The organism is Streptomyces gobiensis (assembly GCF_021216675.1).
Lineage (GTDB): Bacteria > Actinomycetota > Actinomycetes > Streptomycetales > Streptomycetaceae > Streptomyces > Streptomyces gobiensis.
Map to the genome: position 1 here is coordinate 5,633,106 of NZ_CP086120.1, position 57,671 is coordinate 5,690,776.

The following is a 57,671-nucleotide window of genomic DNA, read 5'->3' on the forward strand; positions in this document are numbered from 1 at the left end:
TCTGTCGCCTGCGTTCCCCGCTGGAGGCCGTAGCCGCCTCCCTCACCGAGCTGTCCGCCCCGGACCTCATGCGCGTCCGTACCGCCGCGTTCGAACGCCACTACCGGTGGATCGACCCCGACGGACTCGCCTACTTCCGCTCCCGCGAGGCCCAGGGCCGCCAGGACAGCCGGGAAGCTCTCGACCTCGTCCTGGCCTGGGCGCGCACCGAGGAGCACCAGGAACGGGCCGTGGCAGCCCTCACCTTCAAGTGCGATGTGCTGTGGTCGCTGCTTGACGCCGTCGACCACGCCGACGGCAAGGAGCAGCCATGACCGATGCGTCGGGCGCCGGATGGCGCCCCGCCCTGTCGCGCGCGGTCGTGCTCCGGTACGACAGGGTGCGCCGGGCCGATCTGCTGGTCCTGCCGGAACGGGTCGTGGTGCTGAACCCCCAGGCCGCCCGCATCATCCGGCTGTGCGACGGCCGCCGCGACGTCCAGGCGATCACCGAGGAGCTGGCCGCGCGCTTCCCCGGCGCGCCGGTGGCCACCGAGGTCCCGGAGTTTCTCCACCGGGTGCGCGAGGAGGGCTGGCTGCGATGACCGCACGACCGCGCCCCTGGGCCCTGCTGGCCGAACTGACCCATGGCTGCCCGCTGCACTGCCCCTACTGCTCCAACCCGCTCGAACTCGTCCGCCGCGCCCGCGAGTTGTCCACGGGGGAGTGGCAGGACGTGATGCGGCAGGCCGGGGAACTGGGCGTGGTGCACACCCATCTCTCAGGCGGCGAGCCGCTGTTGCGCACCGGCCTCGGGGCGATCGTCACCGCCGCGGAGACCGCCGGGATCTACACCCAGCTGGTCACCAGCGGGGTCGGTCTCACCGCCCCGAGGCTCTCCGGACTCGTGGCCGCCGGACTGCGCAGTGTTCAGCTGTCCGTGCAGCACGCCGACCCACAGCTCTCCGACCGGATCGCCGGGCGCGCCTCTTTCGCGGCGAAGGAGGCGGCCGCCGCGCTCATCCGGCAAGCAGGCCTTCCCCTCGGGCTCAATGTCGTACTCCACCGCGACAACCTCGACGCGATCGACGCCATCATCGACCTGGGTGTGGCCTGGGGCGCCGACCGGATCGAGCTGGCCAATACCCAGTTCTACGGGTGGGCCCTGCGCAACCGCAGCGCGCTTCTTCCCACCCGTGACCAGCTGGCACACGCCCGGGAGGTCATCGAGCACCGCCGGGAGCGGCTGACCGGAGTGACCGAGCTGGTATGGGTCGTCCCCGACTACTTCGACGGCGTGGCGAAGCCGTGCATGGGCGGCTGGGGCGCGGTCTCGCTGACCGTGGCCCCGGACGGGACCGTCCTGCCGTGCCCGGCGGCGGCCGCCCTGCCGGATCTGGGCCCGCCGAACATCCGCGACCACACGCTGGAGTGGATCTGGGACCGCTCCACGGCCTTCAACCGCTACCGGGGCACGCAGTGGATGGGCGAGCCGTGCCGCAGCTGCTGCCGCCGCGAGACGGACTTCGGCGGCTGCCGCTGCCAGGCGTACGCGCTCACCGGTGACGCCGCCCGCACCGACCCGGCCTGCGGTCTGTCACCCGATCACCGTCTCGTCCGCACCATCGCGGACAGCGCTCCTGCCGAGGGATCGGGGTACGCCTACCGCAAGCCCGGCTGAAGCCCTCACCCATACGGCTGCCCAGGCAGGTACCTACTTGGTACGTACCCGAAGATGTATCCGTCGCCGACTACTCCGCTCTCGTCGCGGCCGTCGCCCGCCATAAGACCCGCATACCGCGCCCTGCCACCGCCGATCCGGACGCCGCCTGGCGGGCGGCCGCCCTCCTGCACACCCTGGTACGCCTCGGACCGCTGCCGTACTGGCGCGTCTGACGGCCGGGATGACCGAAACCGGCCGGTCCTGCCCGACCGGGCGCTCGCCCCGTACGCCATCCGGACCGTAAACGGTCATTCACACCGGGCATACGGGCAGTCCCGAACACCCCGGAAACGCCGGTAAGCCGGTCGTCACACCGCCGAGGCACACGGTAAACGGGCACATACGGGCACCATCAACCCGATGGCACACCTGGTGGCCGTGTTCGACCGGCTGTACAACTCTCTCTACAGGCCCGAACGGGCACCGGCCAGGAGAGGTGCGTACGCCGTGAGTGCGGAGGAACGTCAGCGAGAGATCGTCGCCGCCGCCCGACGCGCGGGCTCGGTCGACGTCGCCGAGCTCGCGGCGGAGCTCGGTGTCGCCAAGGAGACCGTCCGCCGCGACCTGCGGCTGCTGGAGGACCACGGTCTGGTGCGGCGCACCCACGGCGGCGCCTATCCGGTGGAGAGCGCGGGCTTCGAGACGACCCTCGCCTTCCGCACCACCATGCACGTCCCCGAAAAACGGCGGATCGCGACCGCCGCGGCCGGGCTGCTCGGTGACGCCGAGACCGTCTTCATCGACGAAGGATTCACCCCGCAGCTGATCGCCGAGGCGCTGCCCAAAGACCGGCCCCTGACGATCGTCACCACCTCACTGGCGACCGCGGGCGCCCTCGCCGAGGAGGAGAAGTTCACCGTGCTGCTTCTCGGCGGCCGGGTGCGCGGCGGAACACTGGCCACCGTCGACCACTGGACGGTCCATATGCTCTCCGGTTTCGTCATCGACCTGGCGTACCTCGGAGCCAACGGCATCTCGCGTGAACACGGCCTCACCACCCCCGACCCGGCCGTGAGCGAGGTCAAGGCGCAGGCCGTCCGGGTGTCCCGGCGCCGGATCTTCGTCGGGATGCACACCAAGTTCGCCGCGGTCAGCTTCTGCCGCTTCGCCGCGGTGTCCGACTTCGAGGCGCTCGTCACCAGCACCGGACTGCCCTCCGCCGAGGCACACCGCTACCAGCTCCTGGGCCCTCAGGTCATCCGCGCCTGAGCCGCGACGACCTGCGGGCCCGGCCGCACAACCTCCATAAGCCCCACCTCATCAACCACCCCTACGGGCGGCGTGGCACCGTCTGCCCTTCTTCACCCACTGGGAGCCTCCATGCGCAGTCAGAGCCGACACCGGACCCGCGCACTCCTCGCCCTCACCGTCACCGGCGGTCTTCTGCTCACCGCCTGCGCCGGAGCCGGCGGGACCGGCACGGCAGACGGCGAGACCATCAACGTCCTGATGGTCAACAACCCGCAGATGACCGATCTGCAGAAGCTGACCGCGCAGCACTTCACCAAGGAAACCGGCATCAAGGTCAACTTCACCGTGCTCCCGGAGAACGACGTCCGGGACAAGATCAGCCAGGACTTCGCCAACCAGGCCGGACAGTACGACGTCGCCACCATCAGCAACTACGAGACGCCGATCTACGCCAAGAACGGCTGGCTGCACGCACTCGACCCGTACATAACGCAGGACAGCGCCTACGACGAGCAGGACATCCTCACCCCCATGCGGCTCTCGCTCAGCGGCGAGGACGGCAAGGTCTACGCCCAGCCCTTCTACGGCGAGTCGTCCTTCCTGATGTACCGCAAGGACGTCTTCGCCAAAGCAGGCCTGACGATGCCCGACAAGCCCACCTGGAAGCAGGTGGCCGGCCTGGCCGCCAAGGCGGACGGCGCCGAAAAGGGCATGAAGGGCATCTGCCTGCGCGGTCTGCCCGGCTGGGGCGAGGTGATCGCCCCACTGACCACCGTCGTCAACACCTTCGGCGGCACCTGGTTCAACGACAGATGGGAAGCCCAGCTCACCGCTCCCGAGTTCACCCGGGCCACCCAGTTCTATGTCGATCTGGTCCGCAAGCACGGTGAGTCCGGCGCGGCCCAGGCCGGATACGCCGAGTGCCTGAACAACATGACCCAGGGCAAGACCGCCATGTGGTACGACGCCACAGCCGGCGCCGGATCCCTGGAGGCTACGAAGTCCCCGGTCAAGGGCAAGATCGGCTATGTACCCGCCCCGGTGGAGAAGACCGACAGCTCCGGCTGGCTCTACACCTGGGCCTGGGGCATGCAGAAGGCGTCCAAGAACCCCGACAGTGCCTGGAAGTTCATCTCCTGGGCCGCCAGCAAGGAGTACGAGGCGCTGGTCGGCAAGGAGATCGGCTGGGCCAACGTCCCCGCGGGCAAGCGCGCCTCCACCTACGACAACCCCGACTACCAGAAGGCGGCCAAGGCCTTCTACGAGGTGACCCACACGGCCATCAGCGAGGCCGACTCGCGTAACCCCGGAGTGCAGAAGCGGCCCGCCCCCGGCGTTCAGTTTGTCGGCGTCCCGGAGTTCACCGACCTCGGCACCAAGGTCTCCCAGGAGATCAGCGCCGCCATCGCTGGACGCCAGTCCGTTGAGCAGGCCCTGCAGAAGTCGCAGAAGCTGGCCGAGAAGGTCGGCAAGGAGTACCAGAACCGATGAGTACGTCTTTGCGGGCGGCGGTCTCGCCGCCGCCCACCACCCCCGTCGCCGCCCAGCGGCCACCCGCGCCCCCACCGCAGGCCGCACGGCGCGACCTGCGGGCCTGGGCCACCCGCGCCCCGCTGCTCCCGGCACTGATCTTCCTGATCATCGTCACCCAACTGCCCTTTGTGGCAACGCTGGTGATCTCCCTCTTCAACTGGAACTCGCTCTATCCCGATGACCGTGCGTTCGCGGGCCTGTCCAACTACGGCGCCGTGCTCTCCGATCCGGAGCTGCGCGGTTCTGTACTCACCACAGCGCTGCTGACCGCCAGCGTGGTCCTGGTCAGCCTGGTGCTCGGCCTGGCCCTGGCCCTGCTGCTGGACCGGAAGTTCCGTGGCCGCGGTGTGGTGCGCACCATGCTCATCGCCCCCTTCCTGCTGGTCCCGGTCGCGGCCGCACTGCTGTGGAAGCACGTCCTCTACAACCCCGAGTACGGACTGTTCAACGGCCTGCTCACCTGGCTTGGCGGGCTGCTGGGCATCGACGGCCCGGCCCAGCCCGACTGGATCTCCGAGATGCCGCTGATCGCGGTGGAAGCCTCGCTGATCTGGCAGTGGACACCGTTCATGATGCTGATCCTGCTGGCCGGGCTGCAGAGCCGGCCGCTGGATGTGATCGAGGCCGCCCGCATCGACGGCGCCGGCAACTGGCAGGTCTTCCGCTATCTCACCCTGCCGCATCTACGCCGCTATCTGGAGCTGGGAGCCCTGCTCGGCTCGATCTACATCGTGCAGAACTTCGACGCGGTCTTCACCATCACCTCCGGCGGCCTGGGCACCGCCAACCTGCCGTACACGATCTACGAGACCTTCTACCGGGCCCATGAGTACGGACTGGCCTCCGCCGCGGGCGTACTCGTCGTCATCGGATCGATCATCCTCGCCACCTTCGCCCTGCGGGTGGTCTCCTCCCTCTTCAGCCAGGAGGTGTCCCGCTGATGACCGCCACGGTGACAACCCTGCCCCCGGTCCTGCGCCGAGCCCGGCGCCGCGGTGCCGCCCTGGGCCTGCTGGCCTGGCTGACCGGCATCCTCTTCTTCCTGCCGGTCGCCTGGATGGTGCTGACCTCACTCCACGCCGAGTCCGACGCCGCCACCAACCCGCCGTCCCTGGCCGCGCCGCTCACCCTGGACGGCTACCGGGAGTTCTTCGGCGCGGCCGGCGGTGCCAGCCCCTGGCCCTCGCTGATCAACTCAACGATGGCGTCGGTCTTCTCCACACTCCTTGTCCTCCTGCTGGCCCTTCCGGCGGCCTACGCCCTGTCGATCCGGCCGGTACGCAAGTGGCGGGACGTGCTGTTCTTCTTCCTCTCCACCAAGATGCTGCCGGTCGTGGCCGGGCTGCTGCCGGTGTATCTGATCGCCAAGAACACCGGGCTGCTCGACAACATCTGGCTGCTCGTCATCCTCTACACAGCGATGAACCTGCCGATCGCCGTATGGATGATGCAGTCATTCCTGGCCGAGGTGCCCGTCTCCATCATCGAGGCGGCCCAGATGGACGGTGCCCGGCTGCCCGCCATCCTCGCCCGGGTCGTCGCCCCGATCGCCGGCCCCGGGATCGCCGCCACCGCGCTGATCTGCTTCATCTTCAGCTGGAACGAGATGCTCTTCGCCCGGGTGCTGACCGGGGTGACCGCACAGACCGCGCCCGTCTTCCTGACCGGCTTCATCACCAGCCAGGGCCTGTTCCTGGCGAAGGTGTGCGCCGCGTCCATCGTCATCTCCCTGCCGGTGCTCGCCGCAGGATTCGCCGCCCAGGACAAGCTGGTCCAGGGTCTGTCGCTAGGAGCCGTCAAGTGAAAGCCGCCCTGATCGAAGCGCCCGGCAAGGTCTCCCTCACCTCGCTTCCCGACCCGGCACCCGGCCCCCGCGACGTGGTGGTGAAGGTGGCCGCATGCGGGCTGTGCGGCACCGATCTGCACATCCTGCAAGGAGAGTTCGCCCCGACACTGCCGGTGGTGCCGGGGCATGAGTTCGCCGGCGAGGTGGCGGCCGTCGGCAGCGAAGTACGCGAGCTGAGGACCGGTGACCGGGTCGCGGTCGACCCCTCGCTGTACTGCTACGAATGCCGCTACTGCCGTAACGGTCACAACAACCTCTGCGAACGCTGGGCGGCGATCGGTGTCAGCACGGCGGGCGGCGCCGCCGAGTACGCCGTGGCACCGGTCGCCAACTGCGTCAAACTCCCCGACCATGTGGGCCTGCAGGACGCGGCGCTCATCGAGCCACTGTCCTGCGCGGTGCGCGGCTATGACGTGCTGGCGGCGCGGATGGGCGCCCATGTGCTGATCTACGGCTCCGGCACCATGGGCCTGATGATGCTGGAGCTCGCCAAACGCACCGGCGCGGCCTCGGTCGAGGTCGTCGACCTCAACAGGGACCGGCTGGCCACCGCCCGTGCCCTGGGCTGTTCCGGCGCGGCGGTGAACGCGGACGAGCTGGACCGACCCCAGGGCTGGGACATCGTTATCGACGCCACCGGCAACGCCAAAGCCATCCAGGACGGCCTCGGGCGCGTCGCCAAGGCGGGCACCTTCTTGCAGTTCGGCGTCTCCGACTACGCCACGACGGTCACCATCGAGCCGTACAGGATCTACAACCAGGAGATCACCATCACCGGGTCGATGGCGGTCCTGCACAGCTACGAGCGGGCGGCGGAGCTCTTCGCGACCGGGGTGATCGATCCGGCGGTCTTCATCAGCGACCGGCTGCCCCTGGTCACCTACCCGGAGGCGCTGGAGCGCTTCGCGGCGGGGAAGGGCCGCAAGATCGTCGTACTGCCCTGACCCAGGCAGTGTCCAGCGTCATCACCCCTCAGAGGAGAATCCGGCCATGCCAACGGTCGCCGGGGTGGACTCGTCCACCCAGTCGTGCAAGGTAGTCGTCTGCGACGCCGAGACCGGACGAATCCTCCACCGCGGGCGGGCCCCGCACCCGGAGGGCACCGAGATCCCTCCCGACGGCTGGTGGCGCGCTCTGCGGACAGCGGGCGAGGGCCTGGTGGAACAGGTGGACGCGATCGCCGTCGCCGGTCAGCAGCACGGCCTGGTCACGGTGGACGAGGCGGGCCGGCCGGTGCGTGACGCGCTGCTGTGGAACGACACCAGGTCCGCGCAGGCGGCCGCGGACCTGGTGGCCGAGTTCGGCGGCGCACGCAACTGGGCGGACGCGGTCGGCACCGTACCCGTCGCCGCCATCACCGTCGCCAAACTGCGCTGGCTGGCCGAGCACGAGCCGGACGCGGCCGACCGCGCCGCCGCGGTGATGCTGCCGCACGACTGGCTCACCTGGCGGCTGTGCGGCGGCCCGGGAACCGGTGCGGAACCGGTCACCGACCGCGGTGACGCCTCGGGGACGGGCTACTGGTCGCCCGCCGAAGGCCGGTACCGCAAGGACCTGCTGGGCCGCGCCTTCGCCGGGCGCACGCCCGCCCTGCCCACAGTGCTCGAACCGGCCGAACCGGCCGGCCGCACCCAGCACGGCGCGCTGGTGGCAGCCGGCACCGGTGACAACATGGGAGCGGCACTGGGACTGGGCATCGGCCCCGCAGACGCGGTGATCTCACTGGGCACCAGTGGAACGGCCTTCGCGGTCTCCCCCCGGCCCACCGCCGACGCGACGGGTGCCGTCGCAGGATTCGCGGACGCCACCGGACAGTTTCTGCCCCTGGTCTGTACCCTCAACGCGGCCCGGGTGCTCAACTCGACAGCCCGGCTGCTCGGTGTCGGTCTGGAGGAGCTCGACCAGCTCGCGCAGCAGGCGCAGCCCGGTGCCCAGGGGCTGGTCCTCCTGCCCTATCTGGACGGTGAGCGCACCCCCAACCTGCCCAACGCGGCCGGGAGCCTGCTGGGCATGCGCAACGCCAATATGAATCCGCCCAACATGGCACGGGCAGCCGTCGAGGGCATGCTCTGCGCCATGGCCGACGCACTGGACGAGCTCCGCGGACAGGGACTCGCGGTGAACCGGGTGGTCCTGATCGGGGGCGCCGCCAGAGCCCACGCCGTGGGACAGGTGGCGGCCCACGTATTCGGCAGCCCGGTAAGCGTGCCGCAGCCGGAGGAATATGTCGCCCTGGGTGCGGCACGCCAGGCGGCGTGGGCCCTGTCCGGTGCGGCGGAGCCACCACGTTGGCCGCTGGCTTCCGCCATGGAGATCCCCAGCCCGGCCGACGGCACGACCGGCGAACGCATCCGCCTCCGCTATGCCGAGGCCCGTCATGCGCTGTACGGCTGACCAGCCGACGCCCAGCCCCCAGGCAGCTCAGGCCCCCGGACCGTCCAGCAGATCGGTGACAAACTTGCCCAGCCGTCCGGAGCGTACGGGCAGAACACCGTGGATCACCTGGGCACCGTAGGCGACGGCCGTACCCGCCCCGGCATCGGTGATCCAGCGGGTGCGTCGCGCCGCACCCAGCCAGGCGGGCTCGCTCTCGTGCGGGTGGACCCCCGGCTTGGGAGCGTGCGGCAGCCGGTGGGTCAGCGCCGTACCCGGCAGGAACCCCTCCGCCTCACCGACGAGTTCACCTGTCCAGACGTCATCGCTGGAGGTGCTCTCGACATAGAACTCTCCGCCCCGGTCCGCCTCTTCAAGAACCACCCCGATGCGACCGAGGCGGTGCGGGACGGCACCCGGGTCCGGGATCCCGTCCAGGTGGGTGGGGACCCGGTGGCCCGCCGTCAGCTCGGTGTAGCCCCAGGGCGCGGCGGCCTTGATGGACGGCATGGCCCGTCGAATGGCGGGCAGCGCGCGTTCCGTCGCGTGCTGCAGGATCTCCTCTGCCATGGCAGGGGCCGCCATCACCTCTGCCTGGAATCGCGGTGCCCATCCGGCGGCATGCCGTTCGTCGTCCATGATCTTGCGCAGCTGGGCCAGCTCGTCGGTCGTGAGGAAGTCCTCGACGGTTTGCAGGACAAGGGTTTCACTGATGTGGATCACAGGTCTCCTCCACGGTCGACGCTGCCAGGGCTCCCGGTGTCCACCGTCCCGGGAACGTGCCGAGCCGGTCCAGTGCCGGCCTCGGGCGCATCGGAGCACGGCCGGTCGCCGCCGGCGCTGCGCGTCGTCCTCCCTGCGACACCGAGCGCCCGCGTCATGTCCGCGGTCAGCGTGACGACGGCGCAGCGGGTCGCGGCGTAGCGCAGGGCCCAGGTGTGGTGGTCGGCGTCGAAGTCAGCGGTGGCATCGGCGACCAGGAACGGCTTGATGTCGGCCATGAAGGCGTCCGCGCAGGTGAGCAGGCAGCCCAGATGGGCGTATACGCCGGTGACGGCGAGCTGGTCGCGTCCGAGCTCCCGCAGCCGGATGGCGAGGCCGGTGCCGTGGAAGGCGCTGTAGCGGTGCTTGGTCAGCACGGTGTCTTCCGGCGCGGGGCGGAGCCGGGCGGTGATCTCGGCGTCGTCTGCCTCCGCGCCCAGGCCAGGGCCCCAGAGTTCGGCGAGGAGTCCGCGTCGGCTACGGCTCTGGTTCGGCGGCTGGCGGGTGTAGATGACGGGCACTCGGGCCTTGCGGGACGTCTGTATCAGGGAGCTGATGTTGCCGATCGCCCGCCGGGCGGGGGCGCCGTGGGTGTAGGCGCGCAGAAAGTAGTTCTGCATGTCGTGGATCAGCAGCACAGCACGGTCCGGGTCCAACTGCCAGCTGAGCCGGTTGTGTTCCAGACAGCGCTGGTCCGGCAGCGGGTACGGGTCAATGCTCGGCAGGCTCATGGCCGCCATGCTTCCCCGGTGCGGCGGACGTTCACATCCAGGCGCGTCCCCCGGCCCTGCGCCCCTCCGGCAGGTGGCGCGCCACCACTCATGCCCCCTGGCGCCGCGTCGGTTCACGGTGCTGGACTGGCAGCTCCGGAGGTCCGTGCGACGAACGGGGAGGGCGCGTTGCGGCTGTCGGGGCTCGACGGATGGGTGATCGTGGTGACCGGTGCCGGTGGCGGGATCGGCGCAGCCGTGTGCCGCACGCTGGCCTCCTGCGGTGCCCGCATCGCCGCTGTCGACCGGGACAAGGAGGCACTGCGACGTCTGCTGGACAAGGACGGCACGGATGACGGCCCGCAGCTGATGGGATGTCCGGCCGATGTCACGCTCGCGTCAGCGGCCGAGCAGGTGCTCGACCGGGTGCATGCCGAGCTGGGGCCGGTCAACGCCCTGGTCAACGCAGCAGGCGTGCTGCGGACCGGCCCCGCCGTCTGCTGTCCGGAGGACGACTGGTCCGAGCTGCTGGCCGTCAATGCGACCGGGGTGTTTCTGTGGTCCCGGGCAGCGGCCCGGCGGATGGCAGAACGGCGGGCCGGAGCGATCGTCACCGTCGCCTCCAACTCCGTCGGGGTGCCCCGCACCGGCATGGCCGCCTACGCCGCGTCCAAGGCGGCCGCCTCCGCGTTCACCCTCGCTCTGGGACTGGAGCTCGCCGAGCTCGGAATCCGCTGCAACGTGGTGTGCCCCGGGTCCACCGACACACCCATGCTGTCCGCCATGGGCCCGGACGCCGCCGCAGCCGCGATACGCGGGAATCCGGCCAGCCACCGGACCGGCATCCCGCTGCGGCGCGTCGCCGATCCGCAGGACATCGCCGACGCCGTCGCCTTCCTCCTGTCCGACCAAGCCCGCCACATCACCCTGCACAGCCTGTACGTGGACGGCGGAGCCGCCCTGCACGGCTGAACTCCCCACGGACGGAGGCCGAAACGGACGGAGGCCGAAAGTTAACGTCACCCACCCGGGCCACTGGCTGCTCACCTCGCCGGACAGCATCCTGCGCGCCGGCCCAGGGCTGCCCATGCCGACCGTACCCGGGCCCGGACAGTTCGCGCGGCTGGCCCGCAGCGCCGAAGACGCGCTGCGCGACGCCCCAGCCGAGTACGGCGTGGTCGGCGCCCTCCCGTTCCACGAGCACACCCCCGCGACGCTCACGCTCGCCCCGGTCAGCGCCGCTCCGCGGGCGCCGCACCGCAGAGCTCTTCCGCCGGGGCCGACGGTCGCCGGTCCGCCGGGCGACTGCGGCTATCTGGCCGCCGTCGCCGAGGCGGTCCGCTGTCTGCGGGCAGGCGCAGCCCACAAGGTGGTCCTTGCCCGCAGCCTGCACGTTCCCGGGCTCACGCCCGATGACGCCCCTGCTGTGCTGAGCCGCCTCGTACAGCAGCAGCCCACCGCCCATGTCTTCTGCGTCAATGTGGCACCAGCTGCCCGCGACAGCCCCCGGCTGCTGATCGGTGCCTCCCCTGAGCTTCTCCTCGCCCGCAGCGGGGACCGCCTGCTTCTCAACCCACTGGCCGGCAGCGCCCCGCGCCACACGGACCGGGCCCATGACCGAGCCGCCGCACGGGCGCTGCTGGCCTCACCCAAGGACCGCCGTGAACACGCGCTCGTGGTCACCGAACTGAGACGTCAGCTGGCGCCATGGTGCAGGGCGCTCCAGGTACCCGGCGGCCCGGGGCTGAAAGCGACCGGCCAGCTGTGGCACCTGTCCACCGTCATCCGGGCCCGGCTGCGACACCCGGCACCCAACGCGCTTCAGCTCGCCGCCGTTCTGCATCCCACACCCGCCGTCTGCGGAGTGCCTCGCGAGGCGGCCCGGCGCCTTATCGAGCAACTGGAAATCCGGCCACGCGGCTATTTCACCGGCCTCATAGGGTGGATGGACCGGCACGGTGACGGCCGGTGGGTCATCGCCCTGCGCTGCGGAGAACTTTCGCCGCACGGGCTACGCCTGCACGCCGGCGCGGGCATCCTCGGCGATTCCCGCCCGGAGGCCGAACTCGCCGAGACGGGGGCCAAGCTCGCCACCTTGCTCGGTGCCCTGACGCCCTGACGCCCTGTCACCGGCCCCCGCGTGCGTTGTCAGCTTCGCAGGCCGAGCACCAGATTGCCCGGGGCAGCTGGATCCGTGGTCGTGTAGAAGTCCATCACGGCCTGCTGCCACTCGTCGACCGTGAGGCTCCCGTCGCCCTCACGGTCCAGCGCGGCGAAGGCGTCATGAGCCGCCTCGGCCGTCATCCCCAGCACCTGCTGGGAACGGGCGAACTCGGCGAGGCTCACCACACCGTCGCCATCCCGGTCCACCAGCGCGATGTGCGCCTCCACCGACGGCCGTACCACGTCCGCGATCGTTCCCGTCACGTTCGCCCGCACGAGGGCCTCAACGAACGCCGCTTCCGTCAGCTGCCCGTCCTCGTCGATTCCGGCCAGCTTCGCGACCCCTTGCCAGTACAGCTGCGCTCCCCGGACGACGGCAGCCGCACGTGCGGACTCCGGCGGTTCCGCCAAGCCGGCCAGCAGCTCCTCGGCGCGGCGGACAATGTCCCGGCTGTCCACCAGGCCGTCACCATTGCTGTCATGGATGCGGAAACGATATGCGTACTTGGCCCTCAGCGTGGTGTCGTTCATGCCGTCGCTCTCCCGGTCGTACCGTTGCGGATGGCCCAGGAGCGTAGGTGACACAGTGGTGGCGGCCTCATCACCACGCTGCGGACCACAGGTGATCGAAAAGGCGCCATATTGACGTCTCCGCCCGCTACTGCGATCAGTACCGGCCAGCCGGGAGGGTCTGTTCGGTCCAGATGGTCTTTCCGGTGGGGGTGTAGCGGGTGCCCCAGCGCTCGGTCAGCTGGGCGACGAGAAGGAGGCCGCGTCCGCCCTCGTCGAAGACGCGAGCCCGGCGCAGGTGGGGCGAGGTGCTGCTGGCGTCGGAGACCTCGCAGATGAGGCTGGTCTCGTGGATCAAGCGCAGCTGAATGGGCGGCCGGGCATACCGGATGGCGTTGGTGACAAGCTCGCTCACCACGAGTTCGGTGATGAAGGCTGCTTCGTCCAGTCCCCACGCGGCCAGCTGGTCGACTGTCATCTGTCGTGCACGGGAGACCACGGCGGGGTCGGAGGGCAGTTCCCACGTGGCGACTTGGGAGGTGTCCAGGGCGTGCGTACGGGCGAGGAGCAGGGCCATGTCATCGGCGGCATCGGCGCCGTCGGCGGCGCGGCCGGGGAGCGGCAGCGCCTGCAGCACGTTGTCACAAGTCTCCTCCAGGGAGGAAGCGTCGCTGGTCAGGGCGTGGCGCAGCCGCTGAAGCGCGACGTCGACGTCGTGGTCGGCGGAAACGATGAGGCCGTCGGTGTAGAGGGCGATCAGGCTGCCTTCGGGCAGTTCGAGCTCGGCCGATTCAAAGGGCAGGCTGCCCAGGCCCAGCGGAGGGCCGGCGGGCAGGTCGGGGAAGTCCACTGCGCCGTCGGGGCGGACGACGGCGGGGGCAGGGTGGCCGGCGCGGGCGAGGGTGCAGCGCCGGGTGACCGGGTCATAGACCCCGTACAGGCAGGTCGCGCCGATCTCTCCGGTGTCGCGCGGGGCTTCGCCGGAGAGCGGGCCTTCTTCGCGGTCCAGGCGCAGTACGAGGTCATCGAGGTGGGTGAGGAGTTCGTCGGGTGGCATGTCGACGTCGGCGAGGGTACGGACGGCTGTGCGCAGGCGCCCCATGGTGGCGCTGGCCTGGAGGCCGTGGCCGACGACGTCGCCCACGACGAGGGCGACGCGGGCGCCGGACAGGGGGATGACGTCGTACCAGTCGCCGCCAACACCTGCCTTGGAGCTGGCCGGCCGGTACCGGGAGGCGACATCCACCGCCGCCTGCCGGGGTGTGCGCTGCGGCAGCAGGCTGCGCTGGAGGGCCAGCGCGGTCTCGCGCTCGCGGGTGTAACGGCGGGCGTTGTCGATGGACAGGGCGGCTCTGGCGGTGATCTCCTCGGCGAGCAGAAGGTCATCCGCGTCAAAGGTGTCGGGCGTACGGTGCCGCAGGAACTGCACCAGTCCCAGGGTGCTGCCGCGGGCGAGCAGCGGCAGCACAATGAGTGAGTGGATCCCGTGTTCCCGGACGGCCCGGGCGCGCGCGGAGTCGTGCGCCAGCCACCGCTGGATGTCGGTGTCGTCGATCCAGTGCCGCGATGGCCGTCCGCTGGCCAGCGCGCGCGCCATGGGGGAGTCCTCGGGGTAGGGGTCCGGCTGCCCGGGCTCGACCACCGACTCCGGGCAGCCGTGCAGGACCGACTGGTGTGCGGCACGGCAGAAGACGACGGGCCCGGTCGCGGGGCTCAGATGGGACGAGGTGCCCTGGAAGACGAAGTCGAGCAGGTCGACGCTGACGAAGTCGGCGAACCGCTCGGTGGCCACATCCGCCAGCTCCTGGGCGGTCCTGGCGATATCCAGTGTGGTGCCGATGCGGACGCTGGCCGCGTTGACGATGGCCAGCCGCTGCCTGGTCCGGTACTGCTCGGTAATGTCGAGTGCGGCGGTGGACACGCCGCGCACCCGGGTCGGCGCCGGGGCGGCCCGGTTCGTCAGTCGGGCCAGTGCCATCGGCAGCCCGGTCAGCGAGGTGATCACCGCGTCAGCCTCACCCAGCTGGCTGAGGGTTGGTGCCGGCGGCGCCTCGCCACGCAGCATCCACACGGTGCGCAGGCCAGCCCGTGCCGAGCCCCGGATGTCGGCGTCGAGGCGGTTACCGACGTAAACGGCGCGTGCGGCGGGCACGCCCATCCGCTCCAGCGCGGTACGGAAGGCACGCGGATCCGGCTTCTCGACAGTGTCCACGCCACCGAGCAGGATCGTGTCGAACAGCCCGTCCAGGCCATCGCGGCGCAGCGCCTCACGGACCTGCGGCGGCGAACTGGAGACGATGCCGAGCCGGTACTGGCGCGCCAGCACCTGCAGCGAGGGCTTGACATCCGGGTAGAGCGCCTCGGCCGGGTACTCCCAGTGCTTGACGATGTGCTTGTGCAGCAGTGCGGCGTCCCCGCCGGGGACGAACCGGCGGGCGAACGCGGTGCGCAGGCTCATCTCGGCGCCTTCGCGGTTCACGTCGTAGAGCGTCCAGAACTCGACCTCGTCGACGTCTCCCGCAAGCTCGCAGACCGCCCGGTACAGCGCCTGCACATAGCGCTCGTCGTCATAGATGGTGCCGCCGATGTCGAACAGCACCGCGTCGATGTCCTGGCCGCGCTCGCGCGGCCGGGAAGGCAGCGGACTGGTTGTGTGAGCCACAGTGCACCTCTCCGGCCCGGGGGACCGCGCACACCACCATGTTCGCATCTGTCAACGGCCAGGGCGACCGCCCCGGCGGCGGACCTGCGTCGCCCGGCACCGCCACGCCGCGGCCTTCGGGGCGGCGGTGCCGTCGCCGGAGCGGCTCAGAACCAGTTGATGGTCAGGGGGAAGGTGGCTTGGGCGGTGGCTTTGGTGGTGTCGGTTGCGGTGGCGGTGATCTGGAAGGTGCCGGTCTGCCAGGGCTGGCCGCTGATCTGGCCGGTCGAGGCGTTCATCGACAGGCCGAAGGGCAGCCCGGAGGCACGGTAGGTGTACGGCGCCTGGCCGCCGGTGGCCGTGATCTGGATGCCGCAGGCCTGGATGAACCGGCAGGTCTGCGCCCCCGGGTCGGCCAGGACCAGCCCATCGCCGGGAGGCGGCGGCGGAGGCGTGCCGTCGCAGCCGGGGGCGGCTTCCGCCGGCAGCGGGACGCGCCAGATCTGGGTGTCGTTCTCCGAGCCCACGAGCAGGGAGGCGCAGTCGGCATACGTGACCGTTTCACCCTGCGGCTGGGAGGGGAGCGCAACCTCGGCGAGCTTGGTTCCGGAAGAGCTGTAGACGTAGGCCGTGTTCGGCCCGAGCGGCCCACCGCTGCGCAGCACGTACGACTGACCGGTGGGGGAGAAAGCGCCGTCCGTGGCGAACACCGGTCCATCGCGGACCGGCGTGAGGGTGTTGACCTGCCCGGGCTGTGGCGGCAGCGGCGCCCTGTAGAGCTTGCCGGCGGCGCCGATCAGCTTGCTCGCGACGTACAGCTGACCCGTCGTCGGGTCTGCGAGCAAGGATTCGGCATCGTGCTTGCCGTCGGCGTAGGCGAAGCGGAAGGCGGTGGGCGTCACCGTGCCACTCACGAGCTGCTCGGGCTCGGGGAAGCTGTAGACCGTGATGTCGGAACGGCTGCTGAGGTTGTCGCCGATGTCTCCGACGAGAACCGCCGGGCGGCCCGCCGTGTCCTTGCCGACAGCCAGCCCCTCCCAGTCGGTGTTGGTGGCACCGGAAAGAGTGAACGTCGCCTTCAGCTGCCCGGTCGCTCCGGAGCAGTCAATGGCGAACACCTGGTTGGTGTTGCCGCTGTCGTTGACGGCGTAGAACACGCCCGGGTGTCTGGTGCTCATGGCGAGACCGCTGATCTCGGCCAGGCCCGAGGGCAGGGTGCACGTGCGCTCGGGCGCGGCAGCCGCGGCCGAGGCTGTGGGGGGCAGGGACCACAGCGCCGCGCTCAGGGCGGCGGTGGTCAGCACAGCGCGTAGGGCTCTGAGGAGTCGTGGCATGCGCACACTGTGCTGGCGGGCGCTGGCAGAGCCAAGCGGGCACCGGTCACCCATTGGGCATGGACGGATACCGGGAAGGCATCCGCGCAACGGTTCGTGGCGGGTGCCGTCGGGCGTGGGCGATGAAGCACAGGCGGCACGCCGACGTCTTTGTCGGGACCGGGGCCGGACTGCTGCCGTCCAGACCTGGTGGGCAGCGAGCCATGCCGCCGGCGCATGGGTGGCGGGGCCGCTGGCCTCGGCGGAGACGCTGTCGTAAGAGCAGCGTGACGGCCAGCGCCGCAGGTCGCGGGCCGGACGGGGCGGACTGGCCCCGGTATTGCCGGTGGCGGTGGCGTCCGCGTGCGCCGAGCGAGGCCGGCGGCGCCGGGCAGCAGCAGCGTTGACACCGCTGGAGGACGGCCGCACCATGCATCGCGGCATCGGACATCAAGGTGTTACCGCCGGTCACCCCAGGTAGGGGTGCCCGTCCGGCCGTTGATGCCCGGCACCGTTCTCTGCTCGCCCGCACCGCTCACCGTCCACGACCGGTTCACCGTCACCACCCGTGGCGCCGCGGCACCACACGGCCAGAGAGCGCGCACCCGCTCTGCCCCCGACCCGCCGCTCGACCCGCCCTGCCCGGATTCCGCGGGCCGCCGTCGCAAGACGCGCCCCGCACCGCTCAACCCGGCTCTGAGGCACCGGAAAACCGGAAAAGGAGCGCCCGTGATCCACCACCCCCCTCGGCCCGCCATCCGCGATCTGGTCGTCGCGCTCACCCCCTTCGAGGAGCCCAGTCCGCGCATTGCCGCGGCCGCGGAACGAGCCGGCGCGCTCGGCCTGCTCGATCTCGGACGGGACGCCGACCGGGCACACCACGCGCTGGCCGAGCTGTCGCAGCGATTGCGGCGCCCCCACGGCGTGCGCGTACCAGCCGGATGCCCGGTGACCCCGGACGAACTGCCCGCGGCTGTGGACACCGTGCTCCTCGCCGAACCGCAGCTGGTGCAGGCGGCCGACTGGGCGGCGGGCGGAAGGCGCCGCGTATGGGCCGAGGTGACCAGCCTTCAGGAGGCCAGGGCCGCCGTCACCGCCGGAGCCGCCGGCATCGTCGTCAAGGGCCACGAGGCGGGCGGCCGGGTGGGGGAGCTGACCACATTCGTCCTGCTGCACAGAGTGCTCGCCGACCCCGCCGTGACCGTCCCGGTCCTGGCGGCCGGCGGCATCGGCCCGCACACCGCCGCCGCGGCCGCAGCAGGCGGGGCGGCCGGGGTCGTACTCGACGCCCAACTGGCTCTCACCACCGAAGGCGAAGCCCATCTGCCCGGTCCGGTAGCCGCCGCGGTCCGCGCCATGGACGGCACCGAGACCACGGTCGTCGCGGGATACCGCGTCTACACCCGTCCCGATCTCGAACGGCCGGAGGCGATCGCGGCCCACGCCGATGCCGACGGCTCCGGGGACGAGCGTGACGGGCAGATCGTGCGGGTGCTGGGAGCGCGCAGCCTGCGCACCCAGGTACTGCCCATCGGGCAGGAAGGGGCGTTCGCGGCCCGTCTCGCTGCCCGGCACCGCACCACCGGTGGCGTCGTCCAAGCAGTACGGGCGGCCATCGCGGGCCACCTCGACGCGGCAGTCCGGGCACGTCCCCTCCAGGCGCGGCCGTCCCCGTCCACGGGCGTCGCCTCCGGCCAGCCGGGTGCCGCCGAGCCCCCGTTGCCCGTCGCTCAGGGGCCGATGACCCGAGTCAGCGATCAGGCCGCGTTCGCCGTCGCCGTCGCCGACGCCGGCGGGCTGCCCTTCCTCGCCCTCGCCGTCATGGACGGCCCGCAGGTACGCCGACTGCTCGGTGAGACCGCCGAGCGCCTCACCGGACGTCCCTGGGGTGTGGGCCTGCTCGGCTTCGCACCACCCGAGCTGCGCCGCGCGCAGCTTGCCGCCGTCGCCGAGGTACGTCCGCCGTACGCGATCATCGCGGGCGGGCGTCCCGACCAGGCCGCCCCGCTGGAAGCGGCCGGCACCAGGACCTACCTTCACGTACCCTCACCGGGCCTGCTGGACCGTTTTCTCGCCGAGGGCACGCGGCGGTTCGTCTTCGAAGGCATGGAGTGCGGCGGCCACATCGGCCCGCGTGCCTCCTTCCCGCTGTGGGAGGAGCAGATCGAACGGCTCCTGGCCTGCGACCGGCCCGCCGAACTCGATGTGCTGTTCGCCGGAGGAGTCCACGACGAGCGCTCCGCCGCGATGGCCGCCGCGGCCGCCGCCCCGCTGGCCGAACGCGGCGCCCGCGTCGGCGTCCTCATGGGCACCGCCTATCTGTTCACCGAGGAGGCCGTCGCCGCCGGAGCCGTGCTCCCCGGCTTTCAGCAGGCGGCGCTCCACTGCGACACGACCGTGCTGCTGCGGACCGCGCCCGGGCACGCCACGCGCTGCGCCGCGACCGCGTACGCCGATGCCTTCGCCGCCGCCAGGCGCCGGCTGGAAGAGGGCCAGGCGAGCCCGCGCGAGGTGTGGGAGGAGCTGGAGAAGCTCAACCTCGGGCGGCTGCGCATCGCCAGCAAGGGCCTGCGCCACACCGACAGCGGAACCGTCCCGGTGGGGGAGGACGAGCAGCGGCGGGAAGGCCTGTACATGCTCGGCCAGGCCGCCACCGCCCGTACCGCCACCACCACGCTCGCCGCCCTGCACACCCAGGTGACCGACGGGGCAACGGCCCATATCGCCCAGCGGGCGGAGCAGCTGCGCCACATCGCCGAGCCCGCGGCCGCGCCGCCCGAGGAGGCGCCCCTCGACATCGCCGTCATCGGCATGGCCTGCTGCTTCCCCGGCGCGGGCGACCTCGCCTCCTACTGGTCCAATATCGTCGCAGGAGCCGACGCCGTCACCGACGTGCCCGCCGACCGCTGGGACCCCGCCGTCTACCACGACCCCGCCCCGGCGCGGGCGGGCGAGCGCACCCCGTCCCGCTGGGGCGGGTTCCTCCCCGCCATCCCCTTCGACGCGCTCGCGCACGGCATCCCCCCGGCCTCGCTCGCCGGTATCGAACCCGTGCAGCTGCTCGCGCTCGAAGTCGCCGCCCGGGCCCTGAGCGACGCCGGTTACGGGGGCGAGAGGCACTTCGCCCGCTCCCGCACCTCCGTCGTCTTCGGTGCCGAGGCCGGCACCGAGCTCGCCGGCGCGTACGGCTTCCGCGCCCTCCACCCCTCCTACCTCGGCGAGCTGCCGCCCGAACTCGACGCCCAGCTGCCCCGGCTGACCGAGGACTCCTTCCCCGGCGTCCTCGCCAACGTCATCGCCGGGCGCGTCGCCAACCGCCTCGACCTCGGCGGCGCCAACCGGACCCTCGACGCCGCCTGCGCCTCCTCCCTGGCCGCCCTCGACCTGGCCTGCAAGGAGCTGCGCGACCACAGCAGCGACATGGTGCTGTGCGGCGGCGCCGATGTGCACAACGGCATCAACGACTACCTGATGTTCGCCTCGGTCCAGGCGCTGTCACCCACCGGCCGGTGCCGCCCCTTCGACGCCGCCGCCGACGGCATCACCCTCGGCGAAGGCGTCGCCTGCCTGGCGCTTAAACGCCTCGAGGACGCCGAGCGCGACGGTGACCGGGTCTACGCCGTCGTCAAGTCCGTCGGCGCCGCCAGCGACGGGCGCTCCCTCGGGCTGACCGCGCCGCGCCCCGAAGGGCAGCGGCGCGCCCTGGAACGCGCCTACCGGCGCGCCGGTACCGCCCCCGCCGACGTCGGCCTCATCGAAGCGCACGGAACCGGCACGGTCGTCGGCGACCGCACCGAACTCGCCGTCCTCACCGATCTCTTCACCGCCGCAGCTGCCGAGCCCGGCTCCTGCGCCCTCGGATCGGTCAAGTCGCAGCTCGGCCATACGAAGTGCGCGGCCGGGCTGGCCGGGCTCATCAAGGCCGCGCGGGCCATCCACGCCGGGGTACGGCCCCCCACGCTGCACCTGACCGAACCCGGCCCCGCCTGGCGGCCGGACACCAGCCCGTTCTTCTTCGACACCGAAGCCCGGCCGTGGACGGCACCCGTCGAACGGCGCGTCGCGGGCGTCAGCGCGTTCGGATTCGGCGGCACCAACTTCCACGCCGTGCTCGCCGGATACCCCGGCGCACCCGACCCCGCGCCCGCCCACGGCCTCGACACCTGGCCCGCCGAACTCCTCTGCTTCCGCGGGCACGACCGGGACGCCGCCGCACGGGCGATGGCCCGGCTGGCCGCCCGGCTGGAACGGAACGACGCCGCGGGCCGCCCGTGGCCGCTGCGCGACCTCGCCGCGGAGACAGCGGTGGGGGAAGGCCCGGTGCAGGCCGCCGTCGTCGCCACCGACCTCGACGATCTCGCCGGGAAGCTGGCCCGCGCGCGCGACTTCGCCGCCGGTGACGGTGTCCACGTACGGGCCCGGGCTGCGGACCCCGGGCGGGTCGCGTTCCTCTTCCCCGGGCAGGGCAGCCAGCGGCCGGGCATGCTGGGCGACTTGTTCATCGCCTTCCCGCCGCTGCAGCGCCTGCTGTACGAGGCCGACCGGCGGGTCGTATCCGCGATGTTCCCGCCCGCGGCTTTCACACCCGAGGAACGGGCCGCCCAGCGCGCTGCCGTCACCGACACCCGCATCGCCCAGCCCGCCCTCGGCCTCGCCGGGGCAGCGGTCCACACGCTGCTGACCTCGCTCGGCGTGCGCCCGCACTGCACCGCCGGGCACTCGTACGGCGAGCTGGTCGCCCTGTGGGCGGCCGGGGCCTTCGCCACGCCGGCACTGCTGCGGCTGTCCGCACGGCGGGCCGAGACGATCCTCACCGCCACCGGGGACGACCCGGGCACGATGGCCGCTGTCACGGCTGCGGCGGAACAGGTACGGGACATCGCCTCGCGCGCCGGGTGTGTCGTCGCCAACCACAACGCACCGCGGCAGTGCGTCCTCTCCGGACCCACGGCAGCCGTCGACGCGGCCGTCGGGGAACTGCGCGGAGCGGGCCTCCAGGCGGAGCGGCTGCGCGTCGCCTGCGCGTTCCACAGCCCGGTCGTCGCCTCAGCCGCCGACACGCTCGCCGCGGAGCTGGCCGGGACGGCGGTGGCAGCGCCCGCCGTCCCGGTCTGGTCCAACACCACCGCACAGCCGTACGGCAGCGACCCGGCGGCGGTGCGGGGGCTGCTGGCGCGGCAGGTCGCCGAGCCCGTCCGCTTCGCCGAGCAGGTCGAGGCGATGTACGAGGCCGGAGTGCGGACCTTCGTGGAAGCCGGGCCGGGACGGGCGCTCACCGGCCTTGTCGGCGGAATCCTGGGCGAGCGGCCGCACACCGCCGTCGCCTGCGACGTTCCCGGGGAGCACGGCCTGACCCGGCTCGTCAGCGCCCTGGCCGAACTCGCCGCGGCGGGTGTGCCCGTCGACCCCGAACCCCTTTTCAAGGGCCGGGCCGCGCCGCTGCCCGACGAGGCGCCCCGGCGGCCGGGCTGGCTGGTGGACGGGCACCTCGTCCGCACCGCGGAAGGCGAGCCCGTACCCGGCGGGCTGCGCCCTGCCCGCCGCGTGACGGTCCCGGCGGCGCGGGCGCCCCGGGCGGCGAGCGCGCAAGCACGGGAGGAAACGGTGCTGGAGTATCTGCGCGGAGCCCGGGAGCTGGTGGCCGCGCAACGAGATGTGCTGCTCGGGTACTTGGGCGCGGCACCGGCTGCTCCCATGCCGCCGCCCGCTCCGGCGCTCTCGCACGAGACGAACGCCGCAGCGGACGGAGTGGCGGGCCCCGTGCCCTCCCTGCCTCAGCCGCAGCCGGCCTCCGATGGGGCCGTTGCCCGGCCGTTGACGCCGGACGAACTCATGGACGCCGTACTGGAGATCATCCACGCCCGCACCGGCTACCCGCGGGACATGCTCGGGCCCGGCCTCGATCTGGAGGCCGACCTCTCCGTGGACTCCATCAAGCGTGTCGAGATCATCGGCGCCCTGGCGGACCGGATCGGTCTGCCACAGGGGGCGGACGGCCCCACGGAATCAGCCGTCGAGGAACTCGCCCGCATCAAGACGATCAGCGGCATCGTGGACTGGATCGCGGCGCGCGGCGCGGCACCCGGCAACGGCACCGCCCACCCCCCAGGATCCCCCGGACCGCAGCCCGCTGCGCCTTCCGTCAGCGCCGCCTCCGGCCAGGACAGCCCACCCGCCCCCGAGCCGGTACCCGGACCGCGGCGCCCCGACCGGCACCTCGTCGAAGTCACCGCCGTCGGACCACCCCGCACACGGGAACCCGCCGAGGTGCTGGCCGGGCGGCGGTTCACCGTCGTCGAAGACGGCCTCGGCGTCGCCCTCGCGCTGACCGCCCTCCTGGAATCCCACGGGGCGGACGTACGCACCGTCCCCGCCGAGCGGCCCGCCGAGGCCGCCGAGACCGCGGCCGCCGACGGCGTCGTGGACCTCGGCGCGCTCCGGTCCGCCCCGCACCCCGTGCTGCCGGAGGCGTTCGAAGGGATGCGCCGCGCGCTGGCCGGCGGCGTGCGATGGCTGCTGTTAACGACCGGCTCCGGAGGGGAGTTCGGGCACGGCACGCGGGCCGCCGACCCGGTCCCCGGCGCCGGGCTGCGCGGCTTCGCCCGCACCGCGGCGATCGAATACCCCGGTGCCCTGGTCCGTGCCGTGGACATCGACCCCAAGGACCGCCCCGAGCGGATAGCCGCTCATCTGCTCGCCGAGCTGTGTGCCCCGGACGAGCCCGTCGCCGTCGGCTACACCAACGGCACCCGCAATGCCCTGCGTACGGTCCCCGCCCCCTTGCCCGGCCCCGCGTCACCACAAGCCCTGCCCCTCGACCGGCACGGCGTCGTCCTGCTCACCGGCGGGGCCCGCGGCATCACCGCGCGCACCGCCCTCGCCCTGGCCCGCGCCACCGGCTGTCACATCGAGCTGACCGGCCGTACCCCGCAGCCCGCTGAGGCCGAGGACCCGGCCACCGCCCACGCCCATGACCGGATCGCCCTGCGCGCCGCGCTCATCGCCCAAGGGCTGCGCCGACCCCCCGAGATCGAGGCCGCCGCCTCCCGTATCCTCGCCGCGCGCGAGGTACGGGCGACGCTCGCCGCCCTCAGCGGTGTCGCCGCCTCTGTCCGCTACCACACCGCGGACGTCACGGACGCCGTGGCCGTACGGGCCGTGGTCGAAGACGTCCGCGCGCGCCACGGGCGGCTCGACGGCCTGGTGCACGGCGCCGGGGTGCTTCAGGACAAACTGCTGTGCGACAAGGATCCGGCCTCCTTCGCCCAGGTCTTCCGCACCAAGGTCGACGGCGCCCGCCATCTGGCGGAAGCCGCTCTCGGCTGCGGTGACACGCCCGACCCTGCCTTCCTCGTGCTGTTCGGCAGCGTCGCCGGGGTGTTCGGAAACCGCGGCCAGGCCGACTACGCCGCCGCCAACGATGCCCTGGACACCCTCGCCCACGCCTGGTCAGGCCTCTTCCCCGGCCGCGTCGTGGCCGTCGACTGGGGTCCGTGGGCGGCACAGGCGAGCGGCATGGTGACGCCCGAGCTGGAACGGACCTACGCGCGGCGCGGCATCGCGCTCATCAACCCCGACGACGGCACGGCGGCACTCCTCGCCGAGCTGGCCCACGGCCGCGAAGCCCAAGTCGTCCTCATGGCCCGGCAAGCAGAGGCAGCAATGGAGCCAGCAGTGGAGGCGGACCATGGCTGAGCAGCGTCGTGGCCCGCGCCCGGCCGATGCCGCGATCGTCGGCATGGGCGCCGTCTTCCCCGGCGCCGCCGACCTGGCCGCGTACCGGCGCAATCTCATCGACGGCGTGGACGCCATCACCGATGTGCCGCCCGCCCGCTGGGACCCCGGGGTCTACTACGACCCGAACCCCGCCGGCGGCCCCGCCCGCAGCGACCGTTTCTACTGCCGGCGTGGCGGATTCATCGACGACCTCGCCGCCTTCGACCCCACCCGCTTCGGCATCATGCCCGCCGCCGTTGCCGGGGCGGAGCCCGATCAGCTGATCGCCCTGCGGGTCATCGCGGAGGCCATCGCCGACGCGGGCGGCGAGGAGCGGCTGCCCGCCGACCGGTCCCGGATCGGTGTCATCCTCGGCCGTGGCGGGTTCATGGGCGTGGCCACCGCGCGCCTCGACCAGCGGGTGCGTACGGCACATCAGCTCACCGCGACGCTGCGCGACCTCGCCCCCGAGCTGGGTGAGGACCGGATCGCGGCCGTACGGGAAGCATTCCAGGACAGCCTGGGCGCGGAGCGCCCGGAGGCCTCCATCGGCCTGGTGCCCAGCTTCACCGCCGCCAGGACCGCCAACCGGCTGGACCTCCGTGGCCCTGCCTACACGATCGACGCGGCCTGCGCCTCCGCGCTGCTCGCCGTCGGGCAGGCGAGTGACCTGCTGGCCGCCGGGCGGTGCGACCTGGTGGTGGCGGGGGCCGTTCACCACTGCCACATCGCCACCCTGTGGAGCGTCTTCACACAGCTGCGCGCGTTGAGCCCCAGCCAGCACATCCGTCCCTTCGACCGCCGGGCCGACGGCACGCTGCTGTCCGAGGGGACCGGTGTCGTACTGCTCAAGCGGCTGGCCGACGCCGAGCGCGACGGTGACCGGATCTACGCCGTCGTACGGGGCGTCGGCACGGCCGGTGACGGGCGGGCGGCCAGCCTGATGAGCCCGCTGGTGGACGGTCAGATACGGGCGCTGGAGCAGGCCTGGCGGCACGCGGACCTCGACCCCACGGCGCCCGCCGCGCTGGGGCTGCTGGAGGCGCACGGCACGGGCACGCCGGTCGGGGACGAAGCCGAACTGGCCACCCTTGCACGCGTCTTCGGGCCCCGGGCGGCGGGCTCGGAGCCGGTCGGGCTGGGCTCGGTGAAGTCCATGCTGGGTCACACCATGCAGGCCTCCGGCATGGCCGGGCTCATCAAGGCGGTGCTGGCCGTGCACGAGGGGGCCCTGCTGCCCACGCTCCACCTCGACGAACCGCACGAGAGCTTCGCCAGGACCCGCATGCGGCCGGTGACGGCCGCCGAGCCGTGGGAGCGGCGTGGCCCGCGCCGGGCCGGGGTGAACGCGTTCGGCTTCGGCGGAATCAACGCGCATGCGGTGCTGGAGGAGACGCCGGGTGCGGGAACGGCCCAGCCGTTCGCGCCGCCCGCACCCGATGAATCCGTGGTGCTGCTCGCCGCCGCCACCCCCGGCGAACTGGCCCGCCGCCTCACCACCCCGCATGACCTCGAACCCGCTGCGGCGGCAGCCGACCGCCACGGCCCGTGCCGCCTTGCCCTCATCGGCCCCACCCCCAAGCGGCGCGCCCTGGCGGCCAAAGTCGTCGCGCGCGGGCTGCCATGGCGGGGCCGCGGCGACGTCTGGTTCACCCCCAGCCCGCTGTTCGGGCCACACGCCACGGACCCGGACAGCCAGCTGGCGTTCCTCTTCCCCGGCCTCGAACCGGACTTCACCCCTCACACCGATGACGTCGCCGACCACTTCAAGCTGCCGCGGCCCGCGCTCAGCGGCGGCAGCGAGCTGCTGGAACGGGCGGTCGACGCCATCGCCGTCGGCCGTCTGCTCGCCGGCGTACTGCGCGCACTGGAGATCCGGCCCGACCTGCTGGCCGGGCACAGCCTGGGTGAATGGACCGCCATGGTGGTCGCCGGAATGTACCCGCGCGAGGCTGTGGACACCTTCCTCGACTCACTGCGCCCGGGCACCCTCGACGTGCCCGACCTGCTGTACGCCGCGCTCGGCTGCGGCGCGGAGCGGGCCGCCGACGCGCTGCGCGGACTGGATCAGGTCGTGGTCAGCCACGACAACTGCCCCCATCAGTCGGTGCTGTGCGGGGAACCGCAGCAGGTCCGCGAGGCGGTGTCCCACCTGGCCGCCCAGGGCGTACCGGCTCAGGAGCTGCCGTTCCGCTCCGGCTTCCACACACCGATGTGGGAGCCGTACCTCGGCCAGGTGCGTGCGGCGTTCGACCGCCTGCCGCCGCGGGCGCCGACCGTACCGGTCTGGTCGGCAACCACGGGTCGGCCCTATCCGGCGGAACCGGAAGGCGTACGGCAGCTGGTCCTGCGCCACCTGCTCGAACCCGTGCGCTTCCAGACACTGACCCACCGGTTGTACGAGGAGAAAGTACGCGCCTTTGTCACCATGGGCCCGGGCAGCCTCTCCGGCTTTGTGGAGGACACCCTGCGAGGCCGCGACCACCTGGTCGCCCCCGCGGCGTCACCGCGGCACAGCGGTCTCGGCGCCCTGTGCCGCCTCGCCGCGGCGCTGTGGACAGAGGGACTGGAACCGCGCTGGGACCGGCTGGCGCAGCCGCGGTCCGCCGTGCGAACGGACACCGGCCACCGTGCGGAGCGCACCGGGCGTCCGGTGCTGCTCGACCTCGGATCCCCGCTCATACGCCTCGGAACCGCCGCACCCACGCTCACCCCCATCGCTCCCACCGGCCGAACAGCCAATCGCCCGGCGCTGCTGTCCGCGCTGGACGCGGTGCTGGGCGAAACGGACGCGACCGCACGAGCCGTTGCCGCCGCGTGGCGCGGTGCGGCCCATGAGCGCCCCCCGGCTGTCCCGGCACCCGTCGCCGACGCGGTGGGGCAGACACGGCCGCCCGACGCGGAAGAAACGGCGCCCGGCGGGAACTCCGCCCACCGGACCCGGCGCCTGCTGTCGCTCGAAACCCTGCCCTGTGTCCGCGACCACTGCGTCTATCTGCAACCCGAGAACTGGCCCGAGCCCGCCGACCGGTTTCCGGTCGTCCCCATGACGACCTTGCTGGAGCTCGCCGCCGAGGCGGCACAGGAAGCGCTGCACGGGCGGGGCGCGGTCGTCGGCTTCAGTGATGTCCGCGCGCTGCGGTGGCTGGCCGTCGCGCCGCCCGCGGAGGTCCTGCTGGAGGCGACTCCCGTCGACCGCGGGCGAGTACGGGTCGCCATCGGCGACTGCGCGACCGTCACCGTCCACACCGCCGCCCGCTACCCGGCCCCGCCCGCCCCCAGCCCCTCGGCGCTGACCCGCGAGGGCCCGCCCCCGGTCAGCGCCGAGGCCCTCTACCGCGACCGGTGGATGTTCCACGGGCTCGCGTTCGCCGGGGTACGCAAGGTCAGCGCCGTCGGCGACGACGGCATTCGCGGGGTGCTGTGCGCCCTGCCCGCACCCGGCGCGCTGCTGGATGCCGCCGGACAGCTGCTGGGGCACTGGATGCAACTGCGTCTGCCGGCCGACCGGCTGGTCTTCCCCGCCTCACTGGAGCGGGTCCGGCTGTACGGGCCCCCACCGCGCGAGGGCGCGTTGCTGCACGCCACCGCCCGCGTCCGGGCCGTGCGGGCTGCCTCCGTTCGCGGGGATGTGGAACTCACCGCGCACGACGGGATCGTCTGGGCCCGCCTTGAGGGCTGGACCTACCGGCGCTTCGCCGCCGACGAGCGGGTGTGGCCGATGAAGTTCACCCCGGAGGTGTGCGGCATCGGCGAACCCCAGCCCGGCGGCTGGTGCCTGGCCCGCCGCCGCTGGGGCGACCCCGCCTCGCAGGAGCTGGTGATGCGCCGCTACCTGGACGCCGCCGAGCGGACCGCCTACGAACAGCGCCCGCCCCGTACCCGGACCGCGTGGCTGCTCGGGCGGATCGCCGCGAAGGACGCGCTGCGGCAGCTCCTGTGGGACCGGGGTGCCGGTCCCCTCTTCCCCGTGGAGGTCCCCGTCGGCAACGACGACCACGGCCGCCCCCGCCCCCGGGGCCCGATCGCCGCCGGATCGCACCTCTCCCTCGCCCACAAGGAGCGGATCGCCGTCGCCATGGCGCACCCCACGGCCCCCGTCGGTATCGACGTGGAGACCATCACCGACGACCCGGCAGCGCTGAGCCGTATCGCGCTCACCTCCGACGAGCGCCGCCTCGCCGAGCAACTCGCCGCATGCGACGGGACCGGCAGGGCGCAGGCCCTCACCATGCTCTGGTGCGCCAAGGAAGCCGCCGCCAAGGCGGAAGGCACCGGCCTCGGCGGACGGCTGCGGGAGTGGACCGTCACCGCCGCGCCGGGCGGTACGGGGCTGCGGGTCACCTCACCCGACGGCCGCAGCCACCTGGTACAGACCCGCACGGTCCACGATCTGCCCGGCACGGACACCCCGCCCCGTACCCACGTTGTCGCGTGGACTGTTCCCCCGACCACCACCCTCACCGCGACCCCGACCAGGACGGAGGCCAGCCATGGCGTCTGACACCCCCGCCGAAACCGCCGAAACCGCTGAAGCCGAGGGACCAGACGAAACCGCCGCCCGCACGGCGCGGATCCTCACCGAGATCACCGGCATGCTCGTGGAGGTCGTCGGCGATGAGTTCCTCCTCGCGGACGAGGTCACCCTCGGCACCACGTTCAACGCGGACCTGGCGCTGGAGAGCATCGAGTTCGTCGCCCTCGCCGAGCTGCTGCATCAGCGGTACGGGTCGGGCGTGGACCTCATCGGTTTTCTGGCCGAGAGGGACATGGAGGAGATCCTGGCCATGACGGTCGGTGACCTGGTCTCCCACATCGCCGGCGCGCACTCTCCGGCCACGGCGGTCTGAGGCGCCATGGCCGAGATCCTCGCCAACTCCCTGCGCTTCCACGTCCAGCGGCTGCCCGGCAGCGGCCGCAGCGCAGCAGACACCGGTGGGCTGCCCGTGGCCGTCTTCCTGCACGGCCTGGTCGTGGACAACCTCTCCAGCTTCTACTGTCCCCTGGCCGTCCCCGCCGCCCAGGCGGGCCACGACGTGGTGCTGTACGACCAGCGCGGCCACGGCCGCACCGAGCGGACCGCCCACGGCTACGACCGCGCCACCTCCGTACAGGATCTGGCCGCCCTGCTCGCCGTCCTCGGCCTGGGCCGACGCCCGGTGCACCTCATCGGCAACTCCTACGGCGGCACGCTCGCCCTGCATACCGCGCTGGCCCGGCCGGACCTTGTCGCCGGGCTCGTCCTGCTTGAACCTCCGCTGAGCGGCGGCTGGGTGGAGAACATGCTCGATACGCTCTCCGTCGCCGCGCTCAGCCTGGAAGGCAGCCACGTGCCCGAGGAGCTCGCCACGCTCAGGCTGCGTAAGGCAGCCCGGCTGACCGCCACCGCCGACGCACTGCTCAACAGCACCACGCTGATCGATGACATCGCGGCGAACCGTTCGTTCACCCCCGCCGACTACACCCGGCTGCGCTGCCCGGCGCTGGTCGTCTGCGGGGAGCACTCGGAGCTGGTCCCGGGCGCACGGGAACTGGCCCGGCACGCACCCCGCTGCACCGTGCGGATCCTGCCCGGCCGCGGCCACGACGTGCTCCAGGACAGCACCGGCGCCCTGCGAAGCGCCGTCCTGGGGTGGCTGGACGCCGCAGCCCGCCAGCCGGCGGTGGTCGCATGAGGGTCCTGTTCGTGGTTCCACCGCTGGCGGGGCATGTCAACCCCACGGTCGCGGTCGCCGCCGAACTCACCGCGCGGGGGCACGAGGTGGCCTGGACCGGCCCCGCGAAGGTCCTGGCTCCCATGCTGCCCCCCGGCTCCCGGCTCCTGCCGTCCGGGGACGGGACCGGGGCCGTTCCCGGCTCGGACTCCGGGGACTACGCCGCCCTGCACGAGCAGTGGCGCGATCTGCGCGGTGTCGCCGCCCTGCGCTTCCTGTGGGAGGAGGCGCTCATACCGCTGGCGCACGCGATGCTGCCGGGCGTGGCGGCGGCCGTCGACGCGTACGCGCCCGATGTGCTCGTCGCGGACCAGCAGGCCCTGGCCGGGGCGATCGTCGCGCGGCGGCGTGGGCTGCGGTGGGTGACGTCGGCGACCACCTCCGCCGAGCTCACCGCGCCGTTCGCGGGCTTCCCCAAGGTGGGGAAGTGGGTGGCGGGCCGGATCGCCGCTCTGCTGGCCGACTGCGGTGCGCCCGGCGGCTGGGACCCGCGGTTCTCTGACCGGCTGGTCCTGGTCTTCTCCACACCCGAGCTGCTGGGCGAGCGGCAATCCGGTGCGTACCCGGAGCACTACGCCTTCGTCGGGCCCGCGTTCGGGGCCCGCCCGGCGGCGGGTGACTTTCCGTGGCAACGGCTCGACCCCGGGCGGCGCCGCGTGCTGGTCTCGCTCGGCACGCTCAACCGGGAGGCGGGCGGCCGGTTCTACGCGGCGATGCTCGTGGCTGCCGAGCGGCTGGCCGACCGCGTACAGGTGATCCTCGCCGCCCCGGCGGAGCTGGTCGGTGAGGTGCCCGAACATGTCCTGCTTCAGGAGTTCATCCCGCAACTCCGGCTGTTGCCGCACCTTGACGCCGTGGTCTGCCACGGCGGGCACAACACGGTGTGCGAGGCGCTCGCCCATGGTCTGCCGCTGGTTGTCGCACCCATCCGGGACGACCAGCCGATCGTCGCCCAGCAGGTCACCGCGTCCGGGGCGGGGGTGCGGACCCGCTTCGGACGGGCCCGGGCGGACGAATTGCACGCCGCGCTCACCGCCGTCCTGTTCGGCAACCCCGGCCACCGCCGGGCGGCCCGGCGCGTCCAGGCCTCCTTTGCCGCAGCCGGCGGGGCCGCCGCCGCGGCCGACCGGTTGGAGAAGCTGATATGACCTCACCTCAGCATCTGCGGTGGACTGCCGCCGCCGCACTGACCGCGCTCACCGCCGGCGTGCTGCGTGCCCGCCGCCGGCTGCATGCCTTGCCCGTGCTGCCCCCTCACACCGCCTCACCCGGCCTGCCCACGGGCCCACCGGAAGCCCTCGGCTGGCAGCTGATCAGCGCCCGCGGGGTCCACGTTGACGACGCCACCCGGCGGGCCGCGCTCCAGTATGCCGAGCGCGAGAACCTGCAGGTTCTCGATCTGATCCCGGGCGATCTCGGTGCCGAACAAGCCCTGGGCCTGCTGCGGCTCGTCGACCCGGCTGGCTACCGGGGCGACCGGCTGGCCCCGGGCCGCGGCGCCGGGTGCGCCGTGCTCGTCACCGATGATGTCTGCAAGCGCGCCGGGCTCGACCCGCACACACGGCCCGGCACGGCGGAACTCCTCCACCTCGCCCACCGGGTGAAACAGTACGCGCCCGCCGCCACCGACCTGGCCATCGCTCCCGGGCTGCGGGCTCCGGCCCTGTCCCCCCAGCTGCGGGCCGCCGAACTCCGCGCCCAGGGACTGCCACCACGGCCGACGGCCGCGGCCCAGCTGGCCGGTCTGGGCATGCTCGCCCTGTCCGCCGCCGCGTGCCCCCCTTGGGGCACGGCCGCCGCCGCGCTGTACTGGCTGCAGCCGTATCTCGTGCTCGGGCCCGGCAGCCCCCTGCACCCCGCCGACCTCGCCCCCGCCACCGCCGCGCGGCCGCTGCGCTCCCTGACCTCCGCCCTGCGCACCGCCGCGCACCCCCAGCACGCCGCGAAGGCCGACAGCCCGGCGGCGCCGCGGTCCCGCTACGCCGCTGAACTCGCCGCCGGTACCGACCGGTTCTTCGAGCCGCGCCGCACCGACTGCCCCTGGTGCGGCTGCGCACAGCTCGCCGTACGGGTCCGCGTGCCCGACCTGCTGCAGGGCAAGCCCGGCCGCTTCACCCTCGAACAGTGCCGGTCCTGCGGGCACATCTTCCAGAATCCCCGCCTGACCCCAGGCGGCCTCGACTTCTACTACCGCGACTTCTACGACGGCCTCGGCGCCGCCGGCAGCGGACATGTCTTCGGCCGCCTGGGCGGCTCCTATCTCGACCGCGCCGAACTGCTCAGGCCTTACGCCACCCCCACCGCCTGGCTGGATGTCGGGACCGGACACGGCCACTTCTGCAACGCCGCCCGCGCCGTATGGCCCGGCACCCGGTTCGACGGCCTCGACATGGGCGACGGTGTGCGCGAGGCGGAACGCCGGGGCTGGGTCAGCACCGGCTACCAGGGCCAGTTCCCCGAGTACGCCCACCGTCTCGCCGGCCAGTACGACACGGTCAGCATGTACCACTATCTGGAGCACACCCGCGACCCATTCGCCGAACTCGACGCCGCCGCGACCGTACTGACGCCCGGTGGCCACCTGCTCATCGAGCTTCCCGACCCCGCATCGCGCATGGCACACCTGCTGGGACCGCACTGGCTGCCGTGGTTCCAGCCCCAGCACCAGCACCTGATCCCCGCAGCCAACCTCCGACAAGCCCTGTACGAGCGCGGCTTCACCCTTCTCACCGAGCAGCACGGGCCCGCCCACCAGCACAACGACTTCGTCGGCGCCGTCGCCCTCACCGCCAACCGGCTCGCCCCCGACCCGGCCGCCCCCTGGGCCACCCGCCCCGACACCCCCGCCCGCCGCGCCGCCCGCCACGCCGTACGGGCCGCCGCGCTTGCGTCCTACGCCCCGGCGGCGGCCCTGGACGCGCTGCGTACGGCGGTGGCGCGCCGCACGGACGGCGGCAACGCCTACCGCCTGCTCGCACGGAAAGAACGAGGGGCGAGCATATGAAGACCCTCATCCACCGCCCCACCGCCGACCCGCTGCTGCGCCTGGTCGCGCACGCCCTCGCCGAGGCGCACGGCCGCGAAGCCGCCACCCTGTGGAGCGCCCCGCACGCCTTCCACCTCGGCACACCGGACCTGGTGGCCGCCGCCGACTGGCAGGTGGCGGCCGCGGCCGCCCCGCGCGAGGACGGCCTGGTGCGCCTGAGCTCCCTGAGCCACCCGGCCCGCAGCCGCGACCTCCCCCTCACCGGGCCGCCCCCGGAGCCCTCCGGCTGGGCAGCGAGGCCGTACGCACTGATCCGCGCCCTGGCCCGCGCCGGATACGCCCGCGGCGGCATCGATCTGCACGTCCACGGCACCCTCACCCCCGCAGCCGGGCTGGCCACCGCCGAACCGCTCGACTGCGTCGTAGCACTGGCCGTCGCCGACGCCCACGCCACACACCCGCTACCACCCCCCTCCCGCGCCCGGCTGGCCGCCCTCATCCGAGCCGCAGCCCCCGGCGGCAGCCAGGCGCTGCGGCGGGCGGTGCTCTTCGCCCAGCCCGGCAGGGCGGCCCTGCTGCTCGGCGACGGGCGGCAGCGGCACGTGCCCTTCGACCCGGCCGCGTACGGGGCACGGCTGGTGCTGCTCGCCCCCCGTGACGGCGATCCCCCCAACTGTCCGCCACCACCGTTCCAGTCCGCGCACGTGGTACGGCTGCTGCGCGGCGGCGACCCGGCGGCGCTGGGCCGGGCGCTCGGCGGGCCACTGGCCGCATGCGCCCAAGACCCGGACAACGGCACCGACATCGGGAGGGCGGTGCGCTGCGCGCTGCGCGCGGGGGCCCTGGGCGCGTGGTGGCCCCAGGGCCGGCCGGGGCGCAGCGCGCTGATGCTGGTGCCGCACGACCGGATGACCGCGGTCCGTGCCGCCGTGGTCAGCGACTTCCACAGCCTGACACGGCCCGTACCCCGCTTCGTGAATATCGCCGTGGCCGGCGCAGCCCGCCGCGAGCACTGACACAGCCGACAAGGAGGTACCACCCCATGCCATCCCCAGCCATGCACCATCGAACCCCTCACAGCACCGCCAGCAGGCCCAAGAGGCGCTGGCGGGCAACGGCCGTCGGGATCTTCGGCGCGCTCTGCCTGATCACCGCCATGGTCACCGGCGAGTCGAGGGCCGCGAACTCCGAGGCCACCCCGTCACGCACCGCGGCCGCCGCGCTCCCCGCCTACGACCACGTGGTCGTCGTCGTCTTCGAGAACAAGCAGTACGGCGAGATCATCGGCAGCCCCAACGCCCCCTACATCAACCAGCTCGCGAACGGCGGCGCCAGCCTGACCGCGATGAAGGCACTGACCCACCCCAGCCAGCCCAACTACTTCAACCTCTTCTCCGGAGGCACCCAGGGCATCACCAGCAACGACTGCTTCACCCCCCAGTCGCTGAACGCGCCCAACCTCGCCCAGGAACTGATCGCCGTCGGGAAGACCTTCGCCAGCTACAACGAGGCACTGCCGAGCGAGGGTTCCACCGTGTGTACCAGCGGCCGCTACGCCCAGAAGCACAACCCGTGGTTCGCCTTCAACAACGTCCCGCTCACCACGGGGAAGACGTGGGCGCAGTTCCCCAAGGACGACTTCAGCCAGCTGCCCACGCTTTCCTTCGTCATCCCGGACATGTGCAACGACATGCACGACTGCCCGGTCAGCACGGGCGACACCTGGCTGAAGAACAACCTCGGCGCGTACGCGCAGTGGGCGAAAAGCAACAACAGCCTGCTCGTGGTGACCTTCGACGAGGACAACTACCTCGCCGGCAACCGGATCGCCACGGTCTTCCACGGCGCGCACGTCAAGCAGGGCAGCTTCGGCGGCGCGTACAACCACTACAACCTGCTGCGGACCTTCGAGGACATCTATGGCACCGACCACGCGGGCAACGCGGGAAGCGCCACCCCCATCACCGAGGTCTTCGGCACCGGCGGCGACGACCCGCCTCCCGGTGATGGGCTGGTCCTGGCCGACCCGGGGGCGCAGACCTGCCGGTTCATCCAGGCCTGCGGCATCCAGATCACGGCCACCGGCGGCCAGGCGCCGTACACCTACCGTGCCTCCGGGCTGCCCTTCGGCCTGTCGATGAACGCCTCGACCGGCCAGATCAGCGGCCAGCCCTGGCAGACCGGCACCTTCCGGATCACCGCCACCGCAACCGACACCACCAAAGCCACCGCCCAAGCCGCCTTCCCCCTGACCATCAACTGGTTCTGAGCACTGGCCGTTTCCCCGCCCGCACCGGAAGGAGACATCCGTGTACGTGTCGGCCAGCCGCGCCGCCGATGCCGCAGCGGGCACAGTCCGCAGCCTGCGCAGGCCCGGTGGCACCGCACGGCGCGCCGTCGCCGGGAACGTCGTCGCCCTCGGCCTGGTCAGCCTGATCACGGATGTCTCCGCGGAGATGGTCACCGCCGTTCTGCCGCTCTACCTCGTCGTCGGCCTGGGGATGTCCCCGCTGGCTTTCGGCGCCCTCGACGGCGTCCACCAGGGGGCCTCAGCCCTGTTCCGGCTGGTGGGCGCCTACGGCGCCGACCGCACCCAGCGCCGCAAACTGGTCGCGGGCGCGGGCTACGCCCTGTCCGCCGGCTGCAAGCTCGCCCTGCTGGCCGCGGCCACGCCCTGGGCGATCGGCGCCGTGCTCGCCGCCGACCGCACCGGCAAGGGGCTGCGCACCGCCCCGCGCGACGCGCTCATCTCCCTGTCCAGCCCGCCCGACGGGCAGGGCCGGGCCTTCGGCGTGCACCGGGCGATGGACACCGCGGGCGCCCTGCTGGGCCCGCTCGTCGCCTTCGCGGTGCTGTGGGCGGTCAGCGACGGCTACGACGCCGTGTTCGTCGTCAGCTTCTGCGCGGCCGCCCTGGGCGTACTGCTGCTCGCGCTCTTCGTCCGCGACATCCGCACACCCCGGCCGCGGCCCCCAGGCGGCCTGCCGCCCAGCGCTGTACGGGCGCTGCGCACCCTCGCCCGTACATCCGGCCTGCCACGGCTGTGCCTGGCGGCCGCGCTCCTTGGACTGGTCACCGTCAGCGACGCGTTCCTCTACCTGCTGCTGCAACAGCGCCTCGACCTGCCCACCGCGTACTTCCCGCTGCTGCCCATCGGTACCGCCGCCGCGTTCCTGCTGCTCGCGGTGCCCATGGGCAGGGCCGCTGACCGTGCGGGGCGTATGCGGGTCTTCCTCGCCGGACATGGCGTGCTGCTCATCGCCTACCTGCTGGTGCTCGCGCCATGGCCGAGCGCACTGGCAGCGGCGGTGTGCGTGCTGGTCCTGCTCGGCGCCTTCTACGCGGCCACCGACGGCGTGCTGATGGCCGCGGCGGGCCCGCTGCTGCCGGAGCACCTGCGGACCAGCGGACTCGCCCTGGTGCAGACCGCTCAGGCCCTCGCCCGATTCGCGGGCTCGGTCCTGTTCGGCGCCGCGTGGATGTACCTCGGCCCCGGCGGAGCCGTCACCGCCGCAGCCGCCGGCCTGGCCGCCGCCGTGATCACGGTCGCCGTACTGAACAAGGGAGCACCGCATGAACGATGATCCCGGAACTGATCCCGGAACCCTCCGCGGCATCCGCACGCGTGTGCTCGTTCTCGTCCTGGCCACCGCCGTCCTGGCCACCGTGGCCGTCGTCTATACCGTCCGCGCCGCCGACCGCGCGGACCGCCGGGAGCGGACCGCACCCGGACAGCCGACTGCCCGGGCCGGCGCGGTGGACCTGCGCCAGAGCGGCCGTCTCCTCTTCCGCAACCTGGCCTGGGGTCCCGAGCGCGACCACGTCTCCTCTGTCGCGCTCGCCGCCCCCTCGGCCTCACGCACCGCTGCCCCGCGCACCTGCCTGCGCTTCCACGCAGCCGCAGGCACCGGCATCTGCCTGCGCCGGAAGAGCGGAGTGATAGCGGGCCACGAGGCCGTCCTCCTCGACGCCGGCCTGCGGCCGGTCCGCAGGTTCCCCCTGCCGGGCGTACCGACCCGGGCGCGGGTCTCGCCCAGCGGACGGCTGGTCGCCTGGACGGTGTTCGTCAGCGGCGACTCCTACGCGGGCGGCGACTTCTCCACCCGTACCGCGGTCTACGACACCCGTACGGGCACCCTGCACGCCAGCCTGGAGGAGTTCACCGTCGTCAAGGACGGCCGCCGTGACCGGGCAGCCGACCACAACTTCTGGGGCGTCACCTTTACCGCCGACGACCGCCACTTCTACGCGACCCTCGCCACCGCGGGCCGTACTTACCTGGTCAAGGGAAACCTGGCCCGCCGCAGCGTGCGCACGCTGCGCACCAACGCCGAGTGTCCCTCCCTCTCCCCGGACGGCACCCGCGTCGCCTTCAAAAAACGCGTCCGGGGCCTCCCCGCCGAAGCCCCCTGGCGGCTCCACGTCCTGGACCTGGCAACGGGACGGGAGACCGCACTGGCCGAGCGCGGAAGCGTTGACGACCAGGCCCTGTGGCTGGATGACCGCACCCTCCTCTATGCCCTGCCCGGCGACTTCGGTGCCGACCTGTGGTCGGTCCGGGCGGACGGCGGCGGCAGTCCGCGGATGTTCTTGAAGTCCGCGGTGTCACCGGCCGTGGTGGCCGGGTGACGCCTGGATGACCGGCTGGAAGAGATCGGAATCGGGCTGCGGGTAGTCGTCCGGTATGGACGACAGACAGCAGGACAAGATCTACGGCGGCTGGCTGGGCCGGGTCGCCGGGAACATGCTCGGCAAGCCGGTGGAGCAGGGTGAGCACTGGACGCGCGAACGTATCCGCGGCTATCTGGAGCGGGCCGGGGCGCTGCCGCTGGAGGACTACATCCCGGTGCTGGACCCGCCGGATTCGGCGGTGTCCTCACCACTGAGGACGTTGGTACGGTGTGGCTGCTGCGGATGCCCTACCTGCAGACGTTCACCGCGGAGCGGGCCGTCTACCGTAATCTCGTCAACGGTCTTCAGCCGCCCCACACGGCCACGGTCGACAATCCCTATCAGGAGTGGATCGGCGCGCTGATCCGGGCGGATGTCTTCGGGTGGGTCTGCCCCGGTGCTCCGTACCGGGCGGCCGGGCTCGCCCGGCGTGACGCTGTGCTCTCGCACACCGGTGACGGGGTGTACGGGGCGATGTGGGCAGCGGCCGTGGTGGCGGTTGCGTTCACGGCGCCGTCCGCGCGGGCGGCGGTGGAGGCTGGCCTGGAGTCGGTGCCCGGTGACAGCCGGCTCGGGCAGATGGTGCGCCGGATGCTCGGCCTGCATGCCGCGGGGGCCAGCTGGCAGGATGCGCTGCGTGAGCTGGACCGGTACGCGGAGGGGCTGCACTGGATCCACGCCGTGCCCAACGCCGGGATCATCGCCGCCGGAGTGCTGTGGGGCGAAGAAGATTTCACCCGCACGGTCACGCTGACCGTGCTCGGCGGTCTGGACACCGACTCCTGCGGCGCCACGGCCGGGTCTGTGGCCGGGGTGCTGTGCGGGGCGTCCGCCATCCCGTCCCAGTGGACCGAGCCCTTGCAGGACCGGGTGCGCAGCGCGGTCTTCGGCTTCGACGGATCGCGGATCAGCGACCTGGCCCGGCGCACGGCCCGTCTCGCGGCGTTCGGTCCGCGTCCCGGTCCTGGCCAGGTCCCGCCCTCCTGATTATCACCACCGCTGCCGTACAACCTTCGGCACCGTCGGTGGGTCTGGACGGGTGCCAGGAAAGACAGAGGGAGGACGACGTGCTCGCCGATCGGATACGGACCGCTGCGCTGGTCGCTGCGGCGATGGTGGTGGCGGCTGTGGTCATCCCCCTGGGCGCGGTACTCACGGCCGGTCCGGCCTATGCGTGCTCGTGTGTGCCCAGCGGCGAGTCAGTGTATTTCGGCCGTGCGGACGCGGTGTTCTCCGCGACTCTTACCGATCGGCGGGAAGCCACGCTCACTTTCGAGGTCACCGAGGTGTACAAGGGTGATGTGCACGCCCTGCAACAGGTGGCGACCGCCGATTCGGCCGCTGCCTGTGGACTTGAGATCAGCGGGGCTGGGCCCTTCCTGGTCTTCGCCGATGAGCGTCGCGATGCCGGGCCCCGCCTGACCGCTTCGCTGTGTGGCGGGACCCGATCCCTGGCCGCGGGTGACCAGCCGGCGTTCGATTCGGCCGAGCCCCCACTGCCCGGGCGCGAGACAGCTGTCAGATCAGCGCCGGTACCGCTCCTGGCCTGGAGTACGGGCCTGGCCACGGTACTGGGCTGTCTGAGCTGGCTGGTGCTGCGGCGGCTGCGCAGACGCTGAACCACCTGCGGCTTCGCTTCGGTCGTAGGTGCCGTGGCGCCCGGCCCCCGAGGCGAACCTGGCCGCCCCGGTAGTTGCGTCGGCTGCGAGCGACACGGTGCCGTGTGTGAACTCGCTGGCGAGTGCCGCGGGCTCGTCGAGACCGTGCTGTTCGATGAGAGACATGCGGTCGTGGCGCAGGCAGGTCTGCGGGAACCCTGCGATCTGCGCTGCGAGTTCCTGCGCTGCGGCCAGCGCCTCTCCGGCCGGGACGAGACGGTTGACCAGCCCGATGTGCAGGGCTTCGGCCGCGTCGACCGGTCTGCCGGTGAGGATCAGGTCCATGGCTCTGCTCGTGCCGATCAGCCGGGGCAGCCGCACGGTGCCGCCGTCGATGAGCGGTACGCCCCAGCGTCGGCAGAACACGCCGAAGACCGCGCTCTCGTCGGCCACCCGCAGGTCCGCCCAGAGCGCCAGCTCCAGGCCGCCTGCCACGGCGTGTCCGCTGATGGCGGCGATGACCGGCTTGGACAGCCGCATCCGGGACACGCCCATCGGGCCGTCGCCGTCCGCGGCCGCCCGGTTGCCGTCGCCAGCGCTGATGGCCTTGAGGTCGGCGCCGGCGCAGAAGGCCTCTCCTGCACCGTGGAGGACAGCGACGGACGCGTCCGGGTCGGCCTCGAAGGCGCGGAACGCATCGGCCAGCGCCGACGCGGTGGCGCGGTCCACGGCATTGCGGACCTGGGGCCGGTTCAGGCTGATCGTGGTCACCGCGTCCTGGTGTTGGACGCGTACGGTGTCGGGTGCCATGTCGTGGCTGCCTCCTCGGTCGCTGTCCGCCGGTCAGCGGTGGCGGGAGCCGTAGTCGCCGAACGGGTCATCGCGTTCGCGTACGGCCTGGCGGAACCCCGCCTCGGCCGAGCGGGCGACGAAGTCCTGTCCTTCCTGCGTGTGCCGGGCCACACCGTCGAGGAAGGTGCCCAGGGTACGGCTGGAGGCCAGCCCCATGTTCTCCGCCGTCTGGTTGCAGAGCAGCTTGAGCATCTGCAGCTGGTTGACGGGGACCTGGGCCATCCGCCGTGCGAACGCGGTGGCATGGCCAAGGAGCTGCCCGTCGGGCACGCATTCGAGGATCAGCCCGGCCTTGACGGCTTCCGGGGCGGGGATCTCGTCTCCGGTGAGCAGATAGCGCTTGGCTTTCTCAAAACCCAGCCGGTAGACCCACATCGCCGTGGTGGGCGTTCCCCATACGCGCGAGGGCGGGTAGCCGAAGGTCGCTCCTTCGCCCGCGATCACGATGTCGGAGCAGAGCACCATGTCGGTTCCGCCGGCGATGCACCAGCCCTGTACCGCCGAGATGACCGGCTTGGTGGCATACCAGAGCTTCATATAGGTGTCGACGAAGGTGGACATCACGCGCATGTCCATCAGCGAGTCCCACGCCCGGCCCGACTGTGCCTCGGCTGCCTGCAGTTGGGTGGACCAGTCCAGGCCGTAGCCCGCGCAGAAGGCCGGTCCTTCGGCCCGGAGCAGGATGACGCGGACGTCGGGGTCGGCGTCGGCGGCGTCGATGGCGTCAGCCAGCGCGTCCCGGAGCTGAGGCGTGATGGTGTTGTACTCCTGGGGCCGGGACAGGACGAGGGAGCGCACCCCGGCTTCGGTTTCGGTACGGATCGGCTCACTCATGGCCAGCTCCCAAGGGGCGGGCGCGGTCGATGATGGCCGTGGTGTCCACACCGGAGGGCAGGGTGCCGAAGGCGACGCCCCGGTCGCTGTCGAGCCGGGAGGCGCAGAAGGCGTCCGCGACAGCTGGGTGACCGTGGCGGTGCAGCAGGGAGCCCTGGAAGATGAGGGCCATCGTTTCGACGGTCCGGCGCGCCCGGTACTGGATGTCGTCGAGGTCGGTGAGTTCCTTGCGCAGCCGTGTGACCGCGGCGTCCAGCCTGCGGTCGGCCCCGGTTGCCTGCTCGACCTCGGCGAAGAACGCCTCGACCGTCTCTGGTTGCCGGGCCATGGCCCGCAGGGCGTCCAGGGCGGCTACGTTGCCCGATCCTTCCCAGATGGAGGGCAGCGGCGCCTCACGGTACAGCCGGGGCATGCCCGACTCCTCGACGTATCCGTTGCCGCCCAGGCATTCCAGGGCCTCGGCGGCGTGCGCGGGCGCCCGCTTGCACACCCAGTACTTGGTGACCGCCAGCCCGATCCGGCGGACAAGTTCTTCCGCGGTGTCGCCGGCGGCCGCACGGTCGACGGCACCGGCCAGCCGCATCCCGGCCACCGTCGCCGCCTCGGCCTCGATGGCGAGGTCGGCCAGGACATTGGTCATCAGCGGCTGGTCGACGAGCAGATCACCGAAGGCCCGGCGGTGAGAGGCGTGGTGGACCGCCTGGACGACACCCTGCCGCATCCCCGCCGCGGAACCGACCGCGCAGTCCAGCCGGGTGAGGTTCACCATCCGGATGATGGTAGCGACCCCGCGGCCTTCCTCCCCGACGAGTTGGCCCAGCGCACCCTCGTACTCGATCTCCGATGAGGCATTGGAGCGGTTGCCGAGTTTGTCCTTGAGCCGCTGCAGCCGGATCGCGTTGCGGGTGCCGTCCGGCAGCACGCGCGGAACCAGGAAGCAGGACAGACCGCCGGGAGCCTGAGCGAGGGTGAGGAACACATCCGACATGGGGGCGGAGGTGAACCACTTGTGCCCGGTCAGCGCGTAGCGCCCGGCATCGGCGGGCACGGCCCGCGTCGTGTTGGCCCGTACGTCCGAACCGCCCTGCTTCTCCGTCATCGACATGCCAGCGATCAGCCCGCGCTTGGTGAGCGGCTCGCGCAGCCCGAAGTCGTAGACGGGAGAGGCCAGCCGCGGCTCATAGACCTGCGCCAGCTCCGGCTCGGCCCGCAGCGCGGGCACCGCCGCGTAGGTCATCGAGATGGGGCACAGATGACCGGGATCGCTCTGCCCCCAGACGTACATCTTCGCCGCACGGGCCACATGCGCACCGACGCGCTCGTCCCGCCACGGGGCACCGTGCAGCCCATGCGCCACGGCCACCTCCATCAGGCGGTGCCAGTGCGGATGGAACTCGACCTCGTCCATGCGGTGGCCATACCGGTCGTGGGTGCGCAGCACCGGAGGATTCGCCTCCACCAGTCGGGCCCATTCCTGGGCCTGCTCACTGCCGGCCAGGACGCCAAGCTTGTGCAGTTCGTCCTCCGCCCACCCCGCGCCCTCGCGGCGCAGGCCCTCCAGCAGCGCCGGATACGCCGCTACGTCATACTCCGTCAGCGGCGGGGCCTGGTTGGTGACTTCGTGCGTGATCGCCATCGGATGCTCCCAGAGCTCGAAGGGTGAACCTGACCAGAGCGGGAACGGTGCCCGGGCCAACCGCTGGCTCGGACAGCGGGCCGATCAGTGCCTCCGCTCCCGCCCCGACCAGCGCGGCCGCGGTCAGCTGCGGATCCTGTGCCGGCAGTACGCCGCGCTGCACGCCCTCGGCGATCCGCTCGGCGAACACATCCCGGAACGCCCGCCTGAACACCAGCCGTTCCGCGTCCACGGCCGGATCGACCGGCTCCGCCAGCAGCGCGTACGCCAGCCGCGGAGACTTCAGCGCCCGCCCTGCGAAGGTCTCCACCACCGCGACGATGTCCTCGACCAGTCCGGCTTGGCGTCCGGCCGCCTCTGACACCGCCGCCACCTCACGCGAGACGACCGTCCGGAACAACTCGACCACGAGATCGGCCTTGCTGGGGAAATGCCGGTACACACTGCCCGTCGCGACACCAGCCCGCGCGGCGACGGCCGACATGGAGCACCCGGTATAGCCATGCTCCGACAGCAGCCCGACAGCCGCAGCCAGTACCGCCTCGCGCTGCGCGTCGATACGAGCCTGCACTGCGGGGGTACGTCGGTAGGGCATGGCAAAGACTGAAGCACAGATTCACTGCTTCAGCAATGGGTGTGCACGGCTTCTCAAAAGGCCATCGAGCGCTGGGTCAATGGCCGCAAGGAGAACGCTCAGGACCCGTCTTGCCGATCATGTGGTGGTCGGCCTGCGCCGTCACGGTCTGGGGGGCCGTGTGAAACGGATACCGAAACGGGGAGAGTTCACCGTGAGGATGCAGAGGAGCATTTGGATCTTCTTCTCGTCGGTGACGCTTTACAGCGTGCATAGCTTGTTCATATCACCCGGCTTGGCGGCTGCGCGTCCCTTGCCCGTCTCGATCCGGTTCACTCGGGTTTGCGAGCAGCGCAGTTCCTTGGTGACCTGCTCGATTTCCAGGTCGGTAGCCTTGCGCAGCTGTTGCAGCTTGGCACTGAGCTGGTGACGGTGCACGGTGGGGCTGCTTGGTACCGGTGACATGCGTCGCCTTCGCTTCCGTTGACCTTGCGCATCCAGGGCGCCTGCGCTCTGGCACAGAACCAGGATCGCAGCGCTCAGCCGCTCCGGGTCTACGTCGCTTGGCTGCACCAGCATCTGGCCGCGCTACTGGGCATCGCCCGCCTCTACCGCGACCGGGCACCGTACGGCTCCCGCGAACGGGCGCAATGGGAGGACCGCATCCTCAGCGCCCAGCACGTCCACTCCGCCACCTGCACCGGCCTTAACGGAGCCATGGCCCATCTGCAAACCGCCGCCGACTGCGTCGCCTCGCTGCTCACCGTCATCAAGCAGACAGACGGACAAGAGGAGGAGGCCCTGCCGTGACAGTCCAAAGCTCTACCCTGTCCTGGGCCGTATCGGCTGGCGCCCGGGAGGCAGACGTCCGCAGCGCTTGGCAGTCCGGACGCTCTGCTGATGTTCCCGCCGGTCGGCTGTGGGATGTCGCGCGGATTACCCGCAGTGTCGGCCTCGGTGCCGTGTACCGGCTCCGAACCAGCGGCGAGTTCCTCGGGCCGGTGCTTGACGTCCCTCTCCGGGCGAGGGTCGAGTTCATCGTCCCGGCGGGGACCGCGAGGACCTGGCCTCAGCTGCTCGGCACCGTGTGCGTGGGCCCTGGTGTCATCCGCTGCCCCGTCTCTCATGTGACCTGGATCAGCGGGCGCGGGGCTGTCTGCGGGCGTCGCTGGATCGTGCCACCGGCCGCCGACGTTCCGGTCACGGATGGCGATGTGCTGTGCGAGGCCGTCACCGCTGCCATCGCCCACCGCGCCCGCTTGTGGATCGACGAACTGCGCACACTCTCCGCCCCCGTGCAGGGGCAACATGACGGGCTGTGAGAACCCGGCGGCCATGGGCGGCAGTTACCGGTGCTTGCGGCAAATCCCGTGGAGTGCACGGGTGACGCCGGACCTCCTAAGGGCGGTGTGCACCATGACTGAACGGCACGCCCTGCACTCCGGGCTTCCGGTGTGAGGTGGCCACGTACGCCGAGTACGACCGAGACGGTGCTGAGCATGTACGGTCCTCCACCGTCCGCACTCCGGTCGAGGCGGTACGGCGTATTCGTGTTGATGGTCCGCACTCTTGCCTCGGCCCTCCCGCCGCGCGAGCAGCACCGTGCCCACTGGGCAGACGTTTCGGGCAGCATCAGCGCCTTGGCCGCGCTGGAACGCGGCCAGCCGTGCGGCTTCTCCCTCAGCTGCGCCGGGCGCTGGGCCGAGTGGACCGTCCACCCCGTGCTGCTCGCCTCTCCGGATACCTGAGCTATCCCTCCCAGTGCACGCCGCAGCGGCGTGCACTGGGAGGGATAGCGCTGTGGCGGTCTGTCTCCAAATGCTTTGCCAGTGCTGGCTGTTACGGTCCCGATCAGAACAACCCGTCACATCACATCAGGAAAAGTACTACGAGTGTGTACCGCATGATCGGCCCATCGCAGCCCTCGCCCGAGGAGGCCGCTGAGACCTTGGACGGTTGCCGTTTTGACGTGGTGATCGCCGGGAGCGGCACGGCTGCCCTGAACGCGGGCTGGGCGCTGCGCCAGGTCGGCCACATGGTCTTGGTGGTGGTCGATGACGGCAGGAGCCCGACCGCGTCCCCGCCCAACTGCCATGTCCTCGACCGGTCCGCGAGAACTTCGTGCGGGGCCGTTCCCGGGACAACTGACCACAATCACCCAGACGCTGACGGTGCGGCAGGATTACGGTGGGTGGTGTGTGAGGCTGGGATGTCGGCCGGGGGTCACTGCCACCGCACTCGTCATGGCCCCAGCGAGCCCCCGTACATTCCTCCCGACCTCCCTGGAGCGGCTGAGGCATGTGACAAATCTGCTGTTGATCACTGAGTGAGTGGTGTTCTGACGTGTGGATCTGGTGATATTTTCAGGATGTTGGGCTGTGGTGTGGTGTTGTTCTGAGCAGGGGTTTTCGTAGGGCGGGGAAGTTGAGGCGGGCGCTGGACTGCGAGTGTGGTGATTTGGCCTCGACGCGCCACGCGCACACCCGGTACCGGCCGGGGTAGCAGTAGGTCTGCAGGACCTCGCCCACACAACGGGCGCCGGTCTTGCACGGGGTTTGCTTCCGGTCGCCCCAGTCGATGACATAGCCCCTTGAGCCTCTGGAGGCAACGCTACCGCTGGGCCGGTACCTCGGCGCGGGCCCTCTGGAGTTCCGGTACAGCGTCGCCCGGCTGATGCCGAAGTCCTCGGCGACCTGGTCGGCCGTGACGTCACGGTCTTCGTCGGCCATGAGCGCTGCGATGGCCTTGCGCTGCTGCGGGGTGATCTTCGGCTTCGGGCCGGACCGCTTGCCGCGCCCCTTGCGCTTAGCCTCGCGGGCACCGGCGACGCGCTTGAGCATGAAGATGCGCTCCATGTCGGCGAACAGGGCGAGCAGATTCATGCAGATCTGGGCCATGACTTAGGTGTCGGCGGTGTCGATCGGGATCGGGGTACGCCTGCTCTTCTCGTGCTCGGCGAGGGCTCGGTAGATGATGGCGACGCTGGGGCTCTGCCCCTTGCCTTACCGGTGGGGATGATCAGGCCGGGCTGAATCTGCTCGACGGACTCGCCGCCCGCGCGGCGCCGGAGCACGTGTGCAGCATGTCGTCGGTAATGACGGGTGGCCGGCCGTCGTGCTTGCCCTTGCGAGCCGCGGTGTCGAGCCCTTCGAGCGTCGACTCCCGGATGTTCTCCCGCTCGGTCTCCGCCATCGCTGCGAAGAACGCGAACAGCAGTCGGCCGGGGCCACTCGGGTCGTACATCCCCGGCAGCGGTCCGGGCCGAGTCGCTTCATCTCGTACACGGTGAAGATGACCCGGCAGTGTGGGGCGTGGGGCCTTGATCTGCTGGGTCAGCGCGAGCGCGGCCTCGAACTGGGGCCGGAGGCGCACGCGCGTGCTGATCTTCTTGGAGAACACCTTGTCGCGCGGGATGCCGTGCTTGGTGAGAGCGTCCAGCTGCGAGTTGAGTTCCTGTCCGAGGGTCGAGCAGCGAGCGTAGCCGATGCGGATGTCGGCGCCCGGGGTGTCGGGGTCGATCGGTGCCGGGGGCGGGGTACCGGGCCGCCACGGCTGCCCGGGCCCCGGTCGGCTGGTGTCGGCACCCGTAGCAGCTTCGAGAGCCGGGGCACTCGTGAAGCGGCCGGTGTGGTAGCTGCCGGCGACCGCGCCGCGGCGCGAGCGGTACGGCGAGCCGGGTTCGGCCGCACACCGCGGGCACGGGTGGCGCTCGACGTCGTCCGCGTCGGACGGGAGGGTTCTTGAGGGCCCGTCATGGGCCCGGGTTTTCGCACAATGCAAGTCTCAAAAGGGGGTAAGACCTGCCTTTGGGTGAGAACGAGTTGTGCGAACCGATAGGGGTTTGAAGGGACTCCCCGGCTCTCAAGTGATCTTGCTCGGGCAAAGGACCCCCCGTTTATGAGAACTTGTGCCTCGGTGCTTCGGTTGGCGAGCTTCGCCGACTGAGGTGCTCGGCGTTCACCGAGGTGGCGTTACCAGGCCTGTCTCGTAGGCGGTGATGACGAGTTGGACTCGGTCGCGGGCTTCGAGTTTGGTGAGTAGCCGCGTTATGTGTGCCTTTGCGGTGGCCACGCTGATGTAGAGGTGGGCGGCGATCTCGCTGTTGGACATGCCGCGTCCGACGAGGGTCAGTACCTCGCGTTCTCGCTCGGTGATGTTCCCGACTGGTCGTGGATGCGGGGCGGGTTCGGGGCGGGCGGCGAACTCTGCGATCAGGCGGCGCGTGACGCTCGGTGCGATCAGGGCGTCTCCGGCGGCGACCACGCGGATCGCCGCGAGGATGTCGTCCAGTGCTGTGTCCTTGACGAGGAACCCGCTCGCACCCGCTCGGAGCGCGCCATAAATGTACTCGTCGTCGTCAAACGTGGTGAGGACGAGGACGCGCGTCGCCCCAGCGGCGGCCGTGATCAGCCTGGTGGCCTCGATGCCGTCCATGCCGGGCATGCGGATGTCCATCACCGCCACGTCGGGCTCGGTGTCCCGGACCAGATGGACCGCTTCGGCGCCGGTTCCGGCCTCTGCCACGACGTCGATGTCGGGGGTGCCGGCCATCAGGACGCGCAGGCCGTTGCGGACCAGCGGCTGGTCGTCGGCGAGCACGACGCGGACCGTCATCACAGGTGTACTCCTTCGGAGAGGGGGAGCCGGGCCGCCACGCGAAAGCCGCCCTCGGGGCGCGGCCCGGCGGTGAACTGGCCGTGTAGCAGGGTGACGCGTTCCCGCATTCCGGTGATGCCGTATCCGGTGCCAGAGATGAGGCCGCCACGGCCGTCGTCGGCGACCTCGATGGTCAGTTCGCCGTCTTGGCAGCCGATGGTGACCCGGCAGTCGGGGGCGTCCGCGTGGCGTACGACGTTGGTGAGGGCCTCCTGGACGATCCGGAAGGCGGCCAGGTCGATATCGGGGGGCAGGGGCCGTCGTTCTCCGAGCCACCGCAGGTCGACACGGACGCCCGCGTCCCTCGTTGACACGGCCAGCCGGTCGAGATCGGCCAGCCCAGGGGCCGGCTCGCGCGGCGCGGCCTGCGGCCCGGGGCCCGGTTCGGTACGACGCAGCGTGCCCAGGGTGCGCCGCAGCCCGGCGAGGGTTTCCCTGCTGGTGGCTTCGATGGTGGCCAGCGCATTGCGAGCCTCGTGCGTCTGCGTGTCGATGACCCGGCTGCCCACGCCTGCCTGGATGGCGATGACGCCGATACTGTGCGCGATCATGTCGTGCAGCTCGCGGGCGATCCGCAGCCGTTCAGCGGTGACAGCCTGCGCGGCGGTCTGCGAGCGCAGCGCCGCGGCGTGCTCGCGGCGTTCGCGGACCGCATGACCGGTCATCCAGGCGGCGGCGAGCGCGAGAACGAGGACCACGGCCGTGCGGGCGAAGCCGTCCGTCCCAGTCCCGAGGCGTGCGGCGACGGCGACCTGTACGCCGAGCGTCATGACGGCAGCGGTGAGCGCGATGCGGCGCGGCCCGGTGGCCACGATGTATCCGACGGCGAGATCGTTCGCCAGAACCAGCAGATATGCGACCTGCCAGGAAGGACTTGTCGTCGCCGTGGCGTACGTACCAAGGAGCATCAGCGTCAGGGCCGGCAGTGGACGGCGGCGCAGCAACCCGAGGAGCAGGACCGTGACCGCGGCCGCCGAGAGGAACGGCAAGACGGGGGAGTCGTAGGGCCTGCCGCGTACCGCGAAGAACAGGGCGAACGGGTAGGTGATGGCCCCGCACCAGGCCAGGACCGCCCGCGCGGCCGGCCACAGGTGCCAGGACAACAGGGGGCGCGGCTTGGCGGACATGAGGCGATCGTAATCGCCTGACCTGCGGCGGGACATTGGCCCGTGGGCGTACGCCCACGGGTTACAGGCCCTTCCACGAGTGTGGCCGACGGGCCGATGCCGGACGGACACTCTCCCCGGCACCGTTGGCCTGGTGATCGAAGCCAACGAACTGACCAAGCGATACGGCAAGACCACCGCCGTCAACGGCCTGACCTTCACCGTGCGTCCCGGGCACGTCACCGGATTCCTCGGTCCCAACGGCGCCGGCAAGAGCACCACGCTGCGGATGCTCCTCGGCCTGGCCGAACCAGCGGCACCGCCACCATCGACGGCCACCTGTTCCGGGACCACCCGCGCGGCCTGCGCCACGCCGGCGCCCTGCTCGACGCCCATGACGTTCACGGCGGACGCAGCGCAGCGGCCTACCTGTCCGCCCTGGCCCGCAGCAACGGCATCCCGCGGCGCCGGGTGGAGGAGGTCCTTGAGGAAGTAGGACTGGTCGCCGCGGCCCGGCGCCGCATCGGCGGGTTCTCCCTGGGCATGAAGCAGCGGCTCGGCATCGCCACGGCACTGCTCGGCGACCCTCCCGTGCTCCTGTTCGACGAGCCGGTCAACGGCCTGGACCCGGAGGGCGTGCGGTGGGTACGCGCCTTGTTCAGGAGGCTGGCCGCCCAGGGGCGCACCGTGTTCATCTCCAGCCACCTGATGAGCGAGATGGAGAGCACCGCCGAGCACCTGATTGTCATCGGCCGGGGCGAGCTGATCGCCGACGAGAGTGTGAGGGAGTTCGCGGCCCGCGGCACCCGCCTGAGCGTGACCGTGCGGACGCCCGACACCACCGCGCTGGCGACTGTGCTCAAGGCCGAGGGGGCTTCGGTGCAGCCGGACCACTCGGGCGCAGAGGAGTTGCTCACCGTGACCGGCCTGAGCGCGGCCCGCATCGGGGAACTCGCCTCCCACCACCGCATCGTGCTCCTTGAGCTGGCCACCCGCACCTCCTGCCTGGAGGAGGCATTCATGGAACTCACCGCCGACAGCGTCGAATACCTCGCAGGAGAACCCCGATGACCCCGACCACCACGCAGCCGACGGCCGCATTCACCGCCGTACGCGCCGCCCACCCCGGCGCCCGCTTCCGCGATCTCCTCGCCGCCGAGTGGATCAAGCTCTGGTCACTGCGCTCATCCTCCTGGGCGTTCGGGGCCAGCGCGCTGGTCATCATCGCCATCAACGTCAGCGCCGCCGTGGCCGACTACAACAACTGGCCGACCTACAATGAAGGGATCCGGGCCCTCTTTGTCCCGAACTGGGCCATGCGGGACGCCTTCACCATCGGCGCCTGCATGGTCCTGATACTCGCCACCGGCGGCATCGGCGCCCTCATGATCGTCGGCGAGTACAGCACCGGACAGATCCGTACGACCTTTGCGGCCGTCCCTGCCCGCCGCGCGGTCGTAGCGGCCAAGATGGCCGTCGTGACGGCAGGCATGCTCGTCTACGGCACGGTCGTCGCGGGGACCTCGTTCGGCGTGACACAGGCCATCCTGTCCGGGCGGGACATCGGTCTGTCCCTCGACTACCCCGGCGCGTTCCGCGCCGTCGCAGCGTCCGCCCTGCTCGCTCCGGTGTGCGCGCTCATAGGCATGGGCCTTGGCGCCCTCATCCGGCACACCGCAACCACCCTCGTGACGTTCACCGGCATCCTTTTGCTGCTGCCGTTCCTCCTCAACGACCGCCACCGCTGGTCGTCCGCCATCCTTCACGCGCTGCCCCGCAGTGCGTGGGAACGACTGGTGCAGATGAGCGACCCCTTCGGACCGGCCCCCTACCCGGCGACCATCAGCGGGTCGTGGATCGTGTACGCAGCCTGGCCACTCGCCGCAGCCGTCATCGCCATGGCCACCGTCCGCCGCCGCGACCTATGAACCCACGAGCTCCACACCACCGCGTACGAGGCCCGCATGGCCGCCGAGGGCCCCGGGCAGCCTGGATGCACGCGGGATCATGGCAGCAGGCGCTCGACGTATTCGAAGTGGCCGCTCAGGCCGCCTGGCCGTAACCGTCCGGGGCGGATGGGTCGTCGCTGCGCAGCGGGCTGAAGTCGACGTCCAGGTGTGGGTCATACGCCACGGGCTGGAGGCCGAGTTCATGGGTGGAGTACTCGCCGAAGCGGCGGATGTGCTCGGTCAGGTACGGCGAGACGCGGGCCAGGTCCTGGGGTCGTCGAGGAGCTCGTCGGTCATTTCCTGGATACGGGGTCGCATCTCGGCGATCCGGCGGGGCGTGAGCGGTTTGGCCGCCAGGCGTCGCAGCTGGGCGTGCGGCGGCCCGTCGAGCTGGAGGTGGCGGTTTCGCAGCTTTCCTCCGCCATAGGGCCGCTGTCGGCCAGCTGCGGGTCGTCCGCAGAGAGGTCACGCGCCAGCAAGGGGTGGCTCAGTGCCGAGCGCACCTCTTCGTAGCCGGTGACCGCCCAGACCACGTCACCGCTCGGCAGTCGGGTCCGGAAGAGGGGCCCCTTCGGCAGGGAGAGGGGGCCGCCGGAGAACTCCCTGGCGGGGAAGTCGCATCCGTTCTCGTTCACCACTGCCTCCGTCTACTCCCTGCGGCGCGGCCTGGCTCGGCCGCATCAGCTTCCACAGCGCGGGATGACCGTCGTCCACTGGGTAACACGGCGGTGCGACCTCGAAGCCCAGTCTTTGGGCCCATCGGGCGGTGTGCTCCGTGGACGTCTCGGCGTGGCAGGGAAGCGCCTCCCGGTCGACGAGCTCCAGCCCGGCACGGACCAGCCGGTACCCCACGCCGCTCCCGCTCAGGTGCGGATCTACGCCGATCACCTGCCAGTACCACATCGGCTCCGGGGGACAGCCCTGGGCCAGGGCGGCCTCCAGCCAGGTCAGCGCGGGCAAAGACCGTGGCGCGCTGAGGAGGACGGGGAGTATGGCGGGGACACAGCGGAGCCTGCGGGCAGCGTTCAGGGGGAAGCAGCGGGGCGGAAGCCAGGCGGCCACACCGACAATCGCCTTCTCCATGAGCGTCACGTGCACGGCACCGCGAGGGAGGGTGTCCCGGAGCACGAGGGCGTACAAGAGGGGAAGGGCACGGGCGCGTTCGTCGGCACGCGGGAATATATGGGTGTACACAGGATCGTCATGAAGGGCCCGGGCCATGACCGCTGCGGCCTCCCGGACCCGGCTCCCGAGCAGCGTCTTTATCTCCACTGCTTCGAACGGCTGCTTCCGCACACGCACGTGACCTTCCTTCCACAGAACTGATCAGGCAGCGGTACACCTCAAGAGGGCTGGCCAAAGAGCGACGGAGGGCTTCGGAGGAAGACGCCACAGCAGTGCTACCCGGAAGGAACGTTCACGCACGACGACGCCACCTGATCTGGCCATATGTGGAACTCCTGACCGAAGCCGGTCTCCGGTACCGACCGGCCGCCGGGTGGTGTAGGGGATCACGGCGAGAAGATGCAGGTCGCGCCTGCGATGGGCCTGTACGCGACCACCACGGTACTGACGAGCCGTCAGCGCAGAAAAAGTCATGAATGTCGAGAGCCACGAGGCGCGTGAACCCGACCTCGGGGCATGCCGTCCGAGAACAGAAACGGCGGTTCGCGTCGCGCCATGGGCTGACGAACCATCAGGCCGGTGCGGGCCTCGGGAACCCCGATCTCAGCCATGACCTGCACGTTCTCCTCTGGATCGGATACACCACTTGGCGGGGCACCATCGACGGATGGGTCTTTACCGGGTGCGGTCTTGCGGTGTTCACAGGCTTTATAGGGTGTGGTTCGTGATGCGTGCGGTGGTGTTCGATGTCGGTGAGTGTCTGGTGGATGAGACCCGCGAGTACGGCACTTGGGCGGACTGGCTGGGGGTGCCGCGGCATACGTTCGCTGCGATGTTCGGGGCTGTCATTGCCTGCGGCCAGGACTACCGTGAGACGTTCCAGGTCTTCCGGCCCGGTTTCGATCTGTATGCCGAGCGGGAGAAACGCGCGGCTGCCGGGCAGCCGGAGACCTTCGGCGAGGAGGATGTGTACCCCGATGTACGCCCTGCCCTTGCCCAGCTGCGCGCCGATGGTCTGTGGCTGGGGATCGCCGGTAACCAGACGGTGCGCGCGGGACGCATTCTGCGTGAGCTGTTCACTGCGGATGTGGACCTGATCGGTACGTCCGACGACTGGGGCGCGGCCAAGCCTGATCCCGCGTTCTTCACTCGTCTCGTGCAGGCCGTCCCCTTCGCGGCCGGGGAGATCCTGTACGTGGGGGACCGGCTCGACAACGACATCCGGCCCGCTGCTGCTGCGGGGATGTATACCGCGCTGATCCGTCGCGGGCCGTGGGGGACGATTCAGCAGCACGAAGCGGATGCCGACCGCCTGGCCACCTGGCGCATCGACTCGCTCGCCGAGCTGTCGGAGAAGATTGGCAAGTTCAACGCGAGAGAGCGCTGAGCGTGGTTCCCAACCCGTCGGAGCAGCCAGCGACTGGGACCTCCCTCACATCCGCGTACTCGGCTCCGCGCAGCACCTCGCTGCACCTCCACGCCGTACGACAGGCCCCGGCCCACACTGGAGGATCTGTCCGAGGCCATCGCCGCGCTACTTGGACATAGGTCGTTGTCCATGACACGTGTTCACGCGCGGATCGCCGACCGGACCGTCGCAGACGGGTACTTCGCCGTCTCGGAGAAGGCCGAGGCACTCTACGACGCCCCGCGCCAGCTGCCAGCCGATGCCGAGGGAACGGAGATGGCCAAGCTCCGCAGGGAGATGCACCGCCGGATGCACGGCAATGGCCACTGCGCTCGCCCGTCGAGATGGACTGCCACTTCGAGTCGATCTGTGAGTCCTGCACGTTCTTCGTCACCACGATCGAGTTCCGGTCCACCCTCGAACGCCAGCGAGACGACGCGGCGGCCAAAGGACAGGTCGCACGGGAGCAGATCTTCGATGGACTCCTCCAGCGTCTCGACGGCGAAGCTTCCTGATGTTCTGCCCAGTGGTGGTTCCCGTTAGTTCTCGGACGAGGGCAGAAGTTGGACCAGGCCCACCCAGGTCTCCTCGTTTGCCCAGGTGTGGACGGCGCGGACTGTCCAGCGACCGGGCCCTATCGTGACGGCGGCCTGTTCCGGCAGCCCTCCGCCGTCGGGGTACTCAACATCCAGTTCAGCCCCAGCAGTGACGGAGTCCATAAGCACCGCAGGGCCGTCCGTCTCCCAGACACCGCACTCCTCCCACTCTGTGGTGGGGTCGGCGAGGACAGTCTTGGCTGCGGCGATCAGATCGGCCTCGGATTCGGCTGCGAGCCAGCGGACGAAGGCGTGGTGTTCCGGCAGATAGCAGGTCCTGGCGGGGTCGTCTGCCAGTACCAGCCCTCGCAAACCTTCCTCTCCAACAGCAATCACTCCGGCCAGGCCCTCCACGCCACAGGCACGGTCGTAGTCGTCCCGGACATCCCCGTCGCCGATGCCCACCCCCGACTCCGTGCAACCCCACCAGCCGTCCAATGCGGAAACTGGTACGGCTATCAGCGGACCGCCCATCGACTCGACCAGGGTCAGGGAAGGCTCGGCCGAACTGGCTGCGGTGGACGAGGAGGTCTTCATGACATCAGTGTCTCCTCGGCCACTGACAGTGCTTCCTCGGCCTGCGAAACAGCTTCACCGAAACCTCGCCGCTGACCACCCCAACATTGTTCACATCCGAGCGGGTCGCATGAGACCGGACACTTCGCCCGCGCTCGCCACGACCAATGGCTTGACAACGAGACCCGCATATTAGAGGAGTGCCGACCGGGAAGTCCGCTACGACAACCTTAGAGCTGCGGTCGCCCAGGTGCTGGGTCTCTCCCGCCGCCGGGTCGAAGCCGAACGCTGGACCGCTTTCCGCTCCCACTACGGCATCGATGCCCTCTACGGCCAACCAACCGGGACTGCGCGGCGCTAATGAGAAGGGTGGCGTCGAGGGCCAGATCGGTTGGTTCCGCAGAAATCACCTGGTCCCTGTCCCCGAGGTGGAGACTCTCGCGGAGCTGAAGGCGATGATCGACCGGTGGGACGAGGAGGACGACGCCCGTCGCATCCGGTCCCGGCCCTGCACCATTGGCGAGTACTTTGCGACCGAGCGGCCGACGCTGGCGCCGCTGCCTGAGGAGCCGTTCGAGACGGGCCGGCTCTCTACCCCTGCGGGTCGACCGCTACAGCCAGATCTGCGTCCGGATGAACCGCTACTCGGTGCTGGTGCGACTGATCGGCCGGACCGCCCGAGTCATGCTGCACGCCTCTGAAGTGGTGGTCTACGACGGCCGCGAGGAAGTCGCGTCGGCACGAGCGGCTCATCTGCCCGCGGCGGAACCCGCCTCGAACTGGACCACTACCTGGAAGCACTCGTCCGCAAGCCGGGTGCCCTGCCCGGGGCCACCGCTCTCGACCAGGCACGGTCCGCAGGCCGGTTCACCCCCATTCACGACGCCTGGTGGGAAGCGGCCATCAAGGCCCGCGGCGAGCGGGAAGGCACCCGCGCTCCGATCGAGGTCCTCCTGCTGAGCCGCCACCTTCCCCACGGGCACCCGGTCGCCGGCCTCGCCGCCGCCCTCAAGACCGGCGCGCTGACCGTGGACGCCGTCGCCCTTGAGGCCCGCAAAGCAGCGGAAGCCGACACCACGCCTGAAGAGCCCCCAGAACCGGCCGCCCCCCGGCAGCCGAACCAGCATCGCCCCACTGACCGCACACAGCCTGGCCCCGCCTTCCGCCTGACAAACGGCCCCCGCCCTCGGTGGCCCACTACGACCAGCTCCTGCGGCTTCGCCGACCCGACCGCCCCACCCCCTGAAGGAGAACGCCGTGACCATCCCTCGCCAGCGAGGACTCACCGAGCAGGCCGCCACCACCGCGGTCGACCAGGCATGCCGGATGCTGCGGCTGCCCACCACCCGGTCCCACTTCCCCGAACTCGCCGAGACCGCCGGCCGCGAGCAGATGTCCTACCTCGGCTTCCTCGCCGAACTCCTTCTGGCCGAGTGCGACGACCGGGCCCGCCGTCGCTCCGAGCGGCGCATCAAGGCCGCCGGCTTCCCCCGGGACAAGTCGCTTCGCAAGTTCGACTTCGACGCCAACCCCAACACATCGACGCGGCCGTGATCCACACCCTCGCCAAGTGCGAATGGATCAAAAAGGGTCTGCTCTGTGTCTGATCGGCGACTCGGGCACCGGCAAGTCCCACCTGCTGATCGCACTCAGCACCGAGGCAGCGATGGCCGGCTTTCGGGTCAAGTACGTGCTGGCGACGAAGCTGGTCAACGAACTGGTCGAAGCCCCCGACGAGAAACAGTTGACCAAGACCATCGCCCGCTACGGACGTGTCGACCTTCTCTGCATCGACGAGCCCGGCTACATGGAACTCGACCGCCGCGGCGCCGAACTCCTCTTTCAGGTCTTGACCGAACACGAGGAGAAGAACAGCGTCGCCATCACCTCGAATGAACCATTCAGTGGCTGGACCAAGACGTTCACCGCCCCGCGTCTCTGCGCCGCCATCGTCGACCGCCTCACCTTCGGCGGCAACATCATCGAAACCGGCACCGGCTCCTACCGCCTCGCCGCCACCCGAGCCCGTGCCGAACAACAGGCGGCGGCCGGCTGATTCATCCTCATGGCTCAGAGTTCGATCGGCCGGTACTTCAGGGCCTCGTCGACGATCTCCTCCGCAGATGCATCCTGGAGGTCGTCCGAGGGATGGAAGACCAGGTCACTGACTCGGGGATGCGACACATTCGCTTCGAGGAGCTGCACGTAGTAGCCGCTCTCCGGGTCAGCCGCAAGGAGTCTGCGGACGATTTCGACGAGCTCGCCCCTCGTGATGTCTGCAACCCGAAGACGAGGTGGCCGGGCCGCCTCCCTGGCGAACTCCGCCAGGACCCTGCTTCCGTAGTACTCGGCGAAGTCGGGGCCACGTAATCATGGCCGGTTATCGCATTGAAGGCTCGGATGGCCTCGTCAGCGTCCTCGGAACGGTCGGCCACCAGGTCAGCGATCCGAGCGATCTCGCAGCTCAACTCATCCAGTCGTTGTCGGCTCACAGGCGGGGACAGCAGCTCCGGTCTCAGGTCCACAGCCGAATTATGTCCACCGGCGCCGACACACCGGAGCAGAGCCCTCTGCGTGCTGCCAGTTCTCATCAACATTTCTGAGCATCTCGATCAAGAACCGATGCCAGGGCCCAGCGACATTCGCTCTCCGTTCTCACCTACGAAGCCAATCTGCAGGTCGTCCGCAACCATCTGCATGCCACCAAGGGGCACCAGCACTGCGACAGGCCTGCCTCTGGGTGTGTGAAAGTCACCGCGCAAGATGACGTGCTGCGCTGCGTCCTGCTTTGCTGGGGCCAGTGCCACCGCAGTGAGCAGCAACTGAGGGCGCGCCAGGTCACCGAACTGGTGCGCGGACTGTCGAGGCGGCATGTGCCGACGGTACGACGCCGTAAGCGCGGGCTCGGGCACCCCGCCACACGCTGTCCTTACGAGCCGCTGCGGAAGCCGGCAGCTCTGCTGTGTGCGTTGGGGCGGCCACGTTGGCAGG

At 71.2% G+C, this 57,671-nt stretch carries 46 protein-coding genes and 6 pseudogenes (1 of these 52 only partly in view); 34 read left to right on the plus strand and 18 right to left on the minus strand.

Annotated features, from left to right (window positions below):
- The 10 genes and pseudogenes from pqqC to xylB all read left to right on the plus strand — a co-directional run.
- On the plus strand, window positions 1–314 hold the final stretch of the coding sequence (gene pqqC, locus test1122_RS26255) for a pyrroloquinoline-quinone synthase PqqC (RefSeq protein WP_232271652.1). The gene continues 412 nt to the left of window position 1, outside the view; 314 of the gene's 726 nt are visible here — the last part of the coding sequence; its start codon lies beyond the left edge, outside the window; its stop codon occupies window positions 312–314.
- The gene (gene pqqD, locus test1122_RS26260) at window positions 311–583 is read left to right on the plus strand and encodes a pyrroloquinoline quinone biosynthesis peptide chaperone PqqD (RefSeq protein ID WP_232271653.1); all 273 of its coding nucleotides are present in this window, start codon (window positions 311–313) and stop codon (window positions 581–583) included. The genes pqqC and pqqD overlap by 4 nt, the downstream gene beginning before the upstream one ends.
- On the plus strand, window positions 580–1,659 hold the full coding sequence (pqqE, locus tag test1122_RS26265; protein WP_232271654.1) for a pyrroloquinoline quinone biosynthesis protein PqqE: 1,080 nt from the start codon (window positions 580–582) through the stop codon (window positions 1,657–1,659). Before pqqD ends, pqqE begins: the two co-directional genes overlap by 4 nt.
- Window positions 1,656–1,862 (plus strand): annotated as a pseudogene (locus test1122_RS26270) (hypothetical protein); the annotation flags it as partial. The gene pqqE and the pseudogene test1122_RS26270, both read left to right, overlap by 4 nt.
- Window positions 1,863–2,148: 286 nt before the next feature.
- Complete coding sequence (locus test1122_RS26275; protein ID WP_232272080.1) at window positions 2,149–2,910, plus strand: DeoR/GlpR family DNA-binding transcription regulator; 762 nt, start codon at window positions 2,149–2,151, stop codon at window positions 2,908–2,910.
- Between the two features lie 111 nt (window positions 2,911–3,021).
- Window positions 3,022–4,383 (plus strand): ABC transporter substrate-binding protein, encoded by a 1,362-nt coding sequence (locus tag test1122_RS26280; protein WP_232271655.1) that lies wholly within the window; start codon window positions 3,022–3,024, stop codon window positions 4,381–4,383.
- Window positions 4,380–5,366 (plus strand): carbohydrate ABC transporter permease, encoded by a 987-nt coding sequence (locus test1122_RS26285; protein WP_232271656.1) that lies wholly within the window; start codon window positions 4,380–4,382, stop codon window positions 5,364–5,366. Before test1122_RS26280 ends, test1122_RS26285 begins: the two co-directional genes overlap by 4 nt.
- Complete coding sequence (locus test1122_RS26290; protein ID WP_232271657.1) at window positions 5,366–6,229, plus strand: carbohydrate ABC transporter permease; 864 nt, start codon at window positions 5,366–5,368, stop codon at window positions 6,227–6,229. The genes test1122_RS26285 and test1122_RS26290 overlap by 1 nt, the downstream gene beginning before the upstream one ends.
- On the plus strand, window positions 6,226–7,215 hold the full coding sequence (locus test1122_RS26295) for a zinc-dependent alcohol dehydrogenase family protein (protein ID WP_232271658.1): 990 nt from the start codon (window positions 6,226–6,228) through the stop codon (window positions 7,213–7,215). Before test1122_RS26290 ends, test1122_RS26295 begins: the two co-directional genes overlap by 4 nt.
- Window positions 7,216–7,261: 46 nt before the next feature.
- Window positions 7,262–8,665: a xylulokinase gene (gene xylB, locus test1122_RS26300; protein WP_232271659.1), complete on the plus strand. Its 1,404-nt coding sequence runs from the start codon at window positions 7,262–7,264 to the stop codon at window positions 8,663–8,665.
- Between the two features lie 27 nt (window positions 8,666–8,692).
- On the opposite strand, the gene test1122_RS26305 is transcribed toward xylB, so the two are convergent.
- Together test1122_RS26305 and test1122_RS26310 are read right to left on the minus strand one after the other, a co-directional pair.
- A complete protein-coding gene (locus test1122_RS26305) occupies window positions 8,693–9,367 on the minus strand; it encodes a hypothetical protein (protein ID WP_232271660.1) in 675 nt (224 codons plus the stop codon).
- The gene (locus test1122_RS26310) at window positions 9,364–10,137 is read right to left on the minus strand and encodes an isochorismatase family protein (protein WP_232271661.1); all 774 of its coding nucleotides are present in this window, start codon (window positions 10,135–10,137) and stop codon (window positions 9,364–9,366) included. Before test1122_RS26310 ends, test1122_RS26305 begins: the two co-directional genes overlap by 4 nt.
- A 168-nt stretch (window positions 10,138–10,305) precedes the next feature.
- On the opposite strand from test1122_RS26310, the gene test1122_RS26315 reads away from it, so the two are divergent.
- Both test1122_RS26315 and test1122_RS26320 read left to right on the plus strand, forming a co-directional pair.
- Complete coding sequence (locus test1122_RS26315) at window positions 10,306–11,088, plus strand: SDR family NAD(P)-dependent oxidoreductase (RefSeq protein WP_232271662.1); 783 nt, start codon at window positions 10,306–10,308, stop codon at window positions 11,086–11,088.
- 115 nt (window positions 11,089–11,203) lie between these two features.
- Complete coding sequence (locus test1122_RS26320; RefSeq protein WP_232271663.1) at window positions 11,204–12,235, plus strand: isochorismate synthase; 1,032 nt, start codon at window positions 11,204–11,206, stop codon at window positions 12,233–12,235.
- A gap of 29 nt (window positions 12,236–12,264) precedes the next feature.
- On the opposite strand, the gene test1122_RS26325 is transcribed toward test1122_RS26320, so the two are convergent.
- The 3 genes from test1122_RS26325 to test1122_RS26335 all read right to left on the minus strand — a co-directional run bounded on the left by test1122_RS26325 (window position 12,265) and on the right by test1122_RS26335 (window position 16,764).
- Window positions 12,265–12,864 carry an EF-hand domain-containing protein gene (locus test1122_RS26325; RefSeq protein WP_232271664.1) on the minus strand — a complete coding sequence of 200 codons (600 nt, stop codon included), beginning with the start codon at window positions 12,862–12,864 and terminating at the stop codon, window positions 12,265–12,267.
- Between the two features lie 82 nt (window positions 12,865–12,946).
- Entirely contained in the window at window positions 12,947–15,451 is a 2,505-nt protein-coding gene (locus tag test1122_RS26330) for an HAD-IA family hydrolase (protein ID WP_232271665.1), read from the minus strand.
- Window positions 15,452–15,597: 146 nt separating this feature from the next.
- Window positions 15,598–16,764, minus strand: a complete 1,167-nt coding sequence (locus tag test1122_RS26335; protein ID WP_232271666.1) for a putative Ig domain-containing protein — start codon at window positions 16,762–16,764, stop codon at window positions 15,598–15,600.
- A 708-nt stretch (window positions 16,765–17,472) separates the two neighbouring features.
- On the opposite strand from test1122_RS26335, the gene test1122_RS26340 reads away from it, so the two are divergent.
- The 12 genes and pseudogenes from test1122_RS26340 to test1122_RS26400 all read left to right on the plus strand — a co-directional run bounded on the left by test1122_RS26340 (window position 17,473) and on the right by test1122_RS26400 (window position 39,449).
- Entirely contained in the window at window positions 17,473–24,438 is a 6,966-nt protein-coding gene (locus tag test1122_RS26340; protein ID WP_232271667.1) for a type I polyketide synthase, read from the plus strand.
- Complete coding sequence (locus test1122_RS26345; protein WP_232271668.1) at window positions 24,431–28,963, plus strand: type I polyketide synthase; 4,533 nt, start codon at window positions 24,431–24,433, stop codon at window positions 28,961–28,963. The genes test1122_RS26340 and test1122_RS26345 overlap by 8 nt, the downstream gene beginning before the upstream one ends.
- Window positions 28,953–29,309, plus strand: a complete 357-nt coding sequence (locus tag test1122_RS26350; protein WP_232271669.1) for an acyl carrier protein — start codon at window positions 28,953–28,955, stop codon at window positions 29,307–29,309. Before test1122_RS26345 ends, test1122_RS26350 begins: the two co-directional genes overlap by 11 nt.
- Before the next feature lie 6 nt (window positions 29,310–29,315).
- A complete protein-coding gene (locus test1122_RS26355; protein WP_232271670.1) occupies window positions 29,316–30,134 on the plus strand; it encodes an alpha/beta fold hydrolase in 819 nt (272 codons plus the stop codon).
- Window positions 30,131–31,321 carry a glycosyltransferase gene (locus test1122_RS26360; RefSeq protein WP_232271671.1) on the plus strand — a complete coding sequence of 397 codons (1,191 nt, stop codon included), beginning with the start codon at window positions 30,131–30,133 and terminating at the stop codon, window positions 31,319–31,321. The genes test1122_RS26355 and test1122_RS26360 overlap by 4 nt, the downstream gene beginning before the upstream one ends.
- Entirely contained in the window at window positions 31,318–33,177 is a 1,860-nt protein-coding gene (locus tag test1122_RS26365; protein WP_232271672.1) for a class I SAM-dependent methyltransferase, read from the plus strand. Before test1122_RS26360 ends, test1122_RS26365 begins: the two co-directional genes overlap by 4 nt.
- Window positions 33,174–34,175, plus strand: coding sequence for a galactokinase (locus tag test1122_RS26370; protein WP_232271673.1), 1,002 nt, complete (start codon window positions 33,174–33,176; stop codon window positions 34,173–34,175). Before test1122_RS26365 ends, test1122_RS26370 begins: the two co-directional genes overlap by 4 nt.
- Window positions 34,176–34,201: 26 nt before the next feature.
- A complete protein-coding gene (locus test1122_RS26375; RefSeq protein WP_479685732.1) occupies window positions 34,202–35,428 on the plus strand; it encodes an alkaline phosphatase family protein in 1,227 nt (408 codons plus the stop codon).
- Window positions 35,429–35,468: 40 nt separating this feature from the next.
- Window positions 35,469–36,743, plus strand: a complete 1,275-nt coding sequence (locus tag test1122_RS26385) for an MFS transporter (RefSeq protein WP_232271674.1) — start codon at window positions 35,469–35,471, stop codon at window positions 36,741–36,743.
- Entirely contained in the window at window positions 36,733–37,788 is a 1,056-nt protein-coding gene (locus tag test1122_RS26390) for a TolB-like translocation protein (protein WP_232271675.1), read from the plus strand. Before test1122_RS26385 ends, test1122_RS26390 begins: the two co-directional genes overlap by 11 nt.
- Before the next feature lie 55 nt (window positions 37,789–37,843).
- Window positions 37,844–38,817: pseudogene (locus tag test1122_RS26395) on the plus strand (ADP-ribosylglycohydrolase family protein).
- Window positions 38,818–38,897: 80 nt separating this feature from the next.
- Window positions 38,898–39,449: a hypothetical protein gene (locus tag test1122_RS26400; RefSeq protein ID WP_232271676.1), complete on the plus strand. Its 552-nt coding sequence runs from the start codon at window positions 38,898–38,900 to the stop codon at window positions 39,447–39,449.
- Here test1122_RS26400 and test1122_RS26405 read toward each other — a convergent pair.
- The 5 genes from test1122_RS26405 to test1122_RS26425 all read right to left on the minus strand — a co-directional run bounded on the left by test1122_RS26405 (window position 39,354) and on the right by test1122_RS26425 (window position 43,789).
- On the minus strand, window positions 39,354–40,238 hold the full coding sequence (locus test1122_RS26405) for a crotonase/enoyl-CoA hydratase family protein (protein ID WP_232271677.1): 885 nt from the start codon (window positions 40,236–40,238) through the stop codon (window positions 39,354–39,356). The genes test1122_RS26400 and test1122_RS26405 overlap by 96 nt on opposite strands.
- 33 nt (window positions 40,239–40,271) lie before the next feature.
- Window positions 40,272–41,114 carry a crotonase/enoyl-CoA hydratase family protein gene (locus test1122_RS26410; RefSeq protein WP_232271678.1) on the minus strand — a complete coding sequence of 281 codons (843 nt, stop codon included), beginning with the start codon at window positions 41,112–41,114 and terminating at the stop codon, window positions 40,272–40,274.
- On the minus strand, window positions 41,107–42,750 hold the full coding sequence (locus tag test1122_RS26415) for an acyl-CoA dehydrogenase family protein (RefSeq protein ID WP_232271679.1): 1,644 nt from the start codon (window positions 42,748–42,750) through the stop codon (window positions 41,107–41,109). Before test1122_RS26415 ends, test1122_RS26410 begins: the two co-directional genes overlap by 8 nt.
- The gene (locus test1122_RS26420; RefSeq protein WP_232271680.1) at window positions 42,698–43,345 is read right to left on the minus strand and encodes a TetR/AcrR family transcriptional regulator; all 648 of its coding nucleotides are present in this window, start codon (window positions 43,343–43,345) and stop codon (window positions 42,698–42,700) included. The genes test1122_RS26415 and test1122_RS26420 overlap by 53 nt, the downstream gene beginning before the upstream one ends.
- A gap of 240 nt (window positions 43,346–43,585) precedes the next feature.
- Complete coding sequence (locus test1122_RS26425; protein WP_232267090.1) at window positions 43,586–43,789, minus strand: helix-turn-helix domain-containing protein; 204 nt, start codon at window positions 43,787–43,789, stop codon at window positions 43,586–43,588.
- 18 nt (window positions 43,790–43,807) lie between these two features.
- Between test1122_RS26425 and test1122_RS26430 the strand changes: the two genes are divergently transcribed.
- The 3 genes from test1122_RS26430 to test1122_RS26440 all read left to right on the plus strand — a co-directional run bounded on the left by test1122_RS26430 (window position 43,808) and on the right by test1122_RS26440 (window position 45,072).
- Window positions 43,808–44,134 (plus strand): hypothetical protein, encoded by a 327-nt coding sequence (locus tag test1122_RS26430; protein ID WP_232267089.1) that lies wholly within the window; start codon window positions 43,808–43,810, stop codon window positions 44,132–44,134.
- Window positions 44,135–44,286: 152 nt separating this feature from the next.
- A complete protein-coding gene (locus test1122_RS26435) occupies window positions 44,287–44,646 on the plus strand; it encodes a hypothetical protein (protein ID WP_232267088.1) in 360 nt (119 codons plus the stop codon).
- A 234-nt stretch (window positions 44,647–44,880) separates the two neighbouring features.
- Entirely contained in the window at window positions 44,881–45,072 is a 192-nt protein-coding gene (locus test1122_RS26440; protein WP_232267087.1) for a hypothetical protein, read from the plus strand.
- Between the two features lie 615 nt (window positions 45,073–45,687).
- On the opposite strand, the gene test1122_RS26445 is transcribed toward test1122_RS26440, so the two are convergent.
- The 4 genes from test1122_RS26445 to test1122_RS26460 all read right to left on the minus strand — a co-directional run bounded on the left by test1122_RS26445 (window position 45,688) and on the right by test1122_RS26460 (window position 49,107).
- The gene (locus test1122_RS26445; RefSeq protein WP_232267086.1) at window positions 45,688–46,221 is read right to left on the minus strand and encodes a helix-turn-helix domain-containing protein; all 534 of its coding nucleotides are present in this window, start codon (window positions 46,219–46,221) and stop codon (window positions 45,688–45,690) included.
- A 121-nt stretch (window positions 46,222–46,342) separates the two neighbouring features.
- Complete coding sequence (locus tag test1122_RS26450) at window positions 46,343–47,104, minus strand: recombinase family protein (RefSeq protein WP_232267085.1); 762 nt, start codon at window positions 47,102–47,104, stop codon at window positions 46,343–46,345.
- 177 nt (window positions 47,105–47,281) lie between these two features.
- Entirely contained in the window at window positions 47,282–47,938 is a 657-nt protein-coding gene (locus test1122_RS26455; RefSeq protein WP_232267084.1) for a response regulator, read from the minus strand.
- On the minus strand, window positions 47,938–49,107 hold the full coding sequence (locus test1122_RS26460; RefSeq protein WP_232267083.1) for a sensor histidine kinase: 1,170 nt from the start codon (window positions 49,105–49,107) through the stop codon (window positions 47,938–47,940). The genes test1122_RS26455 and test1122_RS26460 overlap by 1 nt, the downstream gene beginning before the upstream one ends.
- A 79-nt stretch (window positions 49,108–49,186) precedes the next feature.
- Here test1122_RS26460 and test1122_RS26905 point away from each other — a divergent pair.
- The 3 genes and pseudogenes from test1122_RS26905 to test1122_RS26475 all read left to right on the plus strand — a co-directional run.
- Window positions 49,187–49,351 (plus strand): annotated as a pseudogene (locus test1122_RS26905) (ABC transporter ATP-binding protein); the annotation flags it as partial.
- Window positions 49,282–50,157 (plus strand): annotated as a pseudogene (locus test1122_RS26650) (AAA family ATPase); the annotation flags it as partial. The pseudogenes test1122_RS26905 and test1122_RS26650, both read left to right, overlap by 70 nt.
- A complete protein-coding gene (locus test1122_RS26475) occupies window positions 50,154–51,014 on the plus strand; it encodes an ABC transporter permease (protein ID WP_232267082.1) in 861 nt (286 codons plus the stop codon). The pseudogene test1122_RS26650 and the gene test1122_RS26475, both read left to right, overlap by 4 nt.
- A gap of 555 nt (window positions 51,015–51,569) precedes the next feature.
- Here the strand turns inward: test1122_RS26475 and test1122_RS26480 are convergent.
- Window positions 51,570–52,337, minus strand: a complete 768-nt coding sequence (locus test1122_RS26480; protein ID WP_232267081.1) for a hypothetical protein — start codon at window positions 52,335–52,337, stop codon at window positions 51,570–51,572.
- A gap of 547 nt (window positions 52,338–52,884) precedes the next feature.
- On the opposite strand from test1122_RS26480, the gene test1122_RS26485 reads away from it, so the two are divergent.
- Entirely contained in the window at window positions 52,885–53,547 is a 663-nt protein-coding gene (locus test1122_RS26485; protein WP_232267080.1) for an HAD family hydrolase, read from the plus strand.
- A gap of 365 nt (window positions 53,548–53,912) precedes the next feature.
- Window positions 53,913–54,083, plus strand: coding sequence for a hypothetical protein (locus tag test1122_RS26490; RefSeq protein WP_232267079.1), 171 nt, complete (start codon window positions 53,913–53,915; stop codon window positions 54,081–54,083).
- A 24-nt stretch (window positions 54,084–54,107) separates the two neighbouring features.
- Here test1122_RS26490 and test1122_RS26495 read toward each other — a convergent pair whose 3' ends face one another.
- The gene (locus test1122_RS26495; RefSeq protein ID WP_232267078.1) at window positions 54,108–54,701 is read right to left on the minus strand and encodes an Imm21 family immunity protein; all 594 of its coding nucleotides are present in this window, start codon (window positions 54,699–54,701) and stop codon (window positions 54,108–54,110) included.
- Between the two features lie 612 nt (window positions 54,702–55,313).
- Between test1122_RS26495 and test1122_RS26910 the strand changes: the two are divergent.
- Window positions 55,314–55,358, plus strand: a pseudogene (locus tag test1122_RS26910) (hypothetical protein); the annotation flags it as partial.
- Between the two features lie 71 nt (window positions 55,359–55,429).
- Here test1122_RS26910 and test1122_RS26500 read toward each other — a convergent pair.
- Window positions 55,430–55,807, minus strand: coding sequence for a hypothetical protein (locus tag test1122_RS26500; RefSeq protein WP_232267077.1), 378 nt, complete (start codon window positions 55,805–55,807; stop codon window positions 55,430–55,432).
- A 130-nt stretch (window positions 55,808–55,937) separates the two neighbouring features.
- Between test1122_RS26500 and istB the strand changes: the two are divergent.
- Window positions 55,938–56,736, plus strand: a pseudogene (gene istB, locus test1122_RS26505) (IS21-like element helper ATPase IstB).
- Between the two features lie 14 nt (window positions 56,737–56,750).
- On the opposite strand, the gene test1122_RS26510 reads toward istB, so the two are convergent.
- The gene (locus test1122_RS26510; RefSeq protein WP_338423580.1) at window positions 56,751–57,008 is read right to left on the minus strand and encodes a bacteriocin immunity protein; all 258 of its coding nucleotides are present in this window, start codon (window positions 57,006–57,008) and stop codon (window positions 56,751–56,753) included.
- Window positions 57,009–57,671: the final 663 nt, after the last annotated feature.

Coding starts and splice junctions, on each gene's coding strand:
- pqqD (WP_232271653.1), top strand. CDS start 311: ATGACCGATGCGTCGGGCGCCGGATGGCGCCCCGCCCTGTCGCGCGCG.
- pqqE (WP_232271654.1), top strand. CDS start 580: ATGACCGCACGACCGCGCCCCTGGGCCCTGCTGGCCGAACTGACCCAT.
- test1122_RS26280 (WP_232271655.1), top strand. CDS start 3,022: ATGCGCAGTCAGAGCCGACACCGGACCCGCGCACTCCTCGCCCTCACC.
- test1122_RS26285 (WP_232271656.1), top strand. CDS start 4,380: ATGAGTACGTCTTTGCGGGCGGCGGTCTCGCCGCCGCCCACCACCCCC.
- test1122_RS26290 (WP_232271657.1), top strand. CDS start 5,366: ATGACCGCCACGGTGACAACCCTGCCCCCGGTCCTGCGCCGAGCCCGG.
- xylB (WP_232271659.1), top strand. CDS start 7,262: ATGCCAACGGTCGCCGGGGTGGACTCGTCCACCCAGTCGTGCAAGGTA.
- test1122_RS26310 (WP_232271661.1), bottom strand. CDS start 10,137: ATGAGCCTGCCGAGCATTGACCCGTACCCGCTGCCGGACCAGCGCTGT.
- test1122_RS26320 (WP_232271663.1), top strand. CDS start 11,204: ATGCCGACCGTACCCGGGCCCGGACAGTTCGCGCGGCTGGCCCGCAGC.
- test1122_RS26335 (WP_232271666.1), bottom strand. CDS start 16,764: ATGCCACGACTCCTCAGAGCCCTACGCGCTGTGCTGACCACCGCCGCC.
- test1122_RS26345 (WP_232271668.1), top strand. CDS start 24,431: ATGGCTGAGCAGCGTCGTGGCCCGCGCCCGGCCGATGCCGCGATCGTC.
- test1122_RS26350 (WP_232271669.1), top strand. CDS start 28,953: ATGGCGTCTGACACCCCCGCCGAAACCGCCGAAACCGCTGAAGCCGAG.
- test1122_RS26355 (WP_232271670.1), top strand. CDS start 29,316: ATGGCCGAGATCCTCGCCAACTCCCTGCGCTTCCACGTCCAGCGGCTG.
- test1122_RS26360 (WP_232271671.1), top strand. CDS start 30,131: ATGAGGGTCCTGTTCGTGGTTCCACCGCTGGCGGGGCATGTCAACCCC.
- test1122_RS26365 (WP_232271672.1), top strand. CDS start 31,318: ATGACCTCACCTCAGCATCTGCGGTGGACTGCCGCCGCCGCACTGACC.
- test1122_RS26370 (WP_232271673.1), top strand. CDS start 33,174: ATGAAGACCCTCATCCACCGCCCCACCGCCGACCCGCTGCTGCGCCTG.
- test1122_RS26375 (WP_479685732.1), top strand. CDS start 34,202: ATGCCATCCCCAGCCATGCACCATCGAACCCCTCACAGCACCGCCAGC.
- test1122_RS26390 (WP_232271675.1), top strand. CDS start 36,733: ATGAACGATGATCCCGGAACTGATCCCGGAACCCTCCGCGGCATCCGC.
- test1122_RS26405 (WP_232271677.1), bottom strand. CDS start 40,238: ATGGCACCCGACACCGTACGCGTCCAACACCAGGACGCGGTGACCACG.
- test1122_RS26410 (WP_232271678.1), bottom strand. CDS start 41,114: ATGAGTGAGCCGATCCGTACCGAAACCGAAGCCGGGGTGCGCTCCCTC.
- test1122_RS26415 (WP_232271679.1), bottom strand. CDS start 42,750: ATGGCGATCACGCACGAAGTCACCAACCAGGCCCCGCCGCTGACGGAG.
- test1122_RS26420 (WP_232271680.1), bottom strand. CDS start 43,345: ATGCCCTACCGACGTACCCCCGCAGTGCAGGCTCGTATCGACGCGCAG.
- test1122_RS26425 (WP_232267090.1), bottom strand. CDS start 43,789: ATGTCACCGGTACCAAGCAGCCCCACCGTGCACCGTCACCAGCTCAGT.
- test1122_RS26440 (WP_232267087.1), top strand. CDS start 44,881: ATGGTCCGCACTCTTGCCTCGGCCCTCCCGCCGCGCGAGCAGCACCGT.
- test1122_RS26445 (WP_232267086.1), bottom strand. CDS start 46,221: ATGGCCCAGATCTGCATGAATCTGCTCGCCCTGTTCGCCGACATGGAG.
- test1122_RS26455 (WP_232267084.1), bottom strand. CDS start 47,938: ATGACGGTCCGCGTCGTGCTCGCCGACGACCAGCCGCTGGTCCGCAAC.
- test1122_RS26460 (WP_232267083.1), bottom strand. CDS start 49,107: ATGTCCGCCAAGCCGCGCCCCCTGTTGTCCTGGCACCTGTGGCCGGCC.
- test1122_RS26475 (WP_232267082.1), top strand. CDS start 50,154: ATGACCCCGACCACCACGCAGCCGACGGCCGCATTCACCGCCGTACGC.
- test1122_RS26490 (WP_232267079.1), top strand. CDS start 53,913: ATGGACTGCCACTTCGAGTCGATCTGTGAGTCCTGCACGTTCTTCGTC.
- test1122_RS26495 (WP_232267078.1), bottom strand. CDS start 54,701: ATGAAGACCTCCTCGTCCACCGCAGCCAGTTCGGCCGAGCCTTCCCTG.
- test1122_RS26500 (WP_232267077.1), bottom strand. CDS start 55,807: ATGCTGGTTCGGCTGCCGGGGGGCGGCCGGTTCTGGGGGCTCTTCAGG.